General features: G+C 71.0%; 50 protein-coding genes and 1 other RNA gene (1 of these 51 cut by a window edge). 30 read left to right on the top strand and 21 right to left on the bottom strand.

Features of this window, described 5'->3' with window-relative positions; all coding sequences use genetic code 11:
• The 4 genes from ACTJK8_RS21480 to ACTJK8_RS21465 form a co-directional block, all read left to right on the top strand.
• Nucleotides 1-204 carry the 3' portion of a hypothetical protein gene (locus ACTJK8_RS21480; protein ID WP_012329760.1) on the top strand. Its footprint begins 15 nt before the window's first position, so only the last 204 of its 219 coding nucleotides appear in the window; its start codon lies off the left edge, out of view; it ends in the stop codon at nucleotides 202-204.
• 315 nt (nucleotides 205-519) lie between these two features.
• Nucleotides 520-864 (top strand): hypothetical protein, encoded by a 345-nt coding sequence (locus ACTJK8_RS21475; protein ID WP_024827244.1) that lies wholly within the window; start codon nucleotides 520-522, stop codon nucleotides 862-864.
• A gap of 292 nt (nucleotides 865-1,156) precedes the next feature.
• Nucleotides 1,157-1,525, top strand: a complete 369-nt coding sequence (locus ACTJK8_RS21470; RefSeq protein WP_012329758.1) for a hypothetical protein — start codon at nucleotides 1,157-1,159, stop codon at nucleotides 1,523-1,525.
• Between the two features lie 648 nt (nucleotides 1,526-2,173).
• A complete protein-coding gene (locus ACTJK8_RS21465; RefSeq protein ID WP_208866672.1) occupies nucleotides 2,174-2,569 on the top strand; it encodes a hypothetical protein in 396 nt (131 codons plus the stop codon).
• A 381-nt stretch (nucleotides 2,570-2,950) separates the two neighbouring features.
• Here the strand turns inward: ACTJK8_RS21465 and ACTJK8_RS21460 are convergent, their stop codons facing one another.
• From ACTJK8_RS21460 to ACTJK8_RS21440, 5 genes are all read right to left on the bottom strand, one after another.
• The gene (locus ACTJK8_RS21460) at nucleotides 2,951-4,201 is read right to left on the bottom strand and encodes an extracellular catalytic domain type 1 short-chain-length polyhydroxyalkanoate depolymerase (RefSeq protein ID WP_029358998.1); all 1,251 of its coding nucleotides are present in this window, start codon (nucleotides 4,199-4,201) and stop codon (nucleotides 2,951-2,953) included.
• 65 nt (nucleotides 4,202-4,266) lie between these two features.
• Nucleotides 4,267-4,686: a CopG family transcriptional regulator gene (locus ACTJK8_RS21455; RefSeq protein ID WP_012329754.1), complete on the bottom strand. Its 420-nt coding sequence runs from the start codon at nucleotides 4,684-4,686 to the stop codon at nucleotides 4,267-4,269.
• A gap of 253 nt (nucleotides 4,687-4,939) precedes the next feature.
• Nucleotides 4,940-5,587: a hypothetical protein gene (locus tag ACTJK8_RS21450; RefSeq protein WP_440762480.1), complete on the bottom strand. Its 648-nt coding sequence runs from the start codon at nucleotides 5,585-5,587 to the stop codon at nucleotides 4,940-4,942.
• A 390-nt stretch (nucleotides 5,588-5,977) separates the two neighbouring features.
• On the bottom strand, nucleotides 5,978-6,199 hold the full coding sequence (locus tag ACTJK8_RS21445; RefSeq protein WP_024827250.1) for a hypothetical protein: 222 nt from the start codon (nucleotides 6,197-6,199) through the stop codon (nucleotides 5,978-5,980).
• A 104-nt stretch (nucleotides 6,200-6,303) separates the two neighbouring features.
• Nucleotides 6,304-7,128 carry a cobalamin B12-binding domain-containing protein gene (locus tag ACTJK8_RS21440; RefSeq protein WP_234742211.1) on the bottom strand — a complete coding sequence of 275 codons (825 nt, stop codon included), beginning with the start codon at nucleotides 7,126-7,128 and terminating at the stop codon, nucleotides 6,304-6,306.
• 598 nt (nucleotides 7,129-7,726) lie between these two features.
• Here ACTJK8_RS21440 and ACTJK8_RS21435 point away from each other — a divergent pair.
• A complete protein-coding gene (locus ACTJK8_RS21435) occupies nucleotides 7,727-7,957 on the top strand; it encodes a DUF6894 family protein (RefSeq protein WP_024827252.1) in 231 nt (76 codons plus the stop codon).
• Nucleotides 7,958-8,335: 378 nt separating this feature from the next.
• On the opposite strand, the gene ACTJK8_RS21430 is transcribed toward ACTJK8_RS21435, so the two are convergent.
• Together ACTJK8_RS21430 and ssrA are read right to left on the bottom strand one after the other, a co-directional pair.
• Nucleotides 8,336-8,629, bottom strand: a complete 294-nt coding sequence (locus tag ACTJK8_RS21430; protein ID WP_024827253.1) for a hypothetical protein — start codon at nucleotides 8,627-8,629, stop codon at nucleotides 8,336-8,338.
• A gap of 257 nt (nucleotides 8,630-8,886) precedes the next feature.
• Nucleotides 8,887-9,059: a transfer-messenger RNA gene (gene ssrA, locus ACTJK8_RS21425) on the bottom strand.
• Between the two features lie 163 nt (nucleotides 9,060-9,222).
• Between ssrA and ACTJK8_RS21420 the strand changes: the two genes are divergently transcribed.
• Nucleotides 9,223-9,378 (top strand): hypothetical protein, encoded by a 156-nt coding sequence (locus tag ACTJK8_RS21420; protein WP_012329749.1) that lies wholly within the window; start codon nucleotides 9,223-9,225, stop codon nucleotides 9,376-9,378.
• A 173-nt stretch (nucleotides 9,379-9,551) separates the two neighbouring features.
• Nucleotides 9,552-10,070 carry a peptide-methionine (S)-S-oxide reductase MsrA gene (gene msrA, locus ACTJK8_RS21415; RefSeq protein WP_440762479.1) on the top strand — a complete coding sequence of 173 codons (519 nt, stop codon included), beginning with the start codon at nucleotides 9,552-9,554 and terminating at the stop codon, nucleotides 10,068-10,070.
• Between the two features lie 286 nt (nucleotides 10,071-10,356).
• Here msrA and ACTJK8_RS21410 read toward each other — a convergent pair whose 3' ends face one another.
• The 4 genes from ACTJK8_RS21410 to ACTJK8_RS21395 all read right to left on the bottom strand — a co-directional run bounded on the left by ACTJK8_RS21410 (nucleotide 10,357) and on the right by ACTJK8_RS21395 (nucleotide 15,183).
• Complete coding sequence (locus ACTJK8_RS21410; RefSeq protein WP_063111159.1) at nucleotides 10,357-11,112, bottom strand: ABC transporter ATP-binding protein; 756 nt, start codon at nucleotides 11,110-11,112, stop codon at nucleotides 10,357-10,359.
• Nucleotides 11,113-11,120: 8 nt separating this feature from the next.
• Nucleotides 11,121-12,956 (bottom strand): branched-chain amino acid ABC transporter ATP-binding protein/permease, encoded by a 1,836-nt coding sequence (locus tag ACTJK8_RS21405; protein ID WP_063111158.1) that lies wholly within the window; start codon nucleotides 12,954-12,956, stop codon nucleotides 11,121-11,123.
• Nucleotides 12,953-13,828, bottom strand: coding sequence for a branched-chain amino acid ABC transporter permease (locus ACTJK8_RS21400; RefSeq protein WP_012329745.1), 876 nt, complete (start codon nucleotides 13,826-13,828; stop codon nucleotides 12,953-12,955). Before ACTJK8_RS21400 ends, ACTJK8_RS21405 begins: the two co-directional genes overlap by 4 nt.
• A gap of 191 nt (nucleotides 13,829-14,019) precedes the next feature.
• The gene (locus tag ACTJK8_RS21395) at nucleotides 14,020-15,183 is read right to left on the bottom strand and encodes an ABC transporter substrate-binding protein (protein ID WP_012329744.1); all 1,164 of its coding nucleotides are present in this window, start codon (nucleotides 15,181-15,183) and stop codon (nucleotides 14,020-14,022) included.
• Between the two features lie 584 nt (nucleotides 15,184-15,767).
• Here ACTJK8_RS21395 and ACTJK8_RS21390 point away from each other — a divergent pair.
• On the top strand, nucleotides 15,768-16,961 hold the full coding sequence (locus ACTJK8_RS21390) for an alpha-hydroxy acid oxidase (RefSeq protein WP_182179686.1): 1,194 nt from the start codon (nucleotides 15,768-15,770) through the stop codon (nucleotides 16,959-16,961).
• Nucleotides 16,962-17,594: 633 nt separating this feature from the next.
• Here ACTJK8_RS21390 and ACTJK8_RS21385 read toward each other — a convergent pair.
• The gene (locus tag ACTJK8_RS21385; protein WP_063111156.1) at nucleotides 17,595-18,089 is read right to left on the bottom strand and encodes a DUF2059 domain-containing protein; all 495 of its coding nucleotides are present in this window, start codon (nucleotides 18,087-18,089) and stop codon (nucleotides 17,595-17,597) included.
• Between the two features lie 160 nt (nucleotides 18,090-18,249).
• Entirely contained in the window at nucleotides 18,250-18,465 is a 216-nt protein-coding gene (locus ACTJK8_RS21380; RefSeq protein WP_164891429.1) for a hypothetical protein, read from the bottom strand.
• Between the two features lie 415 nt (nucleotides 18,466-18,880).
• Here ACTJK8_RS21380 and ACTJK8_RS21375 point away from each other — a divergent pair, with 415 nt between their 5' ends.
• Entirely contained in the window at nucleotides 18,881-19,174 is a 294-nt protein-coding gene (locus tag ACTJK8_RS21375; RefSeq protein ID WP_012329739.1) for a hypothetical protein, read from the top strand.
• A gap of 870 nt (nucleotides 19,175-20,044) precedes the next feature.
• On the opposite strand, the gene ACTJK8_RS21370 is transcribed toward ACTJK8_RS21375, so the two are convergent.
• From ACTJK8_RS21370 to ACTJK8_RS21355, 4 genes are all read right to left on the bottom strand, one after another.
• The gene (locus tag ACTJK8_RS21370; protein ID WP_440762478.1) at nucleotides 20,045-21,037 is read right to left on the bottom strand and encodes a hypothetical protein; all 993 of its coding nucleotides are present in this window, start codon (nucleotides 21,035-21,037) and stop codon (nucleotides 20,045-20,047) included.
• A gap of 425 nt (nucleotides 21,038-21,462) precedes the next feature.
• Entirely contained in the window at nucleotides 21,463-21,822 is a 360-nt protein-coding gene (locus ACTJK8_RS21365; RefSeq protein WP_440762477.1) for a hypothetical protein, read from the bottom strand.
• Between the two features lie 438 nt (nucleotides 21,823-22,260).
• The gene (locus tag ACTJK8_RS21360; RefSeq protein WP_029359006.1) at nucleotides 22,261-22,923 is read right to left on the bottom strand and encodes a ribonuclease H family protein; all 663 of its coding nucleotides are present in this window, start codon (nucleotides 22,921-22,923) and stop codon (nucleotides 22,261-22,263) included.
• 1,087 nt (nucleotides 22,924-24,010) lie between these two features.
• A complete protein-coding gene (locus ACTJK8_RS21355; protein ID WP_116656683.1) occupies nucleotides 24,011-24,421 on the bottom strand; it encodes a group III truncated hemoglobin in 411 nt (136 codons plus the stop codon).
• Nucleotides 24,422-24,737: 316 nt separating this feature from the next.
• Between ACTJK8_RS21355 and ACTJK8_RS21350 the strand changes: the two genes are divergently transcribed.
• From ACTJK8_RS21350 to ACTJK8_RS21330, 5 genes are all read left to right on the top strand, one after another.
• Nucleotides 24,738-25,823, top strand: a complete 1,086-nt coding sequence (locus ACTJK8_RS21350) for an efflux RND transporter periplasmic adaptor subunit (protein WP_024827263.1) — start codon at nucleotides 24,738-24,740, stop codon at nucleotides 25,821-25,823.
• The gene (locus tag ACTJK8_RS21345; RefSeq protein WP_127993210.1) at nucleotides 25,820-28,933 is read left to right on the top strand and encodes an efflux RND transporter permease subunit; all 3,114 of its coding nucleotides are present in this window, start codon (nucleotides 25,820-25,822) and stop codon (nucleotides 28,931-28,933) included. The genes ACTJK8_RS21350 and ACTJK8_RS21345 overlap by 4 nt, the downstream gene beginning before the upstream one ends.
• Before the next feature lie 249 nt (nucleotides 28,934-29,182).
• A complete protein-coding gene (locus ACTJK8_RS21340) occupies nucleotides 29,183-29,725 on the top strand; it encodes a TetR/AcrR family transcriptional regulator (protein ID WP_053621274.1) in 543 nt (180 codons plus the stop codon).
• A gap of 347 nt (nucleotides 29,726-30,072) precedes the next feature.
• On the top strand, nucleotides 30,073-30,567 hold the full coding sequence (locus tag ACTJK8_RS21335; RefSeq protein ID WP_244633246.1) for a PaaI family thioesterase: 495 nt from the start codon (nucleotides 30,073-30,075) through the stop codon (nucleotides 30,565-30,567).
• 111 nt (nucleotides 30,568-30,678) lie between these two features.
• The gene (locus ACTJK8_RS21330) at nucleotides 30,679-32,139 is read left to right on the top strand and encodes an MATE family efflux transporter (RefSeq protein WP_440762476.1); all 1,461 of its coding nucleotides are present in this window, start codon (nucleotides 30,679-30,681) and stop codon (nucleotides 32,137-32,139) included.
• Between the two features lie 147 nt (nucleotides 32,140-32,286).
• Here ACTJK8_RS21330 and ACTJK8_RS21325 read toward each other — a convergent pair whose 3' ends face one another.
• Nucleotides 32,287-33,984, bottom strand: coding sequence for an IlvD/Edd family dehydratase (locus ACTJK8_RS21325; RefSeq protein ID WP_116656673.1), 1,698 nt, complete (start codon nucleotides 33,982-33,984; stop codon nucleotides 32,287-32,289).
• Nucleotides 33,985-34,427: 443 nt separating this feature from the next.
• On the opposite strand from ACTJK8_RS21325, the gene ACTJK8_RS21320 reads away from it, so the two are divergent.
• A complete protein-coding gene (locus ACTJK8_RS21320) occupies nucleotides 34,428-35,351 on the top strand; it encodes a CDP-diacylglycerol diphosphatase (protein WP_012329728.1) in 924 nt (307 codons plus the stop codon).
• Nucleotides 35,352-35,367: 16 nt separating this feature from the next.
• Here the strand turns inward: ACTJK8_RS21320 and ACTJK8_RS21315 are convergent, their stop codons facing one another.
• Nucleotides 35,368-36,477, bottom strand: a complete 1,110-nt coding sequence (locus tag ACTJK8_RS21315; protein ID WP_165851047.1) for a DUF2254 family protein — start codon at nucleotides 36,475-36,477, stop codon at nucleotides 35,368-35,370.
• A 92-nt stretch (nucleotides 36,478-36,569) separates the two neighbouring features.
• The gene (locus tag ACTJK8_RS21310) at nucleotides 36,570-39,734 is read right to left on the bottom strand and encodes an efflux RND transporter permease subunit (RefSeq protein WP_012329726.1); all 3,165 of its coding nucleotides are present in this window, start codon (nucleotides 39,732-39,734) and stop codon (nucleotides 36,570-36,572) included.
• Between the two features lie 115 nt (nucleotides 39,735-39,849).
• On the opposite strand from ACTJK8_RS21310, the gene ACTJK8_RS21305 reads away from it, so the two are divergent.
• From ACTJK8_RS21305 to ACTJK8_RS21255, 11 genes are all read left to right on the top strand, one after another.
• Nucleotides 39,850-41,067 carry an efflux RND transporter periplasmic adaptor subunit gene (locus tag ACTJK8_RS21305; RefSeq protein ID WP_209651336.1) on the top strand — a complete coding sequence of 406 codons (1,218 nt, stop codon included), beginning with the start codon at nucleotides 39,850-39,852 and terminating at the stop codon, nucleotides 41,065-41,067.
• Between the two features lie 7 nt (nucleotides 41,068-41,074).
• Nucleotides 41,075-41,404, top strand: a complete 330-nt coding sequence (locus tag ACTJK8_RS21300) for a DUF3862 domain-containing protein (protein WP_012329724.1) — start codon at nucleotides 41,075-41,077, stop codon at nucleotides 41,402-41,404.
• A gap of 604 nt (nucleotides 41,405-42,008) precedes the next feature.
• Nucleotides 42,009-43,034: an ABC transporter substrate-binding protein gene (locus tag ACTJK8_RS21295; RefSeq protein WP_029359017.1), complete on the top strand. Its 1,026-nt coding sequence runs from the start codon at nucleotides 42,009-42,011 to the stop codon at nucleotides 43,032-43,034.
• On the top strand, nucleotides 43,031-43,786 hold the full coding sequence (locus ACTJK8_RS21290) for a 2Fe-2S iron-sulfur cluster-binding protein (RefSeq protein ID WP_029359019.1): 756 nt from the start codon (nucleotides 43,031-43,033) through the stop codon (nucleotides 43,784-43,786). Before ACTJK8_RS21295 ends, ACTJK8_RS21290 begins: the two co-directional genes overlap by 4 nt.
• A complete protein-coding gene (locus ACTJK8_RS21285; protein ID WP_058606901.1) occupies nucleotides 43,783-44,112 on the top strand; it encodes a succinate dehydrogenase in 330 nt (109 codons plus the stop codon). The genes ACTJK8_RS21290 and ACTJK8_RS21285 overlap by 4 nt, the downstream gene beginning before the upstream one ends.
• Nucleotides 44,109-44,486 carry a succinate dehydrogenase, cytochrome b556 subunit gene (locus ACTJK8_RS21280; protein WP_024827274.1) on the top strand — a complete coding sequence of 126 codons (378 nt, stop codon included), beginning with the start codon at nucleotides 44,109-44,111 and terminating at the stop codon, nucleotides 44,484-44,486. The genes ACTJK8_RS21285 and ACTJK8_RS21280 overlap by 4 nt, the downstream gene beginning before the upstream one ends.
• Before the next feature lie 35 nt (nucleotides 44,487-44,521).
• Nucleotides 44,522-45,394: a fumarate hydratase gene (locus ACTJK8_RS21275; protein ID WP_029359022.1), complete on the top strand. Its 873-nt coding sequence runs from the start codon at nucleotides 44,522-44,524 to the stop codon at nucleotides 45,392-45,394.
• 10 nt (nucleotides 45,395-45,404) lie between these two features.
• Nucleotides 45,405-46,016, top strand: a complete 612-nt coding sequence (locus ACTJK8_RS21270) for a fumarate hydratase C-terminal domain-containing protein (RefSeq protein ID WP_053621271.1) — start codon at nucleotides 45,405-45,407, stop codon at nucleotides 46,014-46,016.
• Entirely contained in the window at nucleotides 46,013-47,737 is a 1,725-nt protein-coding gene (locus tag ACTJK8_RS21265; protein ID WP_440762475.1) for an L-aspartate oxidase, read from the top strand. The genes ACTJK8_RS21270 and ACTJK8_RS21265 overlap by 4 nt, the downstream gene beginning before the upstream one ends.
• A 13-nt stretch (nucleotides 47,738-47,750) precedes the next feature.
• Nucleotides 47,751-49,376: a thiamine pyrophosphate-binding protein gene (locus ACTJK8_RS21260; protein ID WP_440762474.1), complete on the top strand. Its 1,626-nt coding sequence runs from the start codon at nucleotides 47,751-47,753 to the stop codon at nucleotides 49,374-49,376.
• Nucleotides 49,377-49,671: 295 nt separating this feature from the next.
• Nucleotides 49,672-50,676 carry an ABC transporter substrate-binding protein gene (locus ACTJK8_RS21255; RefSeq protein WP_052516884.1) on the top strand — a complete coding sequence of 335 codons (1,005 nt, stop codon included), beginning with the start codon at nucleotides 49,672-49,674 and terminating at the stop codon, nucleotides 50,674-50,676.
• A gap of 18 nt (nucleotides 50,677-50,694) precedes the next feature.
• Here ACTJK8_RS21255 and ACTJK8_RS21250 read toward each other — a convergent pair whose 3' ends face one another.
• The gene (locus tag ACTJK8_RS21250) at nucleotides 50,695-51,441 is read right to left on the bottom strand and encodes a sulfite exporter TauE/SafE family protein (protein WP_012329714.1); all 747 of its coding nucleotides are present in this window, start codon (nucleotides 51,439-51,441) and stop codon (nucleotides 50,695-50,697) included.
• Nucleotides 51,442-51,986: 545 nt separating this feature from the next.
• Here ACTJK8_RS21250 and ACTJK8_RS21245 point away from each other — a divergent pair.
• The 4 genes from ACTJK8_RS21245 to ACTJK8_RS21230 form a co-directional block, all read left to right on the top strand.
• Nucleotides 51,987-52,304, top strand: a complete 318-nt coding sequence (locus tag ACTJK8_RS21245) for a UxaA family hydrolase (protein WP_059408500.1) — start codon at nucleotides 51,987-51,989, stop codon at nucleotides 52,302-52,304.
• A gap of 7 nt (nucleotides 52,305-52,311) precedes the next feature.
• Nucleotides 52,312-53,592 (top strand): UxaA family hydrolase, encoded by a 1,281-nt coding sequence (locus ACTJK8_RS21240; protein WP_053621300.1) that lies wholly within the window; start codon nucleotides 52,312-52,314, stop codon nucleotides 53,590-53,592.
• Between the two features lie 152 nt (nucleotides 53,593-53,744).
• The gene (locus ACTJK8_RS21235; protein ID WP_012329711.1) at nucleotides 53,745-55,109 is read left to right on the top strand and encodes a C4-dicarboxylate transporter DctA; all 1,365 of its coding nucleotides are present in this window, start codon (nucleotides 53,745-53,747) and stop codon (nucleotides 55,107-55,109) included.
• A 12-nt stretch (nucleotides 55,110-55,121) separates the two neighbouring features.
• A partial coding sequence (locus ACTJK8_RS21230; RefSeq protein ID WP_440762473.1) for an NAD(P)-dependent oxidoreductase occupies nucleotides 55,122-56,035 on the top strand: 914 nt, incomplete at its 3' end.

Raw genomic sequence — 56,035 nt, 5'->3', positions numbered from 1 at the left:
TTCGCGGAAACCGAGACGACGCTCGCCGTCGCGGACCGCCTCTGGCGCGCCGAGATGCGTCGTGTCTTCGGACCCGACGCAGTCCTGCTCCACGGCTATGGCGCGGAGCGGCAGGGTGCACCGGGCACGCGGTTGCGCACGGCCTTCGAGGCGAGACGGAGCGCGATTGCGGCTTGGCGGCACGCGCGGCGCCCGACGGCCTGAGCCACCCGCCCGCCGGGTCGGGGCGCCGCCTGGCCCCCCGTCGCCGACGCTCCCGCCGAGCGCCCGGCTTGCGCCGGAAAGCCGCCCGCCCTGGCGCACAGCACCCGCCCCTCGCATCTCCGCCATCAGCCACATCCCCGCCGCACGACGGCAATCGAGGACAGACCGATCGCGAGCAAAGCACGAGTCTGCGGCAGCCCGAGCCAGGGCGTCCCGCGGACCCCCGAGCGCACCGTCCCCGGCCGGTCATGCGGTTCCTGCACGATGTGCTGCCGTGTTCTGGCGATCCCGGCCCTCGACAAGCCGGCAGGGGTCGTGTGCCGGCACAACACCGGAACGGGCTGCGAGATCTACCGCGAACGCCCGGAGGCCTGCGCCCGGTGGTACTGCCTCTGGCGCAAGATCGACGCCCTCCCGGACGCGCTCAGGCCCGATCGATCAGGCGTGATGTTCTCGCTCGATATCCGCTCGCCCGCGGCTGATACGGCGGATGGGGCCTGCATCGTCGGGCGCGCACGCGAGGGTATGCGCGCTTTCGACCGGCCGGACGTGATCGAGGCGTTCGCCATGTTCGTTCGCGAGGGCTCCTGGCCCGTGTGGAAGGCGACCGAACATGTCACGACCCTGGTGCATCCGGGTCCGCAGATCTCTCCGCCCTGACCGACGGCGGTGCGGTCCAGGACGGGTGCCGGGCCGCGCCGTGACTCGGCAGGCGCGCGGTCGCCCGGCCCTCGTCCCGGCGGGCCGCGGTGCGTCCCCGTATCGATGGGCGTGGTGACCGACGCAGGCCCGGGCCTTGACCCGGACAGCCGGACGCCTCGGCCAGCATACCGCGCGGCGGCCTGCCGGAAACTTCGATTATCAGCGAGCCCGTATTTTTAAGCTCAGGTGGCGCCGCGATGTGCTATGTATCCGCACGGGACGGCATTCGCCGCCCGCACAGGAGATTCCGATGACCATCATCCGGTGGCTGATCTCCAGAACGATTCACTTTTTCCTTGGCAGCGCGCAAGAGCGCAGGTCCGATGCGATCGCCAAGCGAAAGGAAGCCGGGACCTTCGAGGGGGCATCGGCGAGCAAGGGCCGGGATTTCGAAGCCAATTACGCCGCGGCAGCTCAGCTTCTCAGAACGCGGATCGATCGGGAATTTCCCGACGCCTACTACGCGCGGCTGAGTTCCGGGAGAAACAGCTCCTACGATTACGGGCAGGATCGCGCGCTCGCCATCGACACCATGTCGATCGCCATAGCGATGGCGTTGCGGAACGGCGCGACCGTTCCGCAGGCGGCCGCCGCCGGGGCGGCGAGCATCGGCATCTGACGGGCGACGCGGGGCATCCGTGCCTCGAAGGACGGGCGCGATTCCGCGGGCGTTCGGCCGGCGGCGGCGCGTCACGCCGTCGTGGCCTCTGCCATGGTGCGCGTCCGCTCGATCATCGCGGGGCGGACCGTGTGAAGGCTGCTCGCGCGAGCGGGAGCCGGCCCGCGTCTCGCACGGGAGTTCGGCGCGGAGGCCGTCGAGGACCGCTGTCCGTCGCTCCGGACCGTCGTCGCGCAGGATGAAGCGCTGCGGGCTATCCTGAGCGGCCGCGAGCTCGGCCGGGTCCGCCCGGACGATGAGCGCTCGCAGCGCGTCCAAGCACGTCTCACGATCGATCATCGCACACCGATCAGGGAGCTAGCGGCAGAGACGATTTCGGTATCAGGCCCTCGACGCGCAGCTTCAATCGCGTAGCTCTGATTGTCTCGATGGACCGCCACGAAATATTCCGGGCCAAGCCCTCGGTTTCCAGATCGGTGAGTTGATCGATCAGCCGGCCGCTCTCGAGGAGGCCGGGTCGCTGCGCCATACGGACGACCAACCGGGCCAGCTTCCGCATCACCGGGCATGGCCGGGGTTGGCCGGGCTCTACCACCCGGCTTGGCCGTGACGAGCGGGCATCGCCCTCAGGCCTTCCGGGGCGGCCTCATGGCCGCCGCGACGGAGCCCTTGACCGAGGGCGCCGAGGCATTGGTCTTGGGCACAGGCTTCTTCGGCTTCTTGACTTCGCGATTTCCGCGCTTCTGTTCCGCTGCCATGATCTCGCTCCTCGATACGATGACGGACCGGACGGAGTTGTCTTCACCGTTCGGGCGTCGGCTGATCTGGGAGCAACCGGATCGCGGTCGCGATCGGGGTCTCGAAGGCGCCGAAGACGGCAACGAGGCGGTCGCTTGCCCAGAGTTCGGTATGATGCCCCGCGATCAGACCCGCTGCCTGCCGCTTGGCATCGCCGTCGTTGCGCGCTGTGATGACGCAAGTCGTGAGCACGCCACCGGTCGGGGCGAGCCGATGGACCTGATAGGCGCGGCGCGCGTGTCGTGAGCGGGGCCGGGCGGGAAAGGTGATGAGGTCTGCCACGCGCGCCTGTTCGTTGCAGGCGGGGGCATGGACCCTCAGCCACCGGAGCCTGGATCAACCGATCCGGTGATGTCGGCACTCTGCGCTTTCATGACGGACAAAGATAGTCCTGACCCGGGGGCGCCCCCGCGGCCCGCCGGGATCGGCTTCTTCGTCGGCCTGGGGCGGAGCTTGCCGCGATCGACCGGGCAGCGGGCCCGGCGCGCGGCGCGACAGGTCCGCTCGGGACCTGCGGCCAGGGTCCGTCAGACGCGCGGGATCGGCGCGAGAGCGCCGATCGGCCGCGATCGAAGCGATCGGTTGCGCGATCCGGCAGGGACGATGCAGCCGACTGACCGGCAGGCCTCAGGGTCTGGCACCGGTCGCCCGCGCGTGCTCCAGGAAGAAGCGGATCATCTCCTGGCTCGCGTCCGGGCCGCGCGGGTCGGTGAACGAGCCGGCCGGGCTGCCGCCCGACCAGGCGTGCCCGGCTCCGTGCACGACCCACTGCTCCACGACGGCGCGGCCGGACGCGTCCGTCCGGACGGTGCGGGTGTAGTCCACCCCGTCCGGTGTCCGGCCCTGGGTCGCGGATGTGCGGAGCTCCGGATCGGAAGGCCCCTGCGCGGTCACGCGATCGCCGTTGGCCGCGTGCACGGTGCGGTCGCGGTCACCGTGGAACACGATCAGCGGCACGGCGTGTCGCTCCCCCGTCGCGGGCGCGCCGACGCCCTTCATGGCCGCGAAGGCCGAGGGCACGTCCCGCGCGGAACCGCAGGCCAGGCCGGAATGGACGCCGATCGCCGCGAACAAATCGGGGTGGGTCATCGCCAGGATCGCGGCGGCGGCCCCGCCTGCCGACAGGCCTGCCGCGTAGACGCGCCTGTCATCGGCCGAGAACTCCGCGATCACCTGCCGGACGATGCCGGCGATCAGGGCGGGCTCGCCGCCCTCCCGCTGCTGGTCACCGGGCTCGTACCAGTTCCAGCACCGCTGCATGTTGGCCGAACGCGGCTGCTCCGGATAGACCACGAGGACGCCGCGCGCCTCGGCGACCGCGTTCATCCGCGTGCCTGCGGCGAAGTCGTCCGGGTTCTGCGTGCAGCCGTGCAGCATCACCACGACGGGCAGCGCCTGGCCGGTGTAGCCGCTCGGTACGTAGACCTTGTAGTTCCGGGTCCCGGCCGCGCCGGTGAAGGTGCGGGCCTCGAAGCGTGCCCCCTCCGGAAGCCCGGCCGGGGCCGGCGTCGCGCCGCTCCGCCCGTCGCGATCCGGGTCCACGCCGGCCTTCGCCAGCGCCTCCTGGATGGTGCGCATCACGTTGCCGGCGATGTCGCCTCCGAGTTCGGCGTGGGGATGCCGGCCCGAACGACTTCCAGTTGTCTCCGGCGCGACCCAGGCTTCGCCGGGAGCGGAGGGCGCGACCATGTCGAGGATGTCGGCCGCGTCCGCGGTCCGCACCTCCGCGGCGCTCCGACCCGCCTCCGACCACAGTTTGAACGCCGCGGCCTGCCGCTCGTGAAGCTTGGCCATCGCCTCCGCCGCACGGGCGGCACGGGCCGGGTCGACCTTCGGGAATGCGAAGCGCGCGAAGGCGGTCTTCGTGGTGTGATCCATCGGACAGGTCCTGGGTAAGGGAGAGCGGGCGCGGCGGAATCTCCAGTCGCGTCGGCGGGAAGACGTCAGGTCGTCCGGTCGGCGAGCGCGGCCTTGACCGCGGGACTGGCCTGGAAGGCGCCGAGCACCTCGACCGAGGCGATGGCGGCGCGCGCCAGTTCGGGCGTGACGTCGAGGGCGATGCTGGCCAGCCCGAGCACCTGGATATGCAGCGGCGCGCCCGCGTCGCGCGCCGCCTCGAGCGCTTGCTTCGTGTAGTGCGACAGGCCGAGGCTGAGCTGTTTCCGGCTGACGGACTGCCTGACAGCCTCGCCCTGGCGCTCGATCTGATTGCGCACGGCGGTTCGAATGAAATCGGCACGGTTGGCGTAGAAGCCGTCGCGGACCATCAGGTCGATGTGGCCGAGGTCGACGAACCCGAGGTTGAGCGTGATCTTCTCGCTGTCCGGCAGCTTGGGTCGCAGATCGTGCACCTTATCCGCCATTCTATCCATCCCTGGACCATCCCGTTGGATGGTCTGAAGATGGTAAGCGCGCGCGGCGGCGCAAGGGGGGGCGTTGCGCGCCCGTCTCGGATGGGCGGGATCATGCCCCTTCACAGGCCGTTCGCCGGGTCTTTCACGAAGCGCCGGGCGGCGCGCCCAGGGACCCGAACGGGCTCACGTCGGATCGAGCCGGGCCGTCTCGACGGCACCTGGCGGCGCGCGGTCCGACCCGATCTCGGATCGGGAGGAGTGGTCAAGTCCGGTGCCTGCCCTCGGTCGGCGCGGCCTCGTCCCATTCACGGTCCCGCTCCGCCAGCAGAGCGGCACGACGGGTCGCCATTGCCGCGGCGTCGCCCGCCGGTGCAGCCCCGGCCTCCTCCAGGGGACGCGGAGGGCCCGGATCGGAGGCTCGAGCAAGGCGGGTGAGCGCGGCGACGACGTGGTCCACGTCATCGGATGTCACGGCGCCTGTCCGGAGGAGCCAGAGACGCGAGCACGTAGCTATGTCCGCACAGGACCCGTCCTCGAAGCGGAGCGCCGCGATCTGACCCGCCGCGAGGGGCAGGCATCCGGCTGACAGCCCGCGCAGCCGGTTGAGCCTCCGCGCCCGCGTCGCCTCGTGGGTGTGCGTCTCCCGGGCGCGCGGGAGCCAGCGCGCCAGCGTGTCGAAAATGAAGTGTCGGACGCGCTCGACCCGGACGGGGCCGAACTTTCTGATCGCGGCGATCGCGACCGGTGAAGACTGGGCCAGATGACCGAGATCGGGGAATCCGGCCTTGCGCAGGCGGGCTCGCAAGGACGCCGTCAGCAAGCCGCGCCCGAAGCCCTCGGCCGACAGACGCTGAATCGTGTCTGGGGAAAGGTCATCGAAGAGGGGGAGGCGCGCGCCGACCTCGGCCATGAGATCGTCGGACCGGACGGCGCGGAGGGATCGGTCGGGCATCGTCGCGGCCGATAGGCCACTTGCAGGGTGTCCGCAACGGCCGGTCACCGCGGGCCTGGAGTTCGCCCGGTCGCCGCGCCCCGGCTCGGCACAGGACCGGCCCGGCCGACAGCCGCTGACGCGCGTCGAGGCGCCTGATCTTGAGACAACGACCCGACGCGACCTTGAGAACGGCAGAGCGTGGCGAACATCTCCGCGTCGGGCCCGCGCTTCGGATCAGTCTTCACGCCAGAGCACGCTCGGCGAAGCCTGGAGGCGTGCATCGAAACGGATGGTCGATCGTGGGCGTCGCTAGCTGCGCGCGGGCGGCCCTACCCCGTTCGTCGCCGCAGAACCCGTCCGATCCGCCTACGATTTCACCGCGGTCAGCTCGTGGAGAACGCAGTCGATCGCCCGGATGAGCTGCTCACTGGCGCGAACGACGGCAGGATCCCGCGATAGAGCGACGACAGCTTGCTGCAGCGCCCGAAACTGATCGAGTCGAATGGCCGGATCGACGCCTCGTGCCACGGCCGACTGTACGAGGCCGCGGACGAATTCGAGCGCCAATTGCTCGTCGAACCCCTGCAAATTCTGGATCTCTACCTCTCAACCGCGACATCTTTAACACCGTCCGGATGAGAAGAGATCCGCGCGGCGCCGGTTTGCCGGAACCAGCGCCTGACCGCACGGAATCAGCGGGCCAAGGCGGCCTCCGCGATCTTGACGGCCGATTGCGCGTCCGCGGCGACGGCATCCGCGCCCACGAAGCTGGCGCAGGCAGGCTCGCGCACGAACAGCGGACCACCCACGATGACGCGCAAGTCCCGGTTGCACGACGCGGCGCGCAACTTCGCCACGGACTCCGCCATCACGGGCAGGAGGACGTCGCACGACAGCGAGATGCCGACCAGATCGAATTGTTCGGCTCGAACCAGGCTGGCGGGATCCTCGTCCGCTCCGTCGGTCAGGACCACGTGCCACCCCGCCTCGCGGAAGAAGCTCGCCACGAGCGCGAGACTGAAGAGATGGGCCTCGCCGGGACAGGGCATCAGCAGGACCCGGCGCCCGTTCGCCGTCACGTCCACGCCCTCCAGATCCGCACACAGGGCGCGGGTCAGGTTCTGAAGACGACCGAGCGCGACCGCCACGTCGAGGAAATCCGCGGCATCGTCTTCCCACAGCGCGCCCAGATACCGCGCCGCGGGTGCGAACAGGTCGAGCAGCAGCGCATCGAGCGAGAGCCCCTCTTCCAGAATCGCGCGGACCCACGCGCCGTGCGAGTCGCCCGCCATCAGCGCCCGAGCGAGAGCGGCGACGCGGTCAGGCATCGGCGATCTCGTCGTCGATGCACGCGACGGCGGATCCGCCTGATGCGCGAGCGTGAGACGCGGCAGGATCTCGTCCTCGACGATCCGGGCGAGGCCGGCCTGGATGACGGCCGCGTTGCGTGCGGCCGCTCCGCGCGCGGACCGAGTCTGTCGGTCGGCGCAGGCGTGCGCGACACCGATCCCAGCCATCTCAGGCATTGCCCCCCCGCCGACACGGCACTATAGGTTTTGATCGAGCGATAGGCAACTCGAATGCTGAACTATAATTCCAGACGCTCGAGAAGCGCTCCGGTTGCGGCCTGACGGGACTCCTGCTCGACGATGCCGTGGCCGACTTTTCAGATCGGTGCCGGCACAGAACTGCCGCCTCGAGTGCAGGTTCCCGTCGGGCCCGCGACGCGACGGGAGCCGTCCGCGACGCTCGGCGGCAACGGGAGATAGACGCCGCCGCGTGTCTCCGCGCGTTCGACTCCGCGCGGAGACACGCGGCTTCCGTTCCCCGGGTAAGGGCCGGGCGAGGCGAGTCACCCTTCGGACACGCCACAGCGGCCCGCACCGGTCTGAGGTGGGACGCGGCGGCGGAGCAGGTCCAGAGCGCGCTGCGCATCGTGGGCACGGCTTCCGAGGTCGATCCTGTTCCGCACCGCCGGTCACCCCGCACCGCAGCGACTGATCCAGGTGAGTGCCCAGGGGCCGCCGCTGTGCGAGCGTCGACGATGGCGGGCAGAACGACCGGGCCCCGGTGGCCGCGTGATGGGCGCTGCTACGTCAGTCGGCGGAGAGCCCGATGCCGAGATACTTCATCGTCACATCCGATCGCATCACGGTCAGGGACGACGAAGGGGTACACCTGTCCGGTCGGGACGCGCTGCGAGATACCCTTCGCCGGTTGCTGACCGACATCCTGCGCGATGAGGGGTATCGCACCGAGGTGAACGCGTTCACCGCCCGAGCCTACGACGAAGCGGGCAAGCTCGTGATGAGCGCGAGCGCCAACTTCTCGGCGACAGATCTGTAGGTCACTTGGCCGTTCCACGGCGATGCGCTCGAACGCGCCCTGGTCACGAAGTCGGATCGACGTGTCGCGAGGCAAGGGTGCGGCGATTGCCGCATCGCGGATGACGGCGGCCCTTCCGCGCTCGGCCGGCCGCAGGAAGACCCCAGGGCAGAGCTGCGCGAGCTCATCGCCGCGGCAATTCCGGTCGCCCCGGCCGCCGACCGAGCCAGAGAGAATCCGGGGTTCTGTGGCTCAAGATGCCGTCATCGACTGTCGCCATCACGGTCCGAACGATCGTGAGACGAGACTTGCCCGAAAAGTCCGTGCGCAGCGCTCCGAGAAGGGCCGCCGTGCGATGATCGTCGACAAGGTCGGCGGCGGTCCCATCTCTGGAGCGCCTCAATCACGCGCCGCTTCGACGCTGGCACGATCGACCACGGCTCGCAGCGCTTCGCCACCCTCCATGGCGAACCAAGCCCGCAACATGTCCGTCGTCTCGGGCGTATCGCCGGGCCGGCCACGGAACAGGTCGGCGCAGCGGGCCAGCTCGCGCGACACGAAGATCTCCAGAAAGGCAGCGCCGCGGGTTCTCGCGAGTTCGGCGAGAGCGTCCTCCAGAACGCGCCGCATCATCTCGCCGACCAGGGCCGAGATGTAGACGGCCTCTGCACTGCCCTGTTCGGGCTCGTTCAAGCAACGCTCCGATCTGCCCAGCCGCAACCCTGAACCTGGCAGACGATAAAGGCGGGTCCCGAGGCCGAAGCCTCGGGTTCTGTTGCTAGGCGTACCCACGCCCCGGAAGATTACGCCGCGAGGCGCATCTCCATGCCGACGTTGTCGTTGGCATTTAGAGTTTTGGTCAGGTGCTCGGAACGGGGGTTGCCCGCGCCGAACCGGTCGAGTCCTTACCGAAAGCCGCATCTTACCCTGCCGAGGCAGGACAGAACTCGCGATCCCTTTACCGCCCAGTCGAACCTGTTTCACCCCCAGCAGAAGCACCCTGGCAGCGCGCGATCCGCAACGCCGGACGCTCGCCCTCGTCCCCGCGCGGTATCCGGGGCAGGATGCTTCTGGTGGAGGCGCCGGGTACCGCCCCCGGGTCCTGAAGCGTTATTACGAACCGGTCATCAACCTCGCAGCGACCCTATCCCATCTCGGCCCGCGGGTCCATCGCGTGCGGACGGCTATCCTGGCCCGAAGTCGGTGGCGCCGCGGCCGACGAGTTCCCATATGCGTCTGATCCCTCCGCGCAATCCCGTGCTCTGGGCCACGAAGCGGAGGCCGAGATGGCACGCGAACTCAAGACCGGCAAAGCCCAGGGCGTCACGCCTGAGGACTTCAACGAGCGCGTGAAGCGCCTCCTCGCCGACAAGCCGGATCCCCGCAAGGCCGAGCCGGCGCGGAAGAACTTCAAGGCCAGCAAGCCGCTCGTGCGGAGCTGAGAGGCCGCTCCGGAGACGTTCGCTTCGCCGCGGACGTCTCGCGCTCAGTCCCCTGACGATGCCCGCGGCGCTCGCTGCCGCGATCGCGACGGCAGGTGACGACGTCGCAGAACGCGGCGGCCGAGGGATCCCTATATCTGCGCTGTCAGTGGAACGGCTCAGGAGGAGCTACGATGAGAACCGAGAGGGCGGTGCTAGCCGGTGGTTGCTTCTGGGGCATGCAGGACCTCATCCGGCGGCAGGAGGGCGTGATATCGACCCGCGTCGGCTACACGGGCGGCGACGTGCCCAACGCGACCTACCGCAACCACGGCACCCACGCCGAGGCCATCGAGATCATCTACGACCCGGATCGGACGAGCTTCCGGCGCATGCTGGAGTTCTTCTTCCAGATCCACGACCCGACGACGCCGAACCGCCAGGGCAACGACCGGGGCCTCAGCTATCGGTCGGCCATCTTCTACACCGACGACGGTCAGCGCCGCGTGGCCGAAGAGACCGTCGCCGACGTCGACGCCTCCGGCCTGTGGCCCGGCAAGGTCGTGACCGAAGTGTCGCCCGCCGGCCCGTTCTGGGAGGCCGAGCCGGAGCATCAGGACTACCTGGAACGGCGTCCCGACGGATATACCTGCCACTTCATCAGGCCGGGCTGGGTGTTGCCCCCGCGCGCTCCCGCCACGCAGGGCGCATAGGCTCCCCTGGCCGGGGCCGCCGGACCGTCGGCGGTCTGAGGTCCCGACGATCATGACGGAACGGCCGGCGATGTCGCTGGCAGGTCCGGAAGCAGAGGTTCGTCACGGCACGGATGATCAGCGCGGCCTTGCCGTGCAGATCGGCGACGATGCCGGGACGCGCCTCCCAACGTCTGCAGGACCGCTCCGCCGAAGGCACCGATCCGTCCGGCGACGGTCGCACGATCCGCGCCGGGCATCGCATCCGTCCAGCGCGCAGTGCGGCCGCCGCCGGGGCACGGTCCGGTCAGACCGCGAGTTCGGGCCTCGTCCGCCCGCCGAGATATGCCGACCGGATCTCGTCGTTGGCCCACAACGCGTCGGGCGCGCCCTGCAGGACGAGGCGGCCCGTCTCCAGCACGTAGCCGCGATCGGCGACCGAGAGCCCCATCCGGGCATTCTGCTCCACCAGCAGCACGGTGGTCCCGCGGCGGCGCACCTCGGCGATGATCGCGAACACCGCCTGGACGATCACCGGGGCCAGTCCGAGGGAGGGCTCATCCAGCAGCAGGATCCGCGGCTTGGCCATCAGGCCGCGCGCGAGGGCCACCATCTGGAGCTGGCCGCCCGACAGCGTCCAGCCCAGGGCGTCGCCGAACCGGCGGATGTCCGGGAAGAGGTCGAACATCGCCTCGACCTCGTCGCGCAACGCCCGCTTGCCGAGGCCGGAGCGGTTGGACGCCCCGAGCATGATGTTCTCGCGCACCGTGAGCCCCGGGAAGACCCGGCGTCCTTCCGGGACGTGGGCGACGCCGAGCCGCACGATCGTCTCGGGCTTCAGGCCCTCCAGCGGCCGCTCCTCCAGCAGGATCGTGCCGGCGGCGGGCCGCACCAGCCCGGAGATTGCCTTGAGGGTCGTCGACTTGCCGGCGCCGTTGGAACCCAGCAGCGTCACCACCTCCCCGGCGCCGACTGAGAAGGACAGGCCGCGCACGGCCTCGATCTCCCCGTACCGGACGACGAGATCGCGGATCTCGAGCAGGGGCGTGGCGGGCGTCGTCATCGCGGGGGTCACGCCGGAGCGAGGTCGGTCTTGAGGCTCGCCGCCGGACCGGCGGCGGTGTCCTCGCCCAGATAGGCCTGGATCACCGCCGGCTCGCGCAGCACGGTCGCCGTGACGCCGTCGGCGATGCGGCGGCCGAAGTTCAGCACGGTGATGTGGCTCGCCACGTCGCTCACCAGCGTCATGTCGTGGTCGATGATCAGGATGGTCAGGCCCTTGGCGGCCATCCGGCGCAGGAGCACCGTCAGGGCGTTCTTCTCGCTGGAATTGAGCCCGGCGGCCGGCTCGTCGAGGAGCAGGAGCACGGGGTTGCCGGCCAGCGCCCGCGCGATCTCGATCAGGCGCTGGTGGCCGTACGAGAAGCCGGAGATCGGCTCCAGCGCCCGCCCCTCCAGCCCCACGAAGGCGAGCGCCGCCCGGGCGCGGGTCTCCAGGCCCGCCCGGTCGCGCGCGCCCGAGGGGTTGTCGGGGCGCTCGGCGCCGATGATGACGTTCTCCAGGGCGCTCATCGAGCGGAACAGGCGGATGTTCTGGAAGGTGCGCCCGATTCCGGCCGCCGCCCGCCGGTGCGGGGACAGGCGCGTGACGTCCTGCCCGGCCAGCCGCACGGTGCCGCCCGTGGGGCTGTAGAGGCCCGACAGGACGTTCAGCGTCGTGGTCTTGCCGGAGCCGTTCGGGCCGATCAGCGCGTGGATGCCGCCCCGCGCCACCGTGAAGCTCACCGCGTCCACGGCCTTGAGGCCGCCGAAGTGCTTGGACAGGTCCGACACCTCCAGCATCGGCGCCGTGGAGGCCCCGCCCTGGCTCAGGGTCAGCTCGGCGGCGGGCGGCGGGGCCGGGCGGGCCCGGCGCAGGCGCCGGACTTGGTCGCCGAGGAAGCCCCAGATCCCATCAGGCATGAACACCACGATCAGGATCACCGCGAGCCCGTAGATCGCGAGGTAGAGCCCGGGGATCTCCTTGAGGAAGCGGAGCCATTCCGGGATCAGGATCAGCAGGGCGGTGCCGATCACGGCGCCCACAGGCGAGCCGACGCCGCCGAGCAGCGCCATTGTCAGGAAGACGATCGACTCGGCGAAGGAGAACTGGTCCGGGCTGATATAGGTGAAGCTGCCGGCGAACAGCCCGCCGCCGAGCCCCGCCAGCAGCGCCCCGAGGGCGAAGGCCGCGACCTTGGTGCGGTAGATGTCGATGCCCGACACGCCCGCCGCGAGCTCGTTGTCGCGCACCGCCCGCATGGCGCGCCCGAGCCGGGTCCGCGGCATGTGCCAGACGAGCCAGCCGACGACGGCCAGCACCAGCACGCACAGGGCGAGGTAGCTCTGCCCGTCCGCGAACAGGGCCGGGCGGCGGATGTTCGGCACGCCGTCCGGCCCGTGCGTGACCGGGATCCAGTTGGTCAGCACGAGCGTCAGGATCTGCTGGAACGAGATCGTCACCATGGCGAGGTAGTGGCCGCCGAGCCGCAGCGTGGAGGCGCCGAGCGCGGCGCCCAGCACAACCGCGAGACCGAGGCCGGTGATCAGGCAGATCCAGAAGTTGAGGCCGCCGTCGACCGTGCCGAGCCCGACAGCGTAGGCACCGATCCCGAAGAAGGCGGCCTGGGCCAAGTTGATCTGCCCGCACAGGCCGAGCACCACGGTGAGCCCGATCACCGCGATGGCGTAGGTCGCCGCCTGCATCAGGATGTTGAGGGCGTAGCCGCTGAGCGGCGTCGTCGCGGCCAGCGTCACCAGGGCGGCGGCCAGGACCGCGTAGGCGAGGCTGCCCAGGGGCAGCCGGCGCGGCGCGGGCGCTGGCTTCGCCGCGGCCGGGCCGGCGCCGGTGGAGGGTCGACCGCTCATGCCTTCTCCGCCACGCGCTCGCCGAACAGGCCCTGCGGGCGCACGACCAGGAAGACCACCAGCACCAGGAACGCGAAGGCGTCCTTGTAGGGGACCGAGATGTAGGCAGCCCCGAAGGTCTCGATGATGCCGAGCGCGAGGCCGCCGATGATCGCCCCGGTGACGTCGCCGAAGCCGCCGATGATCGTCGCCGCGAAGGCCTTGAGGGCGATCGTGGCCCCCATCTGGATCGACACGAACAGCACCGGCGCCACCAGGATGCCGGCGATGCCGCCGAGCACCGCGCTGTACACGAAGGTCAGCATGATCATCCCGGCCACCGGGATGCCGAGGAGAGCGGCCATCTCCTTGTCCTGGGACGTCGCCTGCAGCTTCTTGCCGACCAGTGTGTGCTCGAAGAACCAGTACTGGAACGCGACCAGGGCCGCCGTCACCGCGATGATCAGCAGGTACTGGCTGTCGAGGAAGACCGGCCCGAGCAGGAAGCCCTGGGTCTCGAAGACGGGCGGGAGCACCTGCGGTTGCGGCCCGTAGAGGGCGAGCGTCGTGTTCGCCAGGAAGATCGAGGCGCCGATGGTCGAGATGATCACCGGCAGGTAGCTGCGGTGGCGCAGCGGGTAGTAGACGCCGAGATTGAACAGGGCGCCGAGCAGCGCCATCCCGCCGAGGGTCAGGAGGAGGGAGAGCCAGTAGGGCCACTGGAGGTCGACGGCGAAGACCACCATCAGGAAGGCCGCCACCATCGAGAACTCGCCCTGCGCGAAGTTCACCACGTTGGTGGCGCGGAAGATCAGCACGAAGCCGAGCGCCACCAGGGCGTAGACGGAGCCGATGCCGATCCCGGTGAAGAGGAGTTGCAGGATCAGGTCCATGCGGTCCGCACGCGCAACGTCTCCTGGGAAACACGGCTTGCGGCAGCGACGTCGCCGGAGGAGGCGCAGGCCCCCTCCCCCGTGCGGGAGAGATGGCGCGGTGCGTTCGCCGCAGGCGTCGGCCCGCGACCGACATGGACCGCGCTGCGGTGATCGTTCACGGCTCTGAGCCTCCGTCCTGCACGCGGGCCTCAGCCCTGGTAGAAGTCGATCCGCCGGTCGAAGACGATGTTGCCCTTGTCGTTGCGCACGACGTTGTAGCCGTGCAGGCCGTCGCCGTTCTTGTCGAAGTTGTAGCTTCCCTCGGCCCCCTCGTGGCCGCGCACCGCCAGGATGGCCTCGCGGACCGCCTGCGGGTCGGTCTTGCCCGCCGTGTTGATCGCCTTGGCCAGCACCGTGACCGCGTCGAAGGTCCAGGACGACTGGTTGTCGGGGGCGACCTTCATCGCGGCCCGGTAGGCCTTGCCGAAGGCCCGGGCGGCGTCGCTCGATTCCTCGGCGTAGTCGGCCACGCCGTAGGTGCCGTAGAGCGACGGCCCGGCGAGCTTTAGGGCGGTCACGTTGGTGATCGAGGGCGAGCCGACCCAGGGCGCGGTGACGCCGAGTTGGCGCAGCTGCCGCGCGAAGATCCCGATGTCGTTCTCGAAGGTGAAGTACGAGCCGATCACGTCGGCGCCCGACTGCCGGATCGCCAGCACGACCGGCGTGAAGTCCTGGCTCTGGTTGGTGTAGCCCTGGTCGAGGGCGACCGTGGCGCCGCCCTTGGCGAGGCTCTCGGTCAGCGCCTTGGCCCCGCTGGTGCCGAAAGCGTCGGTGGAGTGGATGATCGCCCACTTCTTCTTGCCCAGCCCGTTGACGCCGTGCTCGGCGATCACCCGGGCCGAGAAGCTGTCGTTGGGGCGGAAGCGGAACAGCCAGGGATTGCCGAGCTGCGTCAGAACCGGGTCGGTGCCGCCGAAACAGACAGGTTTCCCCGTCTTCAGGATGTCGGGCGCCATGGCGTGGTTCTGGGTCGAGCGGATCGAACCGAGGAAGCCGACGAGGTCGCTCTGCGACGCCAGTTTCGAGAAGGCGAAGACCGCGCCGGGATTGGTGGTCTGGTCGTCCTCGGTGACGATCTCCAGGGGCTTGCCGAGCACCCCTCCGGCTTTGTTGACCGCCTCCAGAGCGATCTTGGCCCCGGCGAGCGCGTAGCGGCCGGCATCCGCGCCGGGCCCCGTCACCGGGAGCACCATGCCGATCCGGACTGTCGACCCGGCGCCCTGAGCACAGGCCGAGCGGATCACCCCCGGCGCCAGACCGCTCGCGACTGCGGATGCGGCACCCGTCAAGAAAACGCGGCGCGTCGTCCTCATTGGCGTATCCGTCCCACCGCCGATGCTCAGGCCCGGCGTTGGCGACGATGGTCCCTATTCCGCGCGCCGATGTCTATCCTGCAAGCCCTCGCCGGTCAGATTCGATGAGAAGAAGTTCTCGGATCGTCACTTGACCGATTTCGCTGCGGTGCGGCGAAGCGAACTGCGGTCGCGGCGAGACACCGATCGCGTGCCATCTGTCCTGATGCGCGGCCGGAACGGGAAGGTCCGGATAGACGCGATCCGAAATGTGTACTTTTATTCGTAAACTTCGGGCTCTTCTGCGGCGCGGACGGGCGCCACAGGCGCGATAGGACCGGCGTCCGCGCGCGGGAAGCCGGACGCGACCGGCCTCGCGACCGGCGGTCTCCCGCGACGGACCGTTCGCGGCCGTTGAGCAGGCCGTGCATCCCGCCGGGACGGTGCATTCCGCGACGACGCGCTTCCGTTTTCCGGCGAACCGTTGCACCGTTGAGCGTCCAGCACGGGGCATCGCGACCTGAAACGCGTGCGGCGTACGAGCGGGCGCGAGCCCGCCTGTCCCGCGACCGGTCCCGTCATCCAGTCGCGAGGCCGAACCTCCCATGGCGCCCATCATCACGACGGTCGAGGACCTGCGGCGGGTCGCGAAGCGGCGCGTGCCGCGGATGTTCTACGATTACTGCGATTCCGGTTCGTGGACGGAGTCGACCTACCGCGCGAACGAGGCCGATTTCGCCGGCATCAAGCTCCGCCAGCGCGTCGCGGTCGACATGACCGACCGCTCCCTCGCCACGACGATGGCCGGCCAGGCCGTCGCGATGCCCGTCGCCCTGGCGCCGACGGGCCTCACGGGCATGCAGCACGCCGACGGCGAGATCCTGGCCGCGCGGGCGGCGGAGGCGGCGGGGGTGCCGTTCACGCTGTCGACGATGAGCATCTGCAGCATCGAGGATGTCGCGGAGACCGTGAGCAAGCCGTTCTGGTTTCAGCTGTACGTCATGCGCGACCGCAGCTTCAACGACCGCCTCATCGACCGCGCGAAGGCGGCGGGCTGCTCGGCCCTGGTCCTGACGCTGGACCTCCAGATCCTCGGGCAGCGCCACAAGGATATCCGAAACGGCCTGTCGGCCCCGCCGAGGCTGACGCCGGGCACCGCCCTCGATCTCCTGACCAAGCCGCGCTGGTGCTGGTCCATGCTGCGCACGCAGCGCCGGACGTTCCGCAACATCGTGGGGCACGTGGACGGCGTGCGCGATACCCGCTCAATCTCGGCCTGGACGGCGGACCAGTTCGACCCGCGCCTGGACTGGGACGACGTGCGGCGGATCCGCGACCGGTGGCAGGGCCCTCTGATCCTGAAGGGCATCCTGGACGTGGAGGATGCCGAGAAGGCGGCCGCGACCGGGGCCGATGCGCTCATCGTCTCGAACCATGGCGGGAGGCAGCTCGACGGCGCCCCCTCGTCCATCGCCGCGCTTCCCGGAATCGCGGACGCGGTCGGCCCGCGCATCGAGGTCCTGATGGACGGCGGGATCCGCTCGGGCCAGGACGTCCTGAAAGCCGTCGCCCTGGGTGCGAAGGGCGTGTTCATCGGCCGCGCCTTCCTCTACGGGCTCGGCGCCTACGGTCAGGCGGGCGTCGCCCGCTCCCTGGAGATCATCCGTACGGAACTCGACACGACGATGGCCCTGTGCGGCCATCGCGACATCCGCGCGGTCGACCGGTCGATCCTCTGGACACCCTCCGCGCAGACGACCAGGGACGACGCGCCGGCCGCGCGGCGCATCGCGTCCTGACGGCGCGACCGCCGTTCCGATGCGCGGCCTCGCTGCGTCGAGGGCCCCGATCGGGGTCCATCGTGGATCTCGCTTCCCCCGGCCCGCGCACCGCCGAGAAGCCTCGGCGCGGGACCGATACGAACGGGGCGGTCGCGCCGGGCCGGATCCACAACGACAACGGCGCAGCAACCCGTAGGGTCACTGCGCCGCTGGATCGGGCCGCCGAGGGGGGAAAGACGGCCTGGTGAATTTGGTATGCCAGAAACACCGTTCGCGAAGTGCGCCCGAGCACATCCAAAAGGATGTGGCGCGGCAGCGACAGAGGTCGGCCATCACCTGTGGACAGCGCGAAGCGCCCTCGATCCGTCAAGGTTCAGGCGCGAGCGTGCTGACCTCTTTCCCGATCCGGCCTTGCCATGTTCGCCAGCCCTCACGCCTTCGTCCTGCATCACCGCGAGCCCCTCGCCGTGCTCGTCTCCTCGGCCCTGTTCCTCGCGGGCGCGCTGCCGCTGTTCTGGGCCATCGGCTGACCCTTCGAGACTCGCCGAACGGCCCGAGCGCCCCGCGTGGCGTCTGGCACGGTGTCTGGCATGGCAGCGCGGTCGAAGCCGGTCGACGATCTGCTTCGACCGCATCGCGGCTCGCACCTGTTTAACGCAGCTTCGCCGGTTTGCCCGGCGGCCAGCCGTGGGCCTGGATGGCCGTCGTCGGCTTGCCCTGCATCGCCGGCATCACGGACTGCATCCATTGCTGCATGCCCGCGCGCTGAATCCGAGCAAGTGGCGGCTGGACTGCCGCGAGGCGTTTCCCGGCGGGCGGCGCGTGGAAGGCCGCGATGGCCTGCAACTCGTCCTTGTTCAGTACGGTGGCGAAACCGCGCGCCTGGATGGCGAGCAGCTCGTCGTAGTGCGCCGTCGGCGTCGGCATGACGACCTCCTGCACCAGCACCTGGACTTTGTCGGGCACCTCGATCCCGATCTGCTGCATCATGCCGATCACCGGGGCCGCCATTGAGCCGTGCGTCGCGGTTCGGTCGCCCCGCATCTGCGCGACGGTCTCCCGGGCAACCTTCAGCAGGGTCGGATCCGGCGCCGCCGCGGGCGCAGGCTTCGGAGCCGGTTGTGCCCGTGCCGCGCCGAGCGGCATGGAGGCCAGGCACAAACCGACGACGAGTGCAGAGACCGCGCATGGCGGCCTTGTTCACGAGCGCGGCGCGCTTCCGAAGGCCGTGCGTCCGGTCCGGGTTGCTCCACAGCCCTGAATAGGATCGACGGCGGGGCGGAATCGCCCGGCGGCCCAGCAGCCCTCAGACCTGTCCAGGCTGGCAACCGTAGGGTGGCACGGCGCGGGGGAAGCGCTCCTTGATGCGCTGGCAGCCCCACGCACGGAGCGGCTCCGGCAGGCGGCGGTTCACCTCGATGCCGACCTCGTCGTAGGGCGAGGCGCCGGCCGTGACGTAGCTGTACCAGCGCCAGCCGATCGTACCGGCGCCCGCCAAGGCGATGCCGGCGGCGACGAACACGGCCAACGCGGCTCGCGATTGCGGGTGTCGCGCTTCGCTTCCCATTCCGGATGTCCCTCTCGACGTTGACTGAACGGCGCGCCCCGGGCCGACAGGGACCGTTGCGGCTGCGCCCGACGGCGCTGCTGTAGCTGGCGCGCTCCCGTCGGTCTGTCGATCGGTCGATCGCCGCGGCGCCCGGCCCCGACACGGAGAAGCGCCCCGGACGCGGGAGCTACCGGCGGCGCCCAGAAGCGCCGCTGATCCGGATCAGCGGCGGCGGTGCTGGCGCCCGCCGCTCCGGAAGGCGCTCGGGGAGTTGTCGGGCGCCGGCCCGCATCGAGTAGGGTGTGCGCTGAACGCGGCGTGCCGATCAGCACCGAGAACCGGCGGTTACGGGCTCACGGTGGCCTCAACGAGGAGATGGGAGGACACCATGCGTCAATCGTTTCTGCGAACCGGCGGTGCGGCTGCCCTGGTCGCTCTGGCACTCTGTGCCACCCCGCCGGCCGCTCAGGCGCGCGGCCTCGGCGTCGGCGGGGCCGTGGCGCTGGGCATCCTCGGCGGCGTCGTGGCCGGCAGCGCCATCGCGTCGGCCAGCAACGGGCCCTACCCGGGTCGCCCCGTCTACGCCGCGCCCGACCCCTATGGCGCCTGCCACGTCGAGCGACGCGCGTACATCGACCCGTACGGGTACGAGCACGTCCGGCAGGTCGAGGTCTGCGAGTAGGCCGGCCGCGCCCCGGAGGTCGCGGAACGCTCACGCGCCGTCCGAGCGTGCCCCGTTGACGGGCTGCGGCGTGCTGCCGAGCTCGGACGCGGACGTGTAGAAGCCGCAGCCCGGTCGGTAGTCCGGGGGGCCTATCGCTCGTGCATGGCGGCCGCCGTCAGCGGCCGACTACCAGCGCGTCCTTTCCGGTCGACAGGGAAGGTACGTTCCGTGACGCTCGATCACATCGGTCTGACCGGCCTGAACGGGCCCGCCGATCGGGCGATGTTCGCCACCTATTTTGGCCTTCTGCTCCGTCATGCGCGGGACGGTGCTCGCCGTCCTGCACGACGATCACGACATGGTCCTGGTTCTCAACGACTTTACCCGGAATCGCGGCGCGTTCGCCTATCCCGAGGATTCTGAAGTGCACCACATCGGCTTCATCGCGGACAGCCGGGAACAGGTCGACGCGCTGAACGCCCGCCTCAGAGTCGATGGCTGGGCCGATGGCTGGGCGGTGCCCGAGCCGCGCGCGTCTCAGGGGGCCTGGACGTTCTACGATAGGGGCGGGGCAGCTACGTCATCGAGGTTGCTACGCGGACCAGACTCCGGCGTGCAGGGCCCGCCGTCGCCTGGCACAGCATCGCGGCTCGAACGCTACGGCGCCACCGCGATGACCGCTTCTGCCGCGTTGCGCGGCGGCAGAGGTCGGAGGAAACACGACCCGGAGCGGCCATTCGGTGCCCGACCCATCCCGGTCACGCAGGCGGCCATCGAGGATTCTTGCATTACGGTCCTTCGTCGCACATCCGGCAAATCACGAGCGGGATCACAGTTCCTCGAAGCTCCGCGCGATAGCTACGGACGCCTTGCTGCCCGCGCGACAATCTACACATTCAGATACGGTCGTCTTTTCGTGACCAGTTTGTCGATGCCTGTCAGCCTCTCGCGCCACAGAGCCGCGTCCCTCTGCTTCGCGGACAGATCCGAAACCAGAGCTTCCATTTTATCGGATGAGAAGGGTGGGTTTGGGCAGAAATAAGGGGTCAGGGGCTTGTTGGCGTAATAATTAAAGAAGAGCGCCCTTCGATTCCTCCCTGTCGCTGGCTTGCCCCTGTGGAAATATCTGAAGGTATCGCAAAGTACTACGGTCCCTTTCGGTCCGGTAAATGATGTGACATCGAAATCAATTTTGCCTTCTTTCTGGAGATTTACAAGTTTTTGATGCCTGAACCCGCGAAATGTCCGCGACATAGGGGCAAGATGCTGTAGATGAAGGATTTCCAGTGGCCCGCCACTGTCATCGACGTCATTGAGATAGACGGCAACTTTCACCATGGGATTGTCCTCGCTATCCCTGTGCCAAGTTCTCGCACCTCTCTCCGACCCGTCGGCTACAGTAAAGAATATATCAACGCCCCCGTAGGCCGCGGGAAGCCTCAGATACTGCTCGACAATTTCCAGAACCCCGATGTCGAGACCGGCTCGAAAGACGATCTTGAACTGATCCAAGAGAGAAGGATACAGGTCGAGCAATTTTATGGTGTCGATGTTCCGACCGGTCCTGAGGTAATGTTCCTCCATGCAATCGTAAATCTCATTCGCGGCAGCCTGAAACTTCACGCTTCCGAACGACTCGAACATCCCGGCATCCGCCACGCAGAAGCCGTCCTCCACCAGAGCCTGCCCAAGCAATCTCACGTCGTCTCGCAATTCCGAGAGGTTGGAAGCGTGGGCTCGCACGAGGCTAGCCCTGCCGTCTTCTCTTCTCGTCTTAATAAGTCTAATGGAATAGATTTGGTGAATCGCCTTAGATGGCCACTGCAGGATCCTGTGAACGACTTTCTGGATGAAGACCGCGATCGCGCGAACGATTTTCATAGAGCACCGGTTCCTGAAAGGATGGACAGCTGTCTATAAGTCTTCTTCGAGGACGTCCTGCCGATGCAAACATCTACAATCCGAGGCACCGGAGCGCTCCGATCCAACAAGGTGGTCGCTATGGCGTAAGCAGTTTCAGATCCGAGACATTTCATTAATTATCGACACTCATGCCGCGGTCAATATCTGGCTGCCGCCAGATCTAGCAAAGACATATCGATCGGCGTCCGATCGAAGGTCCGTCTCCGGAGCCGTGAGAGGGCGCCAAGGCCGCGTCCCCGTCCCCGCACGCCTGCCGGAGGCGGGCCGGCGGTGCGGGTCGAACGAACAGCCGGACGCCGGCCGCCGTTACGCGGCGATCCCGTCAATCCCGATCGACGCCGTGCGCGTGGCCGCGTCGGGGCTGAGTCGATCGCTCACCCGGATCAGGTCCCGGAGGTGTGTGTTCGCCAGGATCGTGGAGGCGAGGACCGCTCCGACCGTGAGGACACTGAACAGCCGGGACGGACCAGCACGGCCTCGAAACGCTCGCGCGGAAGGTCGAGGACCAGGGCGCCGCCCGTCTCCGTCTGGATGACGCTCGGGCGCGCATCGAGGACCACGAAGTCGCCCGTCCGGCTCGCCGCCTCCCGGTCGCCTTGCTGGACAGTGTCTCGGCCGGAGAACTTCATGACCGCGTAGACGCGGTCGTGCGGGCCCTTGCGCCGGACCGCGTCGGCCGTCGCCTCGGTTGGCACCGCCGTGTGGGAGAAGTGCGAGATCGGCAGTTGGCCGATGCTCGACACATCTCCAGACGACCCTGGAACCGAGCGTCGCGGAAGGTCCGCAATTCGGCCGGTACCGGCCGCTCGCAGACCATCTCCCGCCATCGACGGAACGCGTTCCGAAGATGAAGACTGTCTATCGAGAAGAGCGGTTGCATCCGCGGCCCGCGCGCGCAACTCGCCGTTCGATGGGCGAGATGGGAACGAGGCCGTCTATTGTATATAATTTTGCGGCTCAAGATTCGCGGGCCGGAAGCGGGCGCGGAGACGGTGCCCGCTTCCACGAACGGCCGCCCGAAACGGGCAGGCAACGATCAGACTGGAGCAGGCCTTCGGGGAGACCGCGTCGCCCCCCGTGACTGTCCCGTGAGCCGGCCGGCTGCTGTTCGAGCGGCGGGCGCAGGCAGCACAGTTCGGATCGAAGCGGCGACCGGGTGTCGCCCCGTCCGGCCCCGACCGCTACGTCCGGCCCGATCGCAGGCGTGCGACCTCGCTCGGACCGATCTCGAGGTAGAAGCGGATCGCATCGTCGACCAGGGCGTCGGGGGTGACGCCCGCCGCCTTCGCGGCCCGAGCGACCTGAAGACCGAGCGCGAGATCGACGCGCAGGTCGGCGCCCCGGCTCGCCGGGGTCGGTGCGGCGGTCGGGGCCGTGACGGGGGCGGCACTGGTCCGCGACTCGAGCTTGCCGAGCTTCGCTTCGCGGCGGCCCCGGTGGACGAGCGCGTCGGCGCGCTCGTTGAGACGGTCGCCGGCATGTCCCCGGACCCAGGTCCACTTCACGTCGCGCGCCGCGTTCAATTCGTCGAGGCGCTTCATGAGATCGACGTTCTTCACGTCACCCGTGGTCGAGCGCCAGCCCCTCGCCTTCCAGCCGCGCATCCACTCGGTCACGGATTTGACGACGTACTGGCTGTCGCACCGCATCTCGATCGCGGCCCCGGCGGGAAAATGCTCGAGGCCCTTGATCGCGGCGGTCAGCTCCATCCGGTTGTTGGTCGTGGTGCCGGGCTCTCCACCGCACAGCTCCACTGTGCCGTCCGGGGCCGCGATGACGACGCCCCACCCCCCCGGCCCGGGGTTCGGGTCGCATCCGCCATCGGCATAAACGATCGTTCGCATCGTGGCGTCAGCCCTCTCGTACGCAGTGATCGGTGGGTGGCCGCCATCGATGCCCGAAATTGGCTGACAGATGGTAGCCCCAACCCGGGCCCGTGCCGCTGGCGGGCGGCGCGCCGGGCTGCCCGTCTATCACCGATCCCGCGCCGCGGCAGGGCCGGTCGAGCGCTTACCGGCGGGATCGAGACTGTCGCGGGCCTGCTCCTCCGAGCGGAGCGGCCGCCCCGCGGCATTCAGGTCGGGACCTGATCAGTCCGGCAGGGCGCGGCGTTGCTCGCGACCCGTTGCCGGCGTCCGCCCCGCAGGCGACGGCGCAATCCACCGGCGGGCCGCATCGGCCGCCGGGCGACAGGATTGTCTGAGGACCGTCCCGACGATCGGGCGCGGTGCCGGCGACGGCGCTCTCGTGTGAAAGACGCCGCACGGGCGGAGTCAGATCTGCGCCGGAATGGCTGAGGACGGGATCGCTGACTCTGGCCGCGCCTGGCGTCGGCTCGCCGCGGCGACGGCGCCCGGCACGGTCGGGGGCGTCGGCATGTGGTCGGTCGTCGTCGTGCTGTCCGCGGTGCAGGCCGAGTTCGGGGTTGATCGGGCGGCCGCACTGCCCTCTACCCTCACGATGCTCGGCTTCGCCGTCGGCGGCCTCGCGACGCTGCTGGCCGATGCGCTGCTGCAGGCGGCGGCACTCGCGCTCTATCCCGCGTTCGACGACCTGACCTCGCTCTACGTGATCTCGGCCCTGTTCGGCCTGTTCCAGGGCGGCATCGTGCCGGCCTACGCGATCATCGTGCGCGAGGACCTCGCGGCCGAGGAGGCCGGGGCGCGGATCGGTGCGGTACTGATGGCGACGCTCGCCGCCATGGCGCTGGGCGGCTGGCTCACGGGAGTGATCTTCGACGCCACCGGCTCCTACCGTGCGGCGTTCGTCAACGGGTCGGCCTGGAACGCCGTCAACGTGGCGATCGTGCTGTGGCCGATCCGCTGCCGTCGCGCGCGCACGAGGCTGGCCGCGCTCCGAGACCTCCGGAATCCCGGGCCGCCTGCCAGTCCAGGGCTCCCTGCGCGTCCTACGCCTGAGCCGTTCCGAGGGTCACGGCGCGGCCGATCCTGCATCGCGCACGGGCGACACGTCCGGCCGGAAGAACAGGCCGGCCTTCAGACTGTCGCCGATGCGGTGGGCGCGCGCGATCAGGAGGGCGGCAGGTTCGGACGCGAAGTGGGCGGAGGCTGTTTCCTCGAACAGGCCGAGCCATCGCGCGAAGTGCTCGGGCCGGAGACGGCCCAGCGCGAGATGCTTCCCGAACGGATTGCCCTTGTACCGGCCCGACCTGAAGAGGACCGACGACCAGAACGCCCGGACGGTCTCCATGTGCCGGGGCCAGTCCGCGTCGGCGATCGCGGCCGCGAAGACGGGTCCGATCAGCGCGTCGCCGCGCACGCGGCCGTAAAAGGCGTCGAGAAAGCGGGTGAGGCTGGCTTCGTCGAGCGCGACATCGGGCATGTTCATGAGATGCCGGCGGGGGCCGGCCTCTTCAAGGGGACAGGACGCACGCCGGGCCGGCGGCCGGAGGGGAGAGCTTGGGCCTCACCTTCGGACGGTGCTGGCCCTCGACCACGACCGAGGATGTCTCGAGCGCCCGGCATAGGCATCTGGCTGCCGGACGCATCCGGCCGAGAGCGGCGCGTCCGCCCGGTCACGTGAGGCGCTCGGCCGTCACCGAAGCGAGCCAGCGGGTCGAACGCCTCCGGAGCCATTGACCGCCCCGCGCCGCCATAATAAATGATGACTATAATTTTTAGGCGACGGGGTTATGGCGATGGATGGGCGATGGGTGATCGGGTTCGCCGGCTTGGCGCTCGCGGCATGCTCGCCCGCCGAGACCGCCGTCACGCCGGAGCCGCCGCTGGTCCAGACCGTCGCGGTCGCGCCCGCCACGGCGGCCGCCGCGCGCTACACCGGCGTGATCCGGGCCCGGACCGAGAGCAATCTCGGCTTCCGGGTCGGGGGCAAGATCTTCGAGCGCCTCGTCGACCCGGGCGACCACGTGCGCCTCGGGCAGCCCCTGATGCGGCTCGACCGGACCGACTTCACCCTGGCGCTCAACGCGGCCCGCGCCTCGGTCGAGGCGGCCCGCGCGCAGATGATCAAGGCGAGGGCCGACGAGGAGCGCAGCCGCAAGCTCGTCGGCGACGGTTGGACCTCGAAGCAGACCTACGACCAGAACAGGGCCGCGGCGGACGCCGCCATCGCCCAGTTCGCCAACGCCGAGGCGCAGGCGAGCCAGATCGCCAACCAGGCGGGCTATTCCGAACTCCAGGCCGATGCCGACGGCGTCGTGATGGAGGTGCCGAGCGAGCCGGGCCAAGTCGTCGCCGCGGGGCAGACGGTGGTGAAGCTCGCCCGCGACGGCGCCCGCGAGGCGGAGGTGTTCGTGCCGGAGGGGAGCCGGCAGCGCGCGAGAGGCACGGCGTCGGCGACCCTCTACGCCGAGGGGGAGAGCACCTATCCGGCCAAGCTCCGGGAACTGTCGGCCACGGCCGACCCGGCGACCCGCACCTACCGCGCCCGCTACATCCTCTCGGGCGGCGGCGAGACCGCGCCCCTCGGGGCGACCGTGACGCTCCAGCTGACCCCTGCCCAGGCACAGGCGAGGACTTGGGTGTCCGTGCCGCTCGGGGCCCTGTTCGACCAGGGCGGCGGCTCCGCCGTCTGGCGCTACGACGCCGAGACCCAGACCGTCGCGGCGCAGCCCGTCACCGTCGCGCGCCTGTCGGAGGAGAGCGCCGAGATCGCCTCCGGTCTGAACCCCGGCGACCGGATCGTCGCGCTCGGCGCCCATCTGCTCAAGGCCGGGCAGAAGGTCCGGCCGGCGAGCGCGAGCATGGCGGAGGCTGGCCGATGAACGCCTCCGGCTTCAACCTCTCGGCCCTGGCGGTGCGCGAGCGCGCCGTCACGCTGTTCCTCCTGCTCGCGGTCACGGCGGCCGGGATCTTCGCCTTCCAGAAGCTCGGGCGCGCCGAGGACCCGACCTTCACGGTCAAGACCATGGCGGTCTCGGCCGCCTGGCCCGGCGCGACCACCGACGAGATGCAGCGGCAGGTCGCCGACCCGCTAGAGAAGCGTCTCCAGGAACTCGTCTACTACGACCGGGTCGAGACGACCGTTCGCCCCGGCCTGATGCTGATGAAGGTCTTCTTCAGGGACTCGATGCCACCGGCCAAGCTCCAGTCGGAGTTCTACCAGGCGCGCAAGAAGCTCTCCGATCAGGCCTCCAGCCTGCCGCGCGGCGTGCTCGGGCCGCTGTTCAACGACGAGTTCTCGGACGTCTACTTCGCCCTCTACGCGCTCCAGGCCGAGGGACTGCCGCACCGGCATCTCGTGCTGCGCGCCGAGGACCTGCGCCAGCGCCTGCTGCGCGTGCCCGGCGTCGAGAAGATCAACATCCTCGGCGAGCAGGCGCAGAAGATCTTCGTCGAGGTCTCCTACCAGCGCCTCGCGACCCTGGGCATCACCGGCCAGCAGCTCCTGGCGGCGCTCGCCAACCAGAACGACGTGACGCCGGCCGGCTTCGTCGAGGCCGACGGCCCGCGCGTGTACCTGCGGCTCGACGGCGCCATCGACGGCCTCGACGCGCTCCGCAATCTCCCGGTGGCGGCCGGCGACCGCAGCCTCAAGCTCGGCGACATCGCCGTGGTGAGGCGCGGCTACGAGGACCCGAAGGTCTTCGCGATCCGCAACGACGGCGCGCCGGCCCTGGTGCTGGGCCTCGTGATGAAGCCGGGCTTCAACGGCCTCAGCCTGGGCCAGGCGCTCAATGCCGAGGAGGTCGCGATCCATCACGAACTCCCGACCGGCATCACCTTCACGAAGATCACCGACCAGGCGAAGGTGATCGACGACGCCGTCCACGAGTTCATGGTGAAGTTCTTCACCGCGCTCTCGGTGGTGATCTTCGTCAGCCTCGTGGCCCTAGGCTTCCGGGTCGGCGTCGTGGTGGCGCTGGCCGTGCCGCTGACCCTCTCGGCGGTGTTCGTGGTCATGATGGTCACCGGCCGCGACTTCGACCGCATCACGCTCGGTGCCCTGATCATCTCGCTCGGCCTCCTCGTCGACGACGCGATCATCGCCATCGAGATGATGGTGGTGCGCATGGAGGAAGGCGCCGACCGGGTCTCGGCGGCGACTCATGCCTGGAGCGCCACCGCCGCGCCCATGCTGACCGGCACGCTCGTCACCGTCGCGGGCTTCCTGCCGGTGGGCTTCGCCGCCTCCACGGCGGGCGAGTACGCCGGCAACATCTTCTGGGTCGTGGCCTTCTCGCTGATCGTCTCGTGGATCGTGGCCGTGACCTTCACGCCCTATCTCGGCGTCAAGCTCCTGCCGGACATCAGACAGGTGGAAGGTGGGCACGCGGCGATCTACGCCACGCGGAACTATCAGCGCCTGCGCCGGGTCGTGCGGCTCTCGGTCGATCACAAGTGGCTGGCGGCCGGCATCACCGTGGCGCTGTTCGCCGCGGCCGCGGCCGGCATGGGCAAGGTCGAGAAGCAGTTCTTCCCGAACTCGGAGCGCTCCGAGCTCATCGTCGAGGTGACCCTCCCGACCGGCTCCGCCTTCGCCACCACCGAGGCGAGCGTGCGGAAGGTCGAGGCGGCCGTGCGCGCGATCCCCGAGGCGGGCGAGATCACGAGCTATATCGGCCAGGGCATGCCGCGCTTCGTGCTCTCCTTCGATCCGGAGCTGCCGGACCCCGCCTTCGCGCAGATCGTCGTCCAGACCGCCGACGCCCACGCCCGCGACGTGCTGCGCGGCAAGGTGCGCCAGCTCGTCGACGCGGGCGGCTTCCCCGAGGCGCGGGTGCGGGTGCTGCAGATCGTGTTCGGGCCGCCGGTGCGCTTCCCCGTCGCCTTCCGGGTGGTCGGACCCGACCTCGACGTCATCCGCCGCGTTGCCGCGCAGGTGCGCGACGTCATGATGGCCAATCCCAACATGCGCCTCGTCCACCTCGACTGGGGCGACAGGACGCCGAGTCTGCACCTCGCCCTCGACCAGGAGCGCCTGCGCCTGATCGGCCTGACGCCGAAGGAGGCCGGCCAGCAGCTGCAGAGCTACCTCAACGGGACGCCGGCGACCCAGGTCCGCGAGAACCTGCGCTCCGTCGACGTCGTCCTCCGCAGCCCCGGTCCCGAGCGCCGCTCGCTGGGCGACATCGGCGACCTGACGCTGACCACGAGGGACGGGCGGCAGGTGCCCCTCTCGCAGGTTGCGCACTTGGAGAGCCGCAACGAGGACGCGGTGCTCAAGCGCTACAACCGCGAGACCTATATCCGCGTGCAGGGCGACGTGATCGACGGCAAGCAGCCGCCGGACATTCACGCGCAGATCGTCCCCGAACTCGCCGCCGTGAAGGCGAAGCTGCCGCCCGGCTACCGGATCGACACGGCCGGCTCGGTGGAGGAGAGCGAGAAGGCGATGACGGCGCTGGTGACGGTCTTCCCGCTGATGCTGATCGTGACCCTGACGGTCATCATGCTGCAGGTCCGCTCGTTCACCACCATGGTCATGGTGTTCGCGACCGCGCCGCTCGGCCTCGTCGGTGCCGTCCCGACGCTGCTCGTCTTCCACCAGCCCTTCGGCTTCAACGCGATCCTCGGCCTGATCGCGCTGTCGGGCATCCTGATGCGCAACACGCTGATCCTGGTGGATCAGATCCACCACGACCGCGCGGCGGGGCTGTCGGATTACGAGGCCATCGTCGAATCGACGGTGCGGCGGGCCCGACCGGTGATCCTGACGGCCGCCGCCGCGATGCTGGCCTTCATCCCGCTCACGCACTCGGTGTTCTGGGGGGCGCTGGCCTACGTGCTGATCGGCGGCGTCGGGGTCGGGACCCTGCTGACGCTGCTGTTCCTGCCGGCGCTCTACGCCCTCTGGTTCCGGGTGGCGCGGGACGCGCGCGCGACGCCGAGCGCATCCGGCCCCGCATCGGTGCCCGTGCCGGCCGAGCCCTGACCCGGCCTCACCCCACCGATGCCCCGCCATCCGGGGCATCCCGCGATCGCGCGTTCGGGTCTCGGGCGCGCGGTGCATCGACCGGCCCGCGCTTCGCCCCCTCGCGCAGGCCGGTCGACAGCCCTGACCGGCGGCCGCGGCGCGACCGCGACGCCGCCATCCGCCGGACCTCGAGCATGCGCGGGCCGCCGTCCCTTCAATAAATGATATCGCGCATCTATGTGAGAAGGCGGAGCGGAGGACGGTACGATGCCGAGGGTCTCACAGGAGCAAGCCAAGCTGAACCGCCAGCGCGTGGTCGAGGTCGCATCGGCCCTGTTCCGGGAGCGCGGCCTGCACGGTATCGGCGTCGTCGACATCATGGCGGCCGCCGGCCTGACCCATGGCGGCTTCTACGGTCAGTTCGCCAGCAAGGAGGCCCTCGCCGCGGAGGCGTTCGACGCCGCGATCAGCGCCGAGTACCGGGCGAACCTCGACGCCTTCATCGAGAACTATCTCTCCCTGGCGCACGTCCGGACGCCGGGGAGAGGCTGCCCCGTCGCGGCGCTGGTGAACGACGTCGGGCGCGAGCCGCCCGGGAGCGCCCTGCGGTCGCGGTTCACCCAGGGGGTCAAGGGGCTCGCCGGCCTCATCGCGGACAGGCTGCCCAGAGCGTCCAGGGAGCGCCGCAGGCAGCGCGCCCTGATCGCGCTGTCGACCATGGTGGGGGCGGTGGTGCTGGCACGGGGTGTCGACGACGAGGCCCTGGCCGGCGAACTGCTCGAGGCGGCGCGCTCCACGATCCCGGGCTGAGCCGGTTCGAGGCGGCGCCTCGCTCGGGCCGCGTCATGGCCGGGACGGAGCCTGGGACGGGATCGGGTCGCCGGTGGCCAATCGGGCCGCATCGTCGCCGCAGCCGATACCCCCGTGGGGAGGACCGCATTCGGTCGGGGCCCGCTGGGCCGCGCTCCGTGTTTTTAGATTGTGATCTGCATTTATATAGATTACGCTCGACATCGACGCCCAGGCCTCCGGACCGACATCGCCCGATCGGGTCGTCCGCGAGGCCGCGGGTCCGTCGCTCGCCCCCTCTCCGAGAAGGCTCACCGATGACCGGCGACGCGGCTTCGAGATCGCCCGAGCCTTCGCGGCGGAGGATCGTGGAATGGGCGGATCCCCGCTCCATCGCCGCGGCGGGACAAGCCCTCGCGGGGATCGACTTCCTGCGCGCGCTCATGGCGGGGAAGATCCCGCCGCCGCCCGCGATCCAGCTGCTGGGCATCGAGCTCGTGTCGGTCGATCCCGGCACGGCCCGGATGTGCATGCCGGCCGCGGAGTACCTCTTCAACCCGCTGGGCTCCGTCCACGGCGGCTCCCTCGCCACGCTGCTCGACAGCGTCATGGGCTGTGCCGTGCACGCGACCCTGCCGCTGGGACGCGGCTACACGACGCTGGAGTTCAAACTGAATTTCCTGCGCGCCGCCACCGAACGGTCCGGGCTGCTGACTGCGGTCGGGCAGGTCGTTCACGCCGGTCGGCAGCAGGCCGTGGCCGAGGGCCGCCTCAGCGACGCGTCCGGCCGCCTCGTCGCGACCGCGAGCACGACCTGCCTCCTGTTCGATCTGCCCGGGGCGAGGACGCCGCCCGCCGGCTGACCGCGCCCGCCGTCGACGCCCGCGTGACTGCACCGCGCCGAAGGTCGGTCCCGCGCCCCGTCGACATCGCGGGCGCTCGGCCGCGATCCCCGAGACTGTGAGGCCCCCGCCATGGACATCCGCACGCGCCGCCTGCTCGAAGCGCCCCTCGTGCCGACCCTGGCGCGAATGGCCGTGCCGAATGTCGTGGTCATGGTCGTCCAGACCTCCATCGGCCTGATCGAGACGTACTTCGTCGCGGAACTCGGAACCGATGCCTTGGCCGGCCTGGCTCTCGTCTTCCCGGTGGTGATGCTCGTCCAGATGCTGTCCGCCGGCGGCATGGGCGGCGGCATCCAGTCGGCGGTCTCCCGCACCCTGGGCGCGGGCCGGCGGGCGGAGGCAGATCTTCTCGCCTGGCATGCCGCCGCGATCGGCCTCGCACTGGGTGTCGTCACCAGCCTCCTCGCCCTGCCGCTGGGGCCGAGGCTCTACGCCGCGATGGGCGGCACCGGGGGCTCGCTCAGGGCCGCGACCGCCTACGCGGGCGTCGTGTTCGGCGCGGCGACCCTGATCTGGCTGTTCAACGCGCTGGCGGCGGTGATCCGCGGGACCGGCAACATGGCGCTTCCTGCCGGCGTCACCTGCGCGGGGGCCGTCGTGCTGATCCCGCTCTCGCCCGCGCTGATCTTCGGCTGGGGCCCGCTGCCCAGGCTCGGGGTCGTGGGCGGCGGCGTCGCCTTCGCGGGCTACTACGCCGCGGGCTCCGCCGTCTTCGCCGCCTACATCTGGTCCGGCCGCGGCGTCCTGCGACCGGGCCGGCGTCCCCCGAGGCTGACCTGGGCGCCGTCCCGCGAGATCCTGCGCATCGGCCTTCTGTCCGGCATCGCCAGTGTGACCTCGAACGTCACGGTCATCGCGGCGACCGGCTTCGTCGGGACGGCGGGGCCGGCGGCGGTGGCCGGATACGGCACCGGTGCGCGGCTGGAGTACCTGCTGGTCCCGCTCGTGTTCGGGCTCGGCTCGCCCATCGCGGCCCTCGTCGGGACGGCCCTCGGCGCCGGGATGGAGGTCCGCGCCCGTCGGGCCGCGCTGACCGGCGCCCTCGTGGCCGGCGGCCTGACGGAGACCATCGGCCTGGTGGCGGCCGGGTCCCCTGAGACCTGGCTGGGCCTGTTCGGAAGCGACCCGGCCATGATGGCCACCGGCTCATCCTATCTCCGCATCGTCGGGCCCTTCTACGGGTTCTTCGGGGCCGGCCTCGCCCTCTACTTCGCCGCCCAGGGCGCCGGCCGCGTCGGCTGGCCGCTCACCGCCAGCCTTCTCCGGCTGGGGGTGGCGCTGGGCGGCGCCTGGATCGCGGCCGTGCTCGGGCTGGGCCTGGCCGGGATGTTCGCCGCCCTCTCGGCCGGCTTCGTCACCATGGGCCTCGTCAATGCCGCCGCCTTCGCCACGGGGCGGATGATCCGAACCAGGGCCGCGCCCGGGACCACCGCGGCACCGGGCGCCGTCGCGGCGGGCGACGGTCCCGCCCTCCGGGCCGCGACGCCCGGACCGGAGCCGATGGGCCGCACGCGGGGCGCGGCGTCGTGACGCCCCCGGCACCGCCAGGGCGGTGATGAGCGCGGCAGGCCTGCCGGGTCACGGGGCCGGCAGGCGGGGCTTGCCGAGTTCGGCGACGGGCGCGCCCCGGATGGCGGAGCCGGCCTCTGACGCGCCCGTCCGGGACGACCGGGGCCGTCAGCCCTCGGCCTTGGCGAGGAAGTCGAAGTCGCAGCCCTCCGGGGCCTGCGTGACGCTGCGCCGGTAGAGCGCCTTGTAGCCCCGAGCCGGGGCCGGCGGCGGCCGGTGGTCGGCGAGCCGGCGGGCGATCTCGTCCTCCGCGACCAGGAGATCGACGCGCTTGTCCTGGATCGACAGGCGGATGCGGTCGCCGTCGCGCACCGCCGCCAGCGGGCCGCCGACCGCGGCCTCGGGCGCCACGTGCAGGACGATCGACCCGAAGGCCGTGCCCGACATCCGCGCGTCGGAGATGCGCACCATGTCCTTCACCCCCGCCTGCGCCAGCTTCTTGGGGATCGGCAGGTAGCCCGCCTCCGGCATGCCGGCCGCGTGCGGGCCGGCATTCTGCAGGACGAGGATGTCGCCGGGCGCCACGTCGAGGTCGGGATCGTCGATCCGCGCCGACAGGTCTTCCAGGCCGGTGAATACCACCGCCCGCCCTTCCGACTCGAACAGCTCAGGCGTCGCCGCCGCGCGCTTGAAGATCGCCCCGTCGGGCGCGAGGCTGCCGGACAGGGCCACGAGGCCGCCGACCGGCGACACGGGATCCTCCGCGGTGCGGATGATCGCGCGGTCGACCCAAGCCTCCGGCTCGTCCAGGCGCTCGGCGAGCGTCCGGCCCTCCACGTCCACCGTGTCGAGGTGGAGGAGCGGGCGCAGCTCGCGCAGGAGCGCGCCCATGCCCCCGGCGGCGTGGAAATCCTCCATGTAGCCCTGGCCCACGGGCTTCAGGTCGACCAGCACCGGCGTCGCGTCGGAGATCTGATTGAACCGCTCGGGCGAGATCCGGATGCCGAGCCGCCCGGCGATGGCGGTGAGGTGCACGATGGCGTTGGTCGAGCCCGACACCGCCATCAGCACGCGGATCGCGTTCTCGACCGATTTCTCGGTGATCACCTGCGAGGGCCGGATCTTCGACTGGATCAGCCGCACCGCCGCGCGGCCGGTCTCCTCGGCGGCCACCAGCCGGTCGGAATGCACCGCCGGGATCGCCGCGGTGCCCGGCAGCGACATGCCGAGCGCCTCGGCGATGCACGCCATGGTCGAGGCCGTGCCCATCACCGCGCAGGTGCCGGCCGTGACGGAGAGCCGGCCCTCGACCTCGGCGATCTCCTCGGCGTCGACGGTGCCGGCCCGGTATCTGGCCCAGAAGCCCCGGCAATCCGTGCAGGCGCCGAGCCGCTGGCCCCTGTGGCGGCCGGTCGACATCGGGCCGGTGACGAGCTGGATCGCCGGCAGGTCGGCGGAGGCCGCGCCCATGAGCTGGGCCGGCACGGTCTTGTCGCAACCGCCGATCAGCACGACCGCGTCCATCGGCTGGGCCGCGATCATCTCCTCGGTGTCCATGGCCATGAGGTTGCGGTACATCATGCTGGTCGGGTTGAGGAAAACCTCGCCGAGTGACACGGTCGGGAACGGCCGCGGCAGGGCGCCGGCCGCCAGCACGCCGCGGGAGACCGCCTCGACCAGCTCGGGCATGCCCCGGTGGCAGTTGTTGAAGCCCGACGGGGTCATGGCGATGCCGACCACCGGCTTGTTCAGCAGGCCGACCGAGATGCCCATGGAGCGCGCGAAGGAGCGGCGCAGGTAGCGGGCGAAGTCGCGGTCGCCGTAATTGGTCAGGCCGCGGTCGAAGCCGTGCGGTTCGTCGGTCATGGTCGTCTCCTCGCGAGGGCGGCCCGGGTCACCCCGGCCGTCCGGTCTGTCTCAGCGGTCGCCGGGCTCCCGGCTCCTGACGCGCGTCGGGTCGGTCCTCGTGCGCGGTCCGTCCCACCCCTGTCCTTCTCGCCGCGATTCCGGCGGCGCGCCGCCTGATAGGTTGCGACCGCCGGCGGCACCGGGATGGGCAGAGGCATGACCCAGTTCGGCGGCGCTGACGAGGTCCGCGCAAGGCATGGCCCATCGGATAGCCGTCCGAGAAGGGGGCGCGCGGGATCCGGGGCACGAAAGACGCCGCGGCGTCACCGCGTCCCGCGCGATCCGTCCGGCGCTGCATCCGTAGCACGGCGGCGATCGCGCAGGCCGCTGGCGGCCTGTATGACGGTCCTGGCGTCGGCGGACCCGACGCCTCGCGCGGCAACCGGACACCGGGTCACGTCATGGATTTGCGCAGCGCCGCGGTCAGGCTCGCCCGTCAGGCGCGTGACGCCGTCCGTCGCCGGCCGGACACCGCGTCACCGCGCGGCTCCACCGGCCGCGCGAGGAGCGGGCTGTCGCGGAGATCGCTCGGCACCCTGATCATCCTCGCGGCGGCCTCGGTCTGGCTGGCTGTCGCCGTCGGGCCCAACCTCCTCGGAAACGGCGGAGCCCTGTGGGCGATCGTGCACGGCGCGTGCGTCCCCCACGAGAGGCGCGGACAGGGACCCGCACCTTGCAGCCTGGTCGACCTGGCGGGCGGGGTCGAGAAGGGCTACGCCATCCTCAAGGACCTCCGCGGGCGGGCGCAGTTTCTCCTGATCCCGACGGCGCGCATCACCGGCATCGAGAGCCCCGTGCTCCTTCGACCCGGGACGACGAACTACTTCGCCAAGGCGTGGCGCGCGCGGACCTTCGTCGAGGGCCGCCTCGGCCATCCGCTCGACCGGCGCGACGTCAGCCTCGCGGTGAACGCGCGGCTGCGGCGGAGTCAGGGGCAGTTGCACATCCACATCGACTGCGTCCGCCTCGACGTCCGCGACGCCCTTCGCCGCCTCGCGCCCACGATCGGCGATCGCTGGGCGCCTCTGCCCGAACCGCTGGTCGGACGCCCGTTCAGGGCGATGCGCGTGCTCGGGGACGACCTCGACGCCGCGGACCCGTTCGACCTGCTGGCTCGCGACGGCGACGCGCGCGCCGCCATGGGCGAGCACTCGCTGGCCGTCGTGGGGGCCGAGTTCCCGGGCGGGAAGCCGGGCTTCGTGCTCCTCGACGGCCTGGTGACCAGCCGTTTCGGCAGGGCGGCCAACGGCGAGATCCTGCAGGACCACACCTGCGGTCTGACGGTCGAATCCCCGTCGACCGGGCTTCGGCCCCTGGAATTCTGACGCGGGCCGACCCGGCTCACGGTTGCGCGGAGCCCGGCCGGCGCCCGGTCGTCACGCGGAGGGCCGCTCCGGGCTCGCGCGGCGATCGAGCCCGCTCTACCGCTTGTACTCCGGGGAGAGATGATCGAGCGGGTTGGTGCGCGCGTCCTTCTTCCGGCCCGTGTCGGTACCGGCGCTCCCGCCCGCCATGACGTCCGTCGACGACGAGATGGCGCTCGGCGGTGAGACGGGTCCGGTCGACCGGTCGGCGGGGGCAGCGCCGCCCTTGGTCGTGCTGACGCCCGGGGGCAGCGTGGCCGCAGTCGGCTGATCGATCCGGCTCGCCGCCGATTGGGCGAGCACCGGTCCGGACGACAGGATCAGCGCGCAGGCGCCCGCGGCCGCGCGAACCGCGGAAACCCGGGCGGTGCCGCCGGAGCGCGTGCCTATCGAAACCATCGATCCATCCATCCCTGAGAGTCGGCCGGCCGTCGTCCGGTGACCCAATGGATCGGCGCGCGGGCAGTTCCGCTCCTCGTCGATCGGTGCGGCGACGCGGCCTCCGCGTGGCGCCGCGGCGGCCGCGCCCCGCGGTATGGAACGCGGGAGCCGTGTGCCGCCGCGGCCGGGCCCGGGACGCCGCCTGCTCGACCGGCCGGATCGTCTCGCCGACCCGGCCGAAGCGGGTGAGCTGCCGCATCCAGCCCAGGAAGACGACGACGGCCAGGTCGATGACCACCACCATCGCCCCCAGCAGCACGGGGCGCCCGCCCGGCCCGTAGAGGGGGGTCGACAGGGCGATGATCTCGACCACCGAGAACATGAACGCGCCGAGGATCGTGGCGAGCGCGTCGTGCGCCGGCCGGTCTCCGGTCCACGGGGTCGTGGCGCGCCGCGTCACGCCCGACGACGCGGCACCGCGGGCGTTGACCGGAACGGTCAGCGAGAAGGCCGTCACCGTCAGCATCGCGGAGGCGAGGATGCTCAGGACAGGGCCGAAGGCGTCGGCGTCGGCGCTCAGGGCGAGATCCTCCTCCGCGCGGAACTGGAAGCGCCACGCGAGCAGGGCCGTCGGGACGCGGCCGACGCAGTCGAGCGCCGCGCGGACTCGGCCTGACGGAGGGTTCGGGACAGGATCAGCCGCCACGCGGCGGGACGGTCCTCACGCTCTCGCAGGCTCCCGTTCGCCGCCGAGCCCGGGATCGGCGGCGCGACCGTCTCGGCGACGGACCAGAGTGGCTACTCGGCCGGCTGCGCCGCGCCGGCCGGCCCGGACTGCGCCCTGGCGGCCGCGTCGCCCCGCCCGAGCAGCCGCTCGAAGGCGACGTAGAACGTCGGCGTGATGAACAGGGTGATGAAGGTCGCGACGACCAAGCCGCCGATCACCACCGTCCCCATGGAGACGCGGGCATGCGCCCCGGCGCCGCTCGCGATGGCGAGCGGGATCGAGCCGGTGATGAAGGCGAACGACGTCATCAGGATCGGGCGCATCCGCAGGCGCGCCGCGTCCTGGGCCGCCTTCAGGACGTCCTCGCCCTGCCGGCGCAGGTCCTCCGCGAAGGACACGAGCAGGATCGAGTTCTTGGCGGCGAGCCCGACGAGCAGCAGCAGACCGATCTGGCCGAAGATGTCGAGTTCGAGCCCGCGCACGGCCAGGAATCCGACCGCGCCGAAGATCGCGATCGGCGTCGCCAGCAGGATCACGAAGGGGAGGCGCAGCGACTCGTACTGCCCGGCGAGCAGCAAAAAGATCATCAGCACGCCGAGGCCGAAGATCAGCGGCGCGTAGCCGCCCGCGACCTTCTCCTGGAAGGCGACGTCGGTCCACTCCACCGCGTAGTCCGAGGGCAGCCGGCGCTTGGCCAGCGCCTCGACCTCCTTGAGCACCGTGCCGGAACTCGCGCTGGAGGCCACCTCGATCGCCACCTCGATGGCCGGGTAGGTGTTGTAGGACAGGACCGCGGTGGGGCCGGTGGTGAATTCCGCCCGCACCAGGGAGCCGATCCGCACGGGCTCGCCCCGGCTGTTGAGGACCGGAAGCGCCTGCAGATCCTGGATCGTGCGCCGGCCCGTGGCCTCGCTCTGCACGTAGACCTGATAGACGAAGCCGAAGCGGTTGAAGAGGTTGACGAAGCTCGACCCGACATAGGTCCCGAGCGCGTCGAACAGGTTCTGGAGGGGCACACCGAGCTGCTCGGCCTTGGCCCGGTCGATCTCCAGGCGGATCTGCGGCACGCCGTAGCTCGTCGTCGGCAGCGCCTGGGCGACGTTGGGGCTCTTCTCCATCTCGTCGATGAAGCGCTGGGCCGCCTCGGCGAGCTTGATGCCGCCGGCACCGCTGCGGTCCTGGATCTCGAGCGTCAGGCCGCTGCGGGTGCCGAGCCCCGGCAGCGGCGACGGGTTGACCACCCGCACCTTCCCGTCCGGATCGTGCCGGAATTCCTTCTGCACGCGGGCGATGATGGCGTCGGCCGAGGCCGCCCGCTCGCCCCACGGCTTCAGGACCGGGATCTGGAACCCGTAGAACGGTGCCACCGCGTCGGCGAGGATGCTGCGCCCCACGACGCCGATCGTGTGATCGACCTCCGGCATGTCCCGCAGGCTCCTGCCGAGCCGCTCGACCATCCGGTCGGTGCGCGCCACCGAGGCGCCCTTCGGCAGGGCGACATCGGCGAAGAAGTAGCCCTGGTCCTCGTTCGGGACGAAGCCGGTCGGGCGCTGCATCACGAGGAGCGCGGTGAGCGCCGCGAAGGCCGCGAAGGCGAGGCCGACGAGCACGAGGTGGCGGGTGAGCCGGCCGATCATCGCGGTGAGGAGGCCCGCGGCGCGCTCCAGCGTCCGGTTGAACCAGCGCAGCGGCGCCCTCCACCGGCTCCGGTGCGCCCCGGCGCCCTCCGGGCGGTGCTTCAGGATCAGGCCGCAGAGCGCCGGCGTCAGGGTCAGCGAGACCACGGCCGAGATCATCACCGAGATCGCGATGGTCAGGGCGAACTGGTTGTAGAGTTGGCCGGTCAGGCCCGGGATGAAGGCCACGGGCACGAACAGGGCGGCCAGCACCAGGGTGGTGGCGATCACCGGGCCGGCGACCTCGTTCACCGCCTCCCGGGCGGCCGGGCGCGGCTCCATCCCCTCGTCCATCAGCCGCTCGGTGTTCTCGACCACGATGATGGCGTCGTCGACCACGAGGCCGACCGCCAGCACCAGGCCGAGCAGGCTCAGGGTGTTGAACGAGAAGCCGAGCAGCGCCATCGGCCCGAAGGTCCCGACCAGCGCCACCGGCACGGCGATCGAGGGGATCAGCGTCGCCCGCCAGTTCTGCAGGAACAGGTAGGTGACCACCACGACGAGGATCAGCGCCTCGAACAGGGTGTGCACCACCTCGCGGATCGCCTCGCGGACGAACTCGGTGCGGTCGAGGGCGATCTTGTACTTGAGCCCCGGCGGGAACCGCCGCGCGAGCTCCGCCATCGTGGCCTTCACCCCGTCCATGACGTGGACGGCGTTGGCGCCCGGCGTCTGGTAGAGGCCGAGGGTCGCCGACGGCTCGCCGTCGAAGCTGGAGCGCACGCCGTACTGCTCCGAGCCGAGTTCCACCCGCGCCACGTCGCGCACCCGCACCACGGAGCCGTCGGGATTGGCCCGCAGCAGGATGTTGGCGAATTCCTGGGGTTGGCTGAGCCGTCCCTGCGTGACGACCTGCAGCTCGAAGGCGGTGGGCGCGCCGTCGGTCGGCGGCTTGCCGAGGGAGCCGGTGGTGATCTGCTCGTTCTGCTGGCTCACCGCGCGGATCACCGCGTCGGGGCTGATCGCCAGCGCCTCCATCTTCACCGGGTCGAGCCACAGGCGCATGGCGTAGCGCTTCTGGGAGAAGTTCTGGATCCGGCCCATGCCGTCGACCCGGCGGAGCGGTTTGATCACCTGGGTCTCGGCCCAGTTGGCCAGGAACAGCTCGTCGTAGGGCGCACCCGGATCGGCGTAGAGCACGATGTTACCGAGCCGCTGGCGGGAGCTCTTCTGGATCTCCAGCCCCTGCGCGCGCACCGAGGCCGGCAGCTTCGCCTCGGCCCGGTTGGCGCGGGTCAGCACCTCGGCGGCGGCGGCGTCGAGGTCGGAGCCGATCTCGAAGGTCGCGTCGAGGTTGACGCTGCCGTCCGTGTTGCTGGTCGAGGCGATGTAGAGCAGGTGCTGGGCGCCGTTGATCTCCTGCTCGAGGGGCGTCGTGACCGCGTCGTAGGCCTGCTGCGCGCTGGCGCCGGGATAGGTCGCCTGGATGTTGATGATCGGCGGCGCGATCTCGGGAAACTGGGCGATCGGCAGGGTGAGGCCGGCCACGGCGCCGATCAGGGTGATCAGAACCGAGATGACGGCCGCCAGGACCGGCCGGTCGACGAAGCGGGCGAACATCGGACCTCGACGGTGATCGGTGGCCGCGAGGACCGCGGGCGTGCAACGCGAACGCGTTTGGCGTGTTCCCCGTCGGGCTCGGCGCGGGCGCGCCGCAGCGGGAGGAGCAGTCAGCGTGCGGGCGGGGCTTCGGACCGGACTACTCGGATGTGGCGCCGCGCTGGTCCTGGCGGCGGGCGGCTGGTTCGCGATGGGCCGGCCGGAGCCCGCGGCCCTGATGAGCGCGCTGCCTTGGTCGGACCGGCCGGCCGAGACCGCCGAGACCGAGCCGCCGATCGCCGTCACGGTGACGGCGGCGCGGACCCGGACGGTGCCGATCAGCTTCACCTACACGGGCACCATCATCGCGCAGCAGGACGCGGCCCTGCAGGCCCGGGTGACCGGCGACGTCACCGAGCGCCCCTTCGAGCCCGGGAGCCACGTGAAGAAGGGGCAGGTTCTGTTCCGGATCGATCCGCGCCCGTTCCAGGTGGCGCTCACCCAGGCCCAGGCCCAAGAGGCGCAGGCCAAGGCGCAGCTCCAGTTCGCGCAGGCCGAGGTGAGCCGGACCGACACGCTGGCCGACAAGGGCTACGCGTCGGAGCAGCGGCTCCAGCAGCTCCAGTCGAACGCCGCCGCGGCCGCCGCCCAGGTCCAGGGGGCCGAGGCCGCGATCGCGCGGCAGAACCTCAACCTCGACTACGCGGTGGTCAGCGCGCCCTTCGACGGGCGGGCGAGCCTGTCGATCGTGAACCCCGGCGACCTCGTCATCGAGAACCAGACGGAGCTGGTCACGGTGGTGCAGCTCGACCCGATCGACGTGCAGATGGCGCTCTCCTCCGAGGATTCCGAGGCCTTGCGCGAGGCGATGCAGACCGGCCCGGTGACCGTGGAGGTGCTGGACGAGGCCGGCAAGCCCGTGCGCGACGCCAGGGTCTACCAGCTCGACAACCGGTTCGACCCCCGCACCGCCCGGCGCCTCGTGCGCGCGTTGCTGCCGAACACCGACGAGCGCTTCCTGCCCGGTCAGTTCGTCCGCGCGCGGGTCAAGACCGGCACCGAGGAGAAGCTCCTCGTCCCCACGGTCGCGCTGTCGGCCCGGCTCGCCCAGCGGATCGTCTACGTGGTGGACGATCAGGGCGTGGTCCGCCAGCAGCCCGTGACCACGGGCGACAGCTTCGGCGAGGACACCGCGATCCTGGCCGGGCTCAAGGCCGGCGAGCGGGTGGTGACCGACCATCTCCAGGACATGCGGCAGGACCTCAAGGTCGAGATCCGGTCGGCGGACGCGGGTGCCGCGGCCGAACCGCGGGCGCCGGAGGCCGACGGGCCCGCCCCGGGCGCGCCGGGCTGAGCGGGCGATGCGGTCCGCGCTCCCGATCGCGCTCGTGCCGGCGCTCGTTCTGATACTGCTTCCGACACTGCTCCCGGCGCCGGCCGCCGGGGCCGCGGCGCCGCACTGCCGCGTCGACCATGCGCACTATGCCGCCCTCGGGAAGGGGATGACCTACCGCCAGGTGCGCGCCCGTCTGGGTTGCGACGGCCGCCGCGTCTCGCACCTGACCGTCGGGCGGGTCCGGCGCGCGACCTATTCCTGGCCCGGGCGCGGGACGTACGGCGCCAACATCACGCTCACGTTCCGCAACGACCGCCTCACCGACAAGTCGCAACTCGGCCTGCGGGCGCCCTGAGCGGTGCGCCGCGCCGGACGATGACCGTCCCTTCCCGGCGCGGGGTGCGCGGTGCCGCCCGCGGACCGCGCCCCGGCACGCCCCGGGGCCGCGTCCCGGAGACCGAGCGCGCGATCCTGATGCGCCGCCCCCAGTCTTGTAAATGACCTAACACTCTCGCGCGCGATCCCGGTCGAGGGACGCATGTGGCGGCGCATCGGCGCCGTGCGACGCTCCATCGGGAGCGGGCGGGCGCAAACCCCGACGCCGCGCCCGGCTCTCAGCGATGCGGAATCCCACGGACCGGTCGCGAAGTCTCCGAGGCGAACCGGCGACCGACCCGGCGGGTGTCACAGGGACGCGGGCAGGACCTTCCGCCGGTCACGTCGATCAACCCGTCGGCGCCAGCGCGCGCACGGGTCAGCCTCTGCCACTCTGGCCCGCGGTCCCGTCGTGCCGGGCGCAACCGACGGCGCGCTTCGGTGCGGCCCCACGGACGGCCCGCGAACAGGTCATATATATGATACATGATTATTGACAGGCCTCGTCCGGAGCGTATCCTCGACCCGACGCCGACGAAGTCGCACAACTCGCAAGATCGGCGCGCAGACAGGTGAGGAGCGCCATGACGGCACGGAGCATGATCCGGCTCGTCGGGACGGTCGCGGCCCTGTGGGGGGCCCTCGGCGCCGCCCGGGCAGAGGTCTCGACCGTTCGGCTCGCCAAGCAGTTCGGGATCTCCTACCTGCCCCTGACCGTGATGGAGGAGCAGGGCCTGCTCGAGAAGCAGGCCAAGGCGCGCGGCCTCGACGTCAAGGCCGAGTGGCTGCGCTTCACCGGCGGCTCGGGGATGAACGAGGCCCTGCTCTCCGGCAACCTCGACCTCGCCTCCGGCGGCGTCGGCCCGTTCCTGACGATCTGGGGCCGCACGCTCGCCAACATCAAGGTCAGGGGCGTGGCGGCGCTGAACGCGATGCCGCTCTGGCTGGTGACGACCAACCCCGCGGTGAAGTCGATCGCGGATTTCGGGCCGCAGGACAAGATCGCGCTGCCGACCGCCAAGACCTCGATCCAGGCGATCACCCTGCAGATGGCCGCCGAGAAGGCGTTCGGGCCCGGCCAGCAGGGCAAGCTCGACCCGCTCACCGTCTCGATGGGTCACCCGGACGCTCAGACCGCCCTGATGGGCGGCCGCTCCGAGATCACCGCCCATTTCGGCTCGCCGCCGTTCCAGGAGATGGAGCTGAAGGATCCGCGCGCCCGCAAGGTGCTCGACAGCTACGACGTGATGGGCGGCCCCCACACCTTCAATCTCGTCTGGGCCACCAGCCGGTTCGTCACCGACAATCCCAAGGTCACGGCGGCCTTCCGGGCGGCGCTGGAGGAGAGCCTGACGCTGATCCGCGAAGACCCCGCCCGGGCCGCGGCGCTCTGGATCAAGGCGGAGGGGTCGAAGCTCTCGCAGGACGAGGCCGTCGACCTCATCCGCGCGCCGCAGAACGCCTGGACGACCAAGCCGCAGCGCATGCTCGACTACCTCGCCTACATGAACCGGGCCGGGCTGGTCTCCGCCACCGCGGCCAGCGAGGGTGAGCTGTTCTTCCCCGCGCCGGCCGCCGGCAGCGGCGCGCCGAAAGAGGCCACGCGGTGACGGCGGCCGCGGATCGCGCCGCCGTCACGCCGGAGGCGAGCGCGGCGCTGCAGGTCCACATCCGGCGGGGCGCGGCGGTCGCGGCCTTCACGGTGCCGCGCCGGGCCAACCAGACCGTACTCGACGTCGTCACCGAGATCCAGCGCGACCAGGATCCCACCCTCGCCTACCGGTTCGCCTGCCGGGTCGGCATGTGCGGCTCCTGCGGCATGACGGTGAACGGGCGCCCGCGCTGGACCTGCCGCACCCGGGTCGCCGCCGTGGCGCCGGACGGGGTGCTGACGCTCGAGCCCCTGCGCAACCTGCCGGTGGTGAAGGACCTCGCGGTCGACATGGAGCCCTTCTTCGAGAAGTGGCGCCGCGCCCACGGCTATTTCGAGCCGGGCGAGACCCCGCCCGACGACTTCGCGACGGTCGCGCCGGATTCGCCCGCGCGCCAGGAGGTCGATGCCGGCATCGAGTGCATCAATTGCGGCGTCTGCTACGCGGCGTGCGACCTCGTCACCTGGAATCCCGACTATCTCGGTCCGGCGGCCCTCAACCGGGCGTGGACGCTGGTCAACGACGTCCGCGACCGGGATGGCGCCGGCCGTCTGGCCGCTGTGGCGGGCGATGCCGGCTGCCATTCCTGCCACAGCCACATGAGCTGCACCGAGCATTGCCCGAAGGGCTTGAGCCCGACCTTCTCGATCGCCGGCCTGAAGCGCGAGACCGGCAAGGCGGCGCTGCGCCGGTTCTGGAGGCGCGGATGAGTCCGCTCCTGTACCTCGCCCAGCGCGGCACGGCGGCAATCCTCGCGGTCACAGTCGCGGTCCACCTCGGCACGATCGTCTACGCGGTGCGCGGCGGGCTCACGGCCGGCGAGATCCTGGGCCGGACTCAGGGCAACCTCGCCTTCCTGCTGTTCTACGCGGTCTTCGTTCTGGCCGCCGCGATCCACGCCCCGATCGGCCTGCGCAGCGTCCTGCGCGAGTGGGCCGGCTGGCGCGGCCGCTCCCTCGACGTCGCCATGATCGGCCTCTCGGCCCTGCTCGCCGGGCTGGGCCTGCGGGCGGCACTCGCGGTGTACGTGGCATGAGGACCGCCGCGAGCACGGCCGGGCGGACCGGCATCACCCGCGCGTCCCTGCGCAGGCCCGGCTTCGCCGCCGCGCTGATCCACCGGCTGTCGGGGATCGCCCTGGCGCTGTTCCTGCCGATGCACTTCATCGCGCTCGGCACCGCGCTCCAGGGCGCCGACCGGCTGGAGCGCTTCCTCGGCCTCACCCATAACGGCTTCGTCCGCACGGCCGAATGGGGCCTCGTCTGCGCGCTCGCCGTCCACATGGCGCTGGGACTGCGCGTACTCGCCATCGAGTGGCTGCGCTTCCGCGAGCGCAACGCCCGCGTCGTGTCGGGCTGTCTCGCGACCGCCTTCGCGATCGGCCTCCTGTTCCTCCTCAGCGGGGCCTGACCGTCGCCCATCGCCCTCGTCAGCGGAGACCCGCCATGGATCTCGACATCCGCGAATTCGAGGAGGTCTGCCGCGACCTCTACGTCCGCGCCCTGAAGATCCTGCCGCCCGACATCAAGGCAGGCTTCGCCGACCTGCAGCGGGCCGAGACCAGCGCCACCGGCCGCGCCATCCTCGACACGATGGTGGAGAACGTCGCGGTCGCGGAGCGCACGAAGAATATCCTCTGCCAGGATACCGGCATCCCGATCTACAACGTCGTGATCGGCGCCGGCGTGCGCGTCGACGGCGCCGCCCTGAAGGCCGCGATCCGGCGCGGCTGCGAGCGGGCCACGACGGAGTTCTCCTTGCGCTCCTCGGTGGTCCACCCGATCACCCGCAGGAACGCGCAGACCTCCTGCGGCATCCGCGTGCCGATCATCCACGTCGATTTCGACGACCGGCCCGAGACCGTCGCGGTGGAGATGATCCCGAAGGGCTCCGGCTCCGAGAACGGCTCGTTCCTGCAGATGCTGCTGCCCTCGGACGGGATCGGCGCGGCCAAGCGCTTCGTCATCGACCGGGTGATCGAGCTCGGGGGCCGGGTCTGCCCGCCGACCATCGTGGGCGTCGGGCTCGGCGGCACCTCGGACCTGTGCATGCACCTCGCCAAGGTGGCGGCGACCCGGCCGCTGCGCTCGGTCTGCGCCGACCCGGACGGCGCCCGGATCGAGGCCGAGCTGTCGCGGGCGGTGAACGAGCTCGGCATCGGCCCGCAGGGGCTCGGCGGCCGGTCGACGAGCTTCGCCGTCCATGTCGAGCTCGCCGCGACCCACATCACCCAGAACCCGGTCGCGGTGAACATCCAGTGCCACTCGGCCCGCCGCGCCCGCGCGACGCTCACGCCCGGCGGCATCGCGTTCGATTGAGGAGCAGACCGTGGCCCACCACGTCCTCGACATGCCGGCCGGCGAGGCCGAGATCCGGGCGCTCCGGATCGGCGACACCGTCACCCTGCGGCGCTGGCTGTTCGGCATCCGCGACGCCACCCTGATCCACATGTTCGACAGGGACCGCCGCACCCGGCTCGACCTGAACGGTCACGCGGTGATCCACACCGCGCCGAACGTCCACCGCGTCCCGGTCTCCAACGCGGCGCCGGTCGGCTTCGCGCCGTTCTGCATCGGCACCACCACGTCGATGCGCATGGAGCGCTTCACCGACGCCCTGATGGCGCGCGAGGGCGTGCGCCTCATCGTCGGCAAGGGCGGCATGGGTCCGGCGACCCTCGACGCCTTCGCGCGGCGCGGCGGCGCCTACCTGGCGATCGTCGGCGGCGCGGCGGCGCTGGAGACCACCTGGATCGAGACCATCGTGGACGTCGACCTCGACGACCTCCACCCCGAGAGCCTGTGGCAGTTCGCGATCCGCGATTTCGGGCCGCTGCTGGTCGGGATGGATTCCCACGGCGGCTCGCTCTTCGCCGACGTGCAGCGCGACGTGGCCGCCCGGCGCGACGCCGTCATCGCCTCCCTCGAGGACGCACGATGAGCCCCGCGCAGGTCGAGACCGACATCCTGATCCTCGGCTCCGGCGGGGCCGGACTGTTCGCCGCGCTCCACGCCAAGAAGGTCGCGCCCGAGCTCGACGTCACCGTCGCGGTGAAGGGGCTGCTCGGCAAGTGCGGCTGCACCCGCATGGTCCAGGGCGGCTACAACGTGGCGCTGGCGCCGGGCGACTCGGTCGAGCGGCACTTCATGGACACGATCGAGGGCGGCAAGTGGCTGAACGATCAGGCGCTCGCCTGGACGCTCGTCACCGAGGCGCAGGTGCGGATCCGCGAGCTGGAGACCGAGCTCGGCTGCTTCTTCGACCGCAACCCGGACGGCAGCGTCCACCAGAAGGCCTTCGCGGGCCAGACCTTCGACCGGACGGTGCACAAGGGCGACCTCACCGGGATCGAGATCATCAACCGCCTGTCCGAGCAGGTCTGGCGCCGGGACGTGCGCCGCCTGGAGGATCACCGCGCCCTGGAACTGATTCCGGCCCGGGACGGATCGGGGCTGGCGGGCGTGCTGATGCTCGACATGCGCACCGGCGAACCGAAGCTGGTGCGGGCGAAGGCCGTGCTGCTCGCCACCGGCGGCGGGCCGACCATGTACAAGTACCACACGCCGTCGGGCGACAAGTCCTGCGACGGGCTCGCCATGGCGCTGCGCGCCGGGCTGCCCTTGCGCGACATGGAGATGGTGCAGTTCCACCCGACCGGGCTGCTCGCCGGCGCCGGCACCCGCATGACCGGGACGGTGCTGGAGGAGGGCCTGCGCGGGGCCGGCGGCTGGCTCCTCGATTCCACCGGCCAGCGCTTCATGGAGGCCTACGACCCGCGGGCCGAGCGCGCGACCCGGGACGTGGTCAGCCGCTCGATCATGCGGCGGCTCCGCGATGGTTTTTCCACGCCGAGCGGGGGCGTCCACATCCAGATGAGCCATCTCGGGCCCGAGGACGTGCGCCGCCGGTTCAAGGGCATGGTCGAGCGCTGCGCCGATTGCGGCTTCGACCTCGCGGGCGGCCTCGTCGAGGTCATCCCCACGGCCCACTACATGATGGGCGGCGTCCGGTTCGCGGTCGACTGCACCACCGCGCTGCCGCGCCTCTTCGCGGCCGGCGAGGATACCGGCGGCGTCCACGGGGCGAACCGGCTGGGCGGCAACGGCGTTGCGAATTCCACGGTGTTCGGGGGGCTGGCCGGCCAGTCCATGGCGCGGGCCGTGCGGCGCGAGGGTTCTTTCGCCGACCCAGACCCCGCCGCCGTCGAGGCGGGCCTGGCCCGCGCCTACGGGCCGCTCGGCCGGCCGGCGGAGTCGCTGCCGGAGATCCGCGAGGCGCTCTACGAGACGATGTGGGCCGATGTCGGCATCCTGCGGGACGCGGCCGGCCTGACCCGGGCGCTCGCCACCCTCGACGGGCTCTCCGACGCGGTCGCCCGGGCCGGCGCGCCGGACGGCGACCGTCGCTACGCGCTGACCTGGATGGACCGGCTGAACCTCGAGAACCTCGTCCTGGTCTCGCAGGCTATCGCCCGGGCGGCGCTCGCCCGCACCGACAGCCGCGGCGCCCATTTCCGCGAGGATTTTCCGGAAGCCTCGGATCTCGCGACCTCGCACTACACCGTGGTCCGCCAGCGCGGCGGGGCGCTCGACGTCGCGATGGAGCCGGTGCACTTCACGCATGTGCGGCCCGGCGGCTCGCTCCTCGACGCCGCCGCCTGAGGAGAGCCCGTCCATGCAGACCCTGCGCGGCGCCGACATCGTCGCCCGGACCCTGGAGGCGCTCGGCGTCACCCGGATCTTCACCCTGTCGGGCAACCACATCATGCCGGTCTTCGACGCCCTGCTGGAGACCGGGATCGCCCTCGTTCATACCCGCCACGAGGCGGCCTGCGTCCACATGGCCGACGCCTGGGGCCGGCTGACCGGCGAGGTCGGCGTCGCGCTGGTCACGGGCGGACAGGGCCACACCAACGGCGCGGCGGCGCTCACCACGGCGCTCGCGGCGGACTCCCCCGTGCTGCTGCTCTCCGGCCATGCGGGGCTCTCCGAGCTCGGGCGCGGCGCCTTCCAGGAGCTCGCCCAGGCCGACATCGCCCGGCCGATGACCAAGGCCGCCTGGACCGCCGGCTCGGTGGCTTCCCTCGGGCCGGACCTCGCCCGGGCCTTCCGGATCGCCCGGGAGGGGCGGCCCGGTCCGGTCCATCTGAGCCTGCCGGTCGACCTGCTGGAGACGGCCGTCCCCGCTGCCGCGGTGCGGATCCCGGACCGGGCGGTGGCCGCCCTGCGGGTCGCCGAGCCGGCACCGGATCTCGTGGCCGACCTGCTCGCCGCGCTGGCCGGAGCGGAGCGGCCGCTGATCGCCTGCGGTCCGGCCCTGTGCGACGGCTCCGGCCGGGCCGCGATGGCAGCGCTGGAGGAATCTCTTGGCCTGCCGGTCGTTGGCATGGAGAGCCCGCGCGGGATCAACGACCCGGCGCTCGGCGCCTTCGCGGAGGTGCTGGCGCGGGCCGACCTCCTCGTGCTCCTCGGCAAGCCGCTGGATTTCACCCTGCGCTTCGGCGCGGCGCCCGCCCTCGCGCCCGATTGCCGCTTCGCCATCGTCGATCCCGATCCGGCGCTCCTCGCCCGCGCCCCGGCCGACCGCCTCGCCGTCTCGGGCCTCGCCGATCCGCGGCCGGTGGTGGCGGCGCTGACCGCGCGCGCCACCGCCCTCCCCCGCCGGGAGGCCTGGCATCGGGACGCGCGGGCCGCCCTCGCCTACCGGCCGCCCGCCTGGGCGGATCTGCGCGGGATCGAAGGGCGCCTGCACCCGGTGGAGCTGTGCCGGGCGGTCGCGGCTTTCCTGGAGGACCACCCCGACGGCACGCTGATCTGCGACGGCGGCGAGATCGGGCAGTGGCCCCAGGCCCTGGTCCGCGCCGGGCGCCGGCTGATCAACGGCGTATCGGGCACGATCGGCGCGTCGATCCCCTTCGCGCTCGCCGCCGCCCTGGAGCGCCCCGGCGCCCCGGTGGTCGCGGTCCTGGGCGACGGCACCTTCGGCTTCCACATGGCCGAGTTCGACACGGCCGTGCGCTATCGGATCCCGTTCATCGCCGTGGTGGGCAACGACGCGCGCTGGAACGCCGAGCACCAGATCCAGCTGCGCAGCTACGGCCCCGAGCGGACGCGCCACTGCGACCTGCTCCCGACCCGCTACGATACGGTGGTCCAGGCGCTCGGCGGCTTCGGGGCGCTGGTGACCGAGGCGGCCGCCTTCCCGGCGGCGCTGGAGGCGGCCCAGGCCAGCGGCCTGCCGGCCTGCGTCAACGTGATGATCGAGAGCGTGCCGGCGCCGGTGATCCGCCGCCCCGGCTGAGGGAGTCGGTCCTTGAACTCACACCGCGTCCGCTGCACCGGCGACGGCCGCTGAGATTCCCCGCGCCCCGCTTGCGGGGCGAGGGATGTGACGACCCTGTCGTCGGCGCATCGAGGCAGCAGCCGAGGGGAAGGGGGCGATTCAGGACGAGGCTCCCCCGGGATCGCCCCCTCCCCGCCGCTCGGGCTACGCCTTCGCGTCCCTCACGGACGGCGGGGCGCGCGCGGGGAGAGGGGGCGTCGCGCTCGTCCCCGAGGAACGTGTTCGAGCGTGGTAGCCGGCTCGGGAGGGGATCATGCGCAGACGCGACGTTCTGGCCGGGGCCGCGGCGCTCCTGGCGAGCCCCGTCCCGGGGCGGGCCGAGGAGGCCGGCGCCGTGGCGATCGCCCGTCAGCCGAGCCTCGGCCACCTGCCGCTGATGCTGATGGAGGAGCAGGGCCTGCTCCAGAAGGCGGCGATGGCCCGCGGCGTGGCGGGGCTCCAGGCCCGCTACCTCACCCTCGCGGGCGGGGCCGCCATGAACGACGCGCTGCTCTCCGGGCAGATCCAGTTCGCGGCCGGCGGCGTGCCGCCCCTCGTGCTGCTCTGGTCGAAGACGGAAGGCACCGCCATGGCCGTGAAGGGCGTGGCGGCGATGAACAGCATGCCGCTCCTGATGAACACCAGCAACCCGAAGGTGCGCACGCTCGCGGACTTCACCGATCGGGACAAGATCGCGCTCCCCGCCGTGAAGGTCTCGGTCCAGGCGATGTTCCTGCAGATGGCGGCCGAGAAGGAACTCGGCGCGGCCCGCCGCAACGACCTCGACCGGCTCACCGTCACCCTGTCGCATCCCGACGGGATGGCGGCGCTCCTCGGAGGAACCGAGGTGACGGCGCATTTCACCGCCGCCCCGATCCAGGAGCTGGAACTGCGCCGGCCCGGCATCCGCACGGTGCTGAACAGCTTCGACGTGCTGGGCGAGCCCTCGACCTTCAACGTTGTCTGGACCTCCGGCTCCTTCGCGAGCGCCAGCCCCCGGGTCGTCGCGGCCTTCGGTGCCGCCCTGGACGAGGCGCTCGCCGCGATCGCGGCCGACCCGCCGGAGGCGGCGCGCGCCTACGTCCGGCTCGCCCGCGACGGGAGCGATGCCGGGTTGATCACCGAGATCCTGAACGACCCGCAGGTCTCCTTCACGGCGACGCCCCGGGCGGTCGGCAAGGTCGCCGCCTTCATGGCCCGCACCGGCACGATCCGCCGCCGGCCGGAGAGCTGGAAGGACCTGTTTCTCGCGGGCGTCCACGCCCGGGACGGGAGCTGACCCGTCGCGGCGGCCGCCTCAGCCCTGCAGCAGGCCGGGGAGCGCCAGCGCCGTGGTGGTCAGCCCGATCGCCGCGAGCAGCGCCAGGACCAGGGTGCGGAAGCGCCGCTGGTCGATCCGCGCGAACAGCGCGAGCCCGGCCAGCACGCTCACCAGCACCACCGGCAGCGCCAGGGCGAGGTCGCCGACGAGCTCGGGCGGGATCGGGTCGAGAGTGACCAGGATCGTCAGGGCCCAGACCTGCATCACCAGGGTGAAGGACTGGTAGACCGCCCGCTGGGTGCGCGGATCCCAGCCGCGCACGAGGCTCCAGGCCGTCGGCAGCGCCCCGGACAGGCCGGCGATGCCGCCCAGCACGCCGCCCAGGAAGCCGATCGCGCCGTCGCTCCAGCGATTGCCGAAGCCGACCCGGTAATCGGCGCGCAGCAGGGCGACCCCGCCGCTGTACAGGACCAGGAAGGCGCCGATCGCGACCTTGATGCAGCGCGGATCGAGGTCGTGCAGCAGGTGGATGCCGATCGGCGCGCCGACGAGGCCCGGCAGGATCATCGCGAAGGCGGTGCCCCGCGGCGGCCAGGTCCGCAGGCGCAGGATCGAGATCACCTGCGAGAGGATGCTGCAGACGAGCACCAGGGCGGTCGCCTCGACGGGCGTGCGGATCGACAGCAGGGTGCCCGAGGCGATCAGCGCGAAGGCGAAGCCCGTCAGGCCCGAGATCACGCCGGCGCAGCCGACGCACAGGATGAGCAGGAGCGTCTCGTTCATCGGGCGTGCCCGGCCGGGCCGAGGCCATCCGCGCGCGCACCCGCCATCCTCGTCCTCCCGGCCCGTCTCCCGCCGGAGGCGGGTTTCATCTGCATATATCTTATATAAGAGTTGCCGCCTGGGGCAAGGCGCGCGACTCGCGCGCCGGATCGGACGGGCCACCCGGATATATCGCGCGCGCCCCCCCCTCTGCGCGGCCTTTCCTGTTCGCACCCCACCGGCCGCCACGCGCTCTCCTCCCCCTTATGGGGAGGAGCCGGAGGTGGGGCGGGACAGGAGGCACCCTCGCGCGCGATCCAGCCCCCCTTCTCCCTCGCTTCGCCCAGCAAGGGAAGACGGACTTACGCCTGTCTCGCGGGCGCCTGATGTCCGGCAGACGCGTGCGGGCCCGGAAGCCTGAGCGAGGCGGGCGACCTGCGGTGCCGTCCCCCGAGCCCGCGAAATCACCTCCGCCCCTCAATCGGCCGTTGACGACGGCAATATCATAGGTCTTATATAAGACTAGTCGCCGCCGAGAAGCCGACGACCACCGTCAGGAGGACCGCATGAGCAGCCACGCCGCGTCCGGCGCGGGGCACCGCAAGCCGCATCTTCTCGCCCACTCCCCCCAGGACAACGTCGCCGTCGCGGTGATCGAGGGCCTGAGCGCGGACACCGACGCTTTCGGGGTGGTCACCGAGAACGACAGCACCTTCGAGGTCGCCGTCCGCCACGACATCCCGATCGGCCACAAGGTGGCGCTCACCGACCTGAAGGCGGGCGACACGGCCATCAAGTACGGCCAGGACATCGGCAAGGTCATCAAGGACGTCGCCAAGGGCGAGCACGTCCACGTCCACAACGTCAAGACGAAGCGCTGGTGAGGTGACGATGTTCAAGGAAGCCGCTCAGCTCGAACACGAGATCGCCACCCCCTTCGTCGGCGGTGCCCCCGATCAGTTCGCCACGAAGGCGCTCGCGACCGAGCGGGCCTCGGAGAACTACACGGCCGCCACCTTCATGGGCTGGCGCCGGGAGAACGGCCGGGTCGGCGTGCGCAACCACGTCGTGCTCCTGCCGCTGGACGATCTGTCCAACGCCGCCTGCGAGGCGGTCGCCAACAACGTGAAGGGCACGATGGCGCTGCCCCACGCCTACGGCCGGCTCCAGTTCGGCGAGGATCTGGATCTCCACTTCCGCACCCTGATCGGGATCGGCTCGAACCCGAACGTCGCCGCCGTCGTGGTGATCGGCATCGAGGACCAGTGGACCAACCGCGTGGTCGAGGGCATCGCCAGGACCGGCAAGCCGGTCGTCGGCTTCGGCATCGAGGGCCACGGCGACATCGCGATCGTCGCCAAGGCGAGCTACCAGGCCAAGCGCTTCGTGCAGTGGGCCACCGAGCTCCAGCGCGAGGAATGCCCGATCGCCGACCTCTGGGTCTCGACCAAGTGCGGCGAGTCCGACACCACCACCGGCCTCGCCTCCTGCCCCACCGTCGGCAACATGTACGACAAGCTGATCCCGCACGGGATCTACGGGGTGTTCGGCGAGACCTCCGAGATCACCGGCGCCGAGCACCTGTGCCGCGAGCGGGCGATCAGTCCCGAAGTCTCCGACAAGTGGTACGCCATGTGGAAGGCCTACCAGGACGACGTTATCGAGGCCCACAAGACCGACGACCTGTCCGACTCGCAGCCCACCAAGGGCAACATCGCGGGCGGCCTGACGACGATCGAGGAGAAGGCGCTCGGAAACCTGGAGAAGATCGGCCACGCGTGCCGGTTCATCGACGCGCTGCAGCCCGCGGAGGCGCCCACCAAGGGGCCCGGCCTCTACTTCATGGACACGTCCTCGGCGGCGGCCGAGTGCGTGACCCTGATGGCGGCGGCCGGCTACGTGGTCCACACCTTCCCGACCGGCCAGGGCAACGTGATCGGCAACCCGATCGTCCCGGTGATCAAGATCACCGGCAATCCCCGCACCGTGCGGACCATGGGCGAGCACATCGACGTCGACGTGTCGGGCGTGCTCACCCGCGAGATGACGATCCCGCAGGCCGGCGACGCGCTCATCGACATGGTGGTGCGCACCGCCAACGGCCGGCTCACGGCGGCCGAGTCCCTCGGCCACCGGGAATTCGTGATGACGAAGCTCTACCGCAGCGCCTGACGCGCGAGTCGCCGACGCACACGTCCCGCGCCCGCGGACCGCGAACCGGTCCGCGGGTGCCGCCCCGACGCCACGGGGTTCAGGACCACGAGGGAGCGCACGACTGCGGGCGAAACCGCGGCGGCCTCCGTCCCGTCACAGTGGAGGAACGCATGAGGCTGCTCCGGTCGATCTACGGCCAGGTTCTGCTCGGCATCGCGCTGGGCATCGGCGTCGGCGTGGTCGCGCCCGACTTCGCGGTGGGCTGCAAGATCCTCGGCGACATGTTCATCAACCTGATCAAGATGATCGTCGCCCCCGTCATCTTCTGCACGGTCGTGGTCGGCATCGCGCATGTCGGCGACATGAAGAGCGTCGGCCGGATGGGCCTGAAGACCATCCTGTACTTCGAGGTCGCCACGACGGTGGCGCTCGCCGCGGGCCTCCTGTTCGTCAACCTGCTGCGGCCGGGCGATGGCGTGAACGCCACGGTCGACAGCCTCGACGCCAAGCTCGTGGCCGGCATCGCCAGCAAGGCCCACGCGCAGTCGCCGATGGAGATCGTCGCCAACATCATCCCGCACAGCGCGGTCGACGCCTTCGCCAAGGGCGACCTGATCCAGGTGATGTTCTTCTCGGTGCTCGTCGGCATGGGGCTCGCGATGCTGGGCCGGCGCGGCGAGTTCCCGCTCAAGGTGGTCCACGCCTTCGGCGACGTGCTGATGAAGGTCGTCGGCCTGATCATGCACTTCGCCCCCGTCGGCGCCTTCGGCGCGATGGCCTTCACCATCGGCAAGTTCGGGCTCGGCATTCTCGCCCAGTACGGGATGCTGATCGTCTCGCTCTACCTGACCTTCATCGTGTTCATCGCGGTCTTCCTCGGCGGCGTGATGCGCTTCTACGTCGGCCTGAGCCTGTGGAAGCTGTTCCGGTACAGCCGCGAGGAGCTGTTCATCCTGCTCGGCACCACGAGCTCGGAATCGGTGCTGCCGCGGATCATGGCCAAGCTCAACGGGCTCGGGGTCGACAAGAGCGTCACCGGCCTCGTGATGCCGGCCGGCCTGTCCTTCAACATGGACGGCTCGTGCATCTACCTGACCATGGCGATCGGCTTCATCGCCCAGGCCCTCAACGTGCCGCTGACCTGGGAGCAGGAGCTCGGCATCCTCGCCATCGCGCTGGTGACCTCGAAGGGCGTGGCGGGCGTGGCCGGCGCCATCCTGTTCGTGCTCGCGGCGACGCTCCAGGCCTCGCAGCTCCTGCCGGTGGCGGGCATCGCGCTGATCATCGGGGTGGACCGCATCCTGAACGAGCTGCGCTGCGTGACCAACGCGGTCGGCAACATGGTGGCGACCCTCGTGATCGCCCGCTGGGAGGGCAAGATCGACCTCGCCCACGCCCGGGCGGTGCTCGACGGCCGCATCACCCCGAACCTCGACCTCCTCGACGACGACGGCGAGGCCGCGGACGCGATCCCCGCCCGCGAGCCGGCGGCGGCCTTCCGCCGCCCCCTCCCCGCTGCCGTGCCGGCGACCTGAGAAGGATTCACCATGCCCAAGGTCATCATCAGCGAGTTCATGGACGAGGCCGCGATCGCGGCCGAGCTCGCCGGCCTCGACGTGGTGTACGATCCCGGCCTCGTCGACCGGCCGGAGGACCTCGCCGCCGCCGCCGCCCGGGCCGACGCCCTGATCGTGCGCAACCGGACGCAGGTCCGCGGCGCCCTGCTCGACGCCGCCCGCGACCTCACGGTCGTCGGCCGCCTCGGCGTCGGCCTCGACAACATCGACCTCCCCGCCTGCCGGGCGCGCGGCATCGCGGTCTACCCGGCCACCGGCGCCAACGACGGCGCGGTCGCCGAGTACGTCATCGCCTCCGCGCTGCTGCTCCTGCGCGGCGCCTACGGGGCGAGCGCCGCCGTCGCCGCCGGCGCGTGGCCGCGCAACGCCCTGATGGGCCGCGAGATCGCCGGCAAGCGCCTCGGCCTCGTGGGCTTCGGCGCGATCGCCCGCGAGACCGCCCGGCGGGCGGCGGCGCTCGGCATGGCGGTCGCCGCCCACGACCCGTTCGTGGCCGCGGACGACCCGGCCTGGACCCAGACTTGGACCCCGGCCTCGGGCCCGGTGGAACGGACCGCCCTCGACGCGCTGATCGCCGGCAGCGACGTGCTCTCGCTGCACGTGCCGCTCACCGACGCGACCCGCGGCCTGATCGACGCGGCGGCGCTGGCGCGGATGCCGACGGGCGCGATCCTGATCAACGCCGCCCGGGGCGGCATCGTGGACGAGGCGGCCGTGGCCGCCGCGCTGCGCTCCGGCCATCTCGGCGGCGCGGCGCTGGACGTGTTCGAGCGCGAGCCCCTCGACCCGGCCGCCGGCGCCGTGTTCGCGGGCGTGCCCAACCTGATCCTGACGCCCCACATCGCCGGCGTGACCCGGGAATCGAACGTGCGCGTCTCCGCCGT

The organism is Methylobacterium sp. 22177 (assembly GCF_052045615.1).
In the GTDB taxonomy this organism is placed as follows: Bacteria; Pseudomonadota; Alphaproteobacteria; order Rhizobiales; family Beijerinckiaceae; genus Methylobacterium; species Methylobacterium radiotolerans.
Note: the sequence above shows the minus strand (reverse complement) of the source record. Positions and strands in the feature narration are given on the sequence as shown.

What these genes read in the sequence shown, in the direction of transcription:
- ACTJK8_RS21470 (WP_012329758.1), top strand. Translation starts at nt 1,157, where the DNA reads ATGACCATCATCCGGTGGCTGATCTCCAGAACGATTCACTTTTTCCTT.
- ACTJK8_RS21465 (WP_208866672.1), top strand. Translation starts at nt 2,174, where the DNA reads ATGGCCGCCGCGACGGAGCCCTTGACCGAGGGCGCCGAGGCATTGGTC.
- ACTJK8_RS21460 (WP_029358998.1), bottom strand. Translation starts at nt 4,201, where the DNA reads ATGGATCACACCACGAAGACCGCCTTCGCGCGCTTCGCATTCCCGAAG.
- ACTJK8_RS21455 (WP_012329754.1), bottom strand. Translation starts at nt 4,686, where the DNA reads ATGGCGGATAAGGTGCACGATCTGCGACCCAAGCTGCCGGACAGCGAG.
- ACTJK8_RS21450 (WP_440762480.1), bottom strand. Translation starts at nt 5,587, where the DNA reads ATGGCCGAGGTCGGCGCGCGCCTCCCCCTCTTCGATGACCTTTCCCCA.
- ACTJK8_RS21440 (WP_234742211.1), bottom strand. Translation starts at nt 7,128, where the DNA reads ATGGCTGGGATCGGTGTCGCGCACGCCTGCGCCGACCGACAGACTCGG.
- ACTJK8_RS21435 (WP_024827252.1), top strand. Translation starts at nt 7,727, where the DNA reads ATGCCGAGATACTTCATCGTCACATCCGATCGCATCACGGTCAGGGAC.
- ACTJK8_RS21420 (WP_012329749.1), top strand. Translation starts at nt 9,223, where the DNA reads ATGGCACGCGAACTCAAGACCGGCAAAGCCCAGGGCGTCACGCCTGAG.
- msrA (WP_440762479.1), top strand. Translation starts at nt 9,552, where the DNA reads ATGAGAACCGAGAGGGCGGTGCTAGCCGGTGGTTGCTTCTGGGGCATG.
- ACTJK8_RS21410 (WP_063111159.1), bottom strand. Translation starts at nt 11,112, where the DNA reads ATGACGACGCCCGCCACGCCCCTGCTCGAGATCCGCGATCTCGTCGTC.
- ACTJK8_RS21405 (WP_063111158.1), bottom strand. Translation starts at nt 12,956, where the DNA reads ATGAGCGGTCGACCCTCCACCGGCGCCGGCCCGGCCGCGGCGAAGCCA.
- ACTJK8_RS21400 (WP_012329745.1), bottom strand. Translation starts at nt 13,828, where the DNA reads ATGGACCTGATCCTGCAACTCCTCTTCACCGGGATCGGCATCGGCTCC.
- ACTJK8_RS21395 (WP_012329744.1), bottom strand. Translation starts at nt 15,183, where the DNA reads ATGAGGACGACGCGCCGCGTTTTCTTGACGGGTGCCGCATCCGCAGTC.
- ACTJK8_RS21390 (WP_182179686.1), top strand. Translation starts at nt 15,768, where the DNA reads ATGGCGCCCATCATCACGACGGTCGAGGACCTGCGGCGGGTCGCGAAG.
- ACTJK8_RS21385 (WP_063111156.1), bottom strand. Translation starts at nt 18,089, where the DNA reads ATGCCGCTCGGCGCGGCACGGGCACAACCGGCTCCGAAGCCTGCGCCC.
- ACTJK8_RS21375 (WP_012329739.1), top strand. Translation starts at nt 18,881, where the DNA reads ATGCGTCAATCGTTTCTGCGAACCGGCGGTGCGGCTGCCCTGGTCGCT.
- ACTJK8_RS21370 (WP_440762478.1), bottom strand. Translation starts at nt 21,037, where the DNA reads ATGAAAATCGTTCGCGCGATCGCGGTCTTCATCCAGAAAGTCGTTCAC.
- ACTJK8_RS21360 (WP_029359006.1), bottom strand. Translation starts at nt 22,923, where the DNA reads ATGCGAACGATCGTTTATGCCGATGGCGGATGCGACCCGAACCCCGGG.
- ACTJK8_RS21355 (WP_116656683.1), bottom strand. Translation starts at nt 24,421, where the DNA reads ATGCCCGATGTCGCGCTCGACGAAGCCAGCCTCACCCGCTTTCTCGAC.
- ACTJK8_RS21350 (WP_024827263.1), top strand. Translation starts at nt 24,738, where the DNA reads ATGGATGGGCGATGGGTGATCGGGTTCGCCGGCTTGGCGCTCGCGGCA.
- ACTJK8_RS21345 (WP_127993210.1), top strand. Translation starts at nt 25,820, where the DNA reads ATGAACGCCTCCGGCTTCAACCTCTCGGCCCTGGCGGTGCGCGAGCGC.
- ACTJK8_RS21340 (WP_053621274.1), top strand. Translation starts at nt 29,183, where the DNA reads ATGCCGAGGGTCTCACAGGAGCAAGCCAAGCTGAACCGCCAGCGCGTG.
- ACTJK8_RS21330 (WP_440762476.1), top strand. Translation starts at nt 30,679, where the DNA reads ATGGACATCCGCACGCGCCGCCTGCTCGAAGCGCCCCTCGTGCCGACC.
- ACTJK8_RS21325 (WP_116656673.1), bottom strand. Translation starts at nt 33,984, where the DNA reads ATGACCGACGAACCGCACGGCTTCGACCGCGGCCTGACCAATTACGGC.
- ACTJK8_RS21320 (WP_012329728.1), top strand. Translation starts at nt 34,428, where the DNA reads ATGGATTTGCGCAGCGCCGCGGTCAGGCTCGCCCGTCAGGCGCGTGAC.
- ACTJK8_RS21310 (WP_012329726.1), bottom strand. Translation starts at nt 39,734, where the DNA reads ATGTTCGCCCGCTTCGTCGACCGGCCGGTCCTGGCGGCCGTCATCTCG.
- ACTJK8_RS21300 (WP_012329724.1), top strand. Translation starts at nt 41,075, where the DNA reads ATGCGGTCCGCGCTCCCGATCGCGCTCGTGCCGGCGCTCGTTCTGATA.
- ACTJK8_RS21295 (WP_029359017.1), top strand. Translation starts at nt 42,009, where the DNA reads ATGACGGCACGGAGCATGATCCGGCTCGTCGGGACGGTCGCGGCCCTG.
- ACTJK8_RS21285 (WP_058606901.1), top strand. Translation starts at nt 43,783, where the DNA reads ATGAGTCCGCTCCTGTACCTCGCCCAGCGCGGCACGGCGGCAATCCTC.
- ACTJK8_RS21280 (WP_024827274.1), top strand. Translation starts at nt 44,109, where the DNA reads ATGAGGACCGCCGCGAGCACGGCCGGGCGGACCGGCATCACCCGCGCG.
- ACTJK8_RS21275 (WP_029359022.1), top strand. Translation starts at nt 44,522, where the DNA reads ATGGATCTCGACATCCGCGAATTCGAGGAGGTCTGCCGCGACCTCTAC.
- ACTJK8_RS21265 (WP_440762475.1), top strand. Translation starts at nt 46,013, where the DNA reads ATGAGCCCCGCGCAGGTCGAGACCGACATCCTGATCCTCGGCTCCGGC.
- ACTJK8_RS21260 (WP_440762474.1), top strand. Translation starts at nt 47,751, where the DNA reads ATGCAGACCCTGCGCGGCGCCGACATCGTCGCCCGGACCCTGGAGGCG.
- ACTJK8_RS21255 (WP_052516884.1), top strand. Translation starts at nt 49,672, where the DNA reads ATGCGCAGACGCGACGTTCTGGCCGGGGCCGCGGCGCTCCTGGCGAGC.
- ACTJK8_RS21250 (WP_012329714.1), bottom strand. Translation starts at nt 51,441, where the DNA reads ATGAACGAGACGCTCCTGCTCATCCTGTGCGTCGGCTGCGCCGGCGTG.
- ACTJK8_RS21245 (WP_059408500.1), top strand. Translation starts at nt 51,987, where the DNA reads ATGAGCAGCCACGCCGCGTCCGGCGCGGGGCACCGCAAGCCGCATCTT.
- ACTJK8_RS21240 (WP_053621300.1), top strand. Translation starts at nt 52,312, where the DNA reads ATGTTCAAGGAAGCCGCTCAGCTCGAACACGAGATCGCCACCCCCTTC.
- ACTJK8_RS21235 (WP_012329711.1), top strand. Translation starts at nt 53,745, where the DNA reads ATGAGGCTGCTCCGGTCGATCTACGGCCAGGTTCTGCTCGGCATCGCG.